The sequence below is a fragment of the Rhodococcus sp. NPDC059179 genome, from assembly GCF_042754885.1.
Classification (GTDB): Bacteria; Actinomycetota; Actinomycetes; order Mycobacteriales; family Mycobacteriaceae; genus Rhodococcus_G.
The window spans coordinates 1-51,995 of the sequence record NZ_JBHZBV010000006.1 but is presented as its reverse complement, the minus strand read 5'-3'; the positions used below and the strand labels follow the sequence as shown (position 1 = coordinate 51,995).

40 protein-coding genes and 1 tRNA gene are annotated in these 51,995 nt (G+C 70.7%); 21 read left to right on the top strand and 20 right to left on the bottom strand.

Features of this window, described 5'->3' with window-relative positions:
• On the bottom strand, positions 1-2,097 hold a 2,097-nt coding region (locus tag ACFXMV_RS14220; RefSeq protein ID WP_378614294.1), incomplete at its 3' end, for an IniB N-terminal domain-containing protein.
• A gap of 369 nt (positions 2,098-2,466) precedes the next feature.
• Between ACFXMV_RS14220 and ACFXMV_RS14215 the strand changes: the two genes are divergently transcribed.
• From ACFXMV_RS14215 to ACFXMV_RS14195, 5 genes are all read left to right on the top strand, one after another.
• A complete protein-coding gene (locus tag ACFXMV_RS14215) occupies positions 2,467-4,320 on the top strand; it encodes an Hsp70 family protein (RefSeq protein WP_378498470.1) in 1,854 nt (617 codons plus the stop codon).
• 59 nt (positions 4,321-4,379) lie between these two features.
• Positions 4,380-6,839, top strand: a complete 2,460-nt coding sequence (locus tag ACFXMV_RS14210) for a LuxR C-terminal-related transcriptional regulator (RefSeq protein WP_378612013.1) — start codon at positions 4,380-4,382, stop codon at positions 6,837-6,839.
• Between the two features lie 107 nt (positions 6,840-6,946).
• Positions 6,947-7,732: a hypothetical protein gene (locus ACFXMV_RS14205; RefSeq protein ID WP_378498472.1), complete on the top strand. Its 786-nt coding sequence runs from the start codon at positions 6,947-6,949 to the stop codon at positions 7,730-7,732.
• An 8-nt stretch (positions 7,733-7,740) separates the two neighbouring features.
• A complete protein-coding gene (locus ACFXMV_RS14200) occupies positions 7,741-8,196 on the top strand; it encodes an RDD family protein (RefSeq protein WP_378498479.1) in 456 nt (151 codons plus the stop codon).
• A gap of 102 nt (positions 8,197-8,298) precedes the next feature.
• Complete coding sequence (locus ACFXMV_RS14195) at positions 8,299-8,862, top strand: NADPH-dependent FMN reductase (protein WP_378498473.1); 564 nt, start codon at positions 8,299-8,301, stop codon at positions 8,860-8,862.
• On the opposite strand, the gene ACFXMV_RS14190 is transcribed toward ACFXMV_RS14195, so the two are convergent.
• The 3 genes from ACFXMV_RS14190 to ACFXMV_RS14180 are packed head-to-tail and all read right to left on the bottom strand — an operon-like array spanning position 8,849 to position 11,217.
• Positions 8,849-9,373, bottom strand: a complete 525-nt coding sequence (locus tag ACFXMV_RS14190) for a nitroreductase/quinone reductase family protein (protein WP_378498474.1) — start codon at positions 9,371-9,373, stop codon at positions 8,849-8,851. The genes ACFXMV_RS14195 and ACFXMV_RS14190 overlap by 14 nt on opposite strands.
• A gap of 3 nt (positions 9,374-9,376) precedes the next feature.
• Positions 9,377-10,183, bottom strand: a complete 807-nt coding sequence (locus tag ACFXMV_RS14185; RefSeq protein ID WP_378498475.1) for a family 1 encapsulin nanocompartment shell protein — start codon at positions 10,181-10,183, stop codon at positions 9,377-9,379.
• A complete protein-coding gene (locus tag ACFXMV_RS14180; RefSeq protein ID WP_378498476.1) occupies positions 10,183-11,217 on the bottom strand; it encodes a Dyp-type peroxidase in 1,035 nt (344 codons plus the stop codon). Before ACFXMV_RS14180 ends, ACFXMV_RS14185 begins: the two co-directional genes overlap by 1 nt.
• A 170-nt stretch (positions 11,218-11,387) precedes the next feature.
• On the opposite strand from ACFXMV_RS14180, the gene ACFXMV_RS14175 reads away from it, so the two are divergent.
• The 3 genes from ACFXMV_RS14175 to ACFXMV_RS14165 all read left to right on the top strand — a co-directional run bounded on the left by ACFXMV_RS14175 (position 11,388) and on the right by ACFXMV_RS14165 (position 16,064).
• Positions 11,388-13,151 (top strand): Hsp70 family protein, encoded by a 1,764-nt coding sequence (locus ACFXMV_RS14175; RefSeq protein WP_378498477.1) that lies wholly within the window; start codon positions 11,388-11,390, stop codon positions 13,149-13,151.
• 126 nt (positions 13,152-13,277) lie between these two features.
• Complete coding sequence (locus ACFXMV_RS14170) at positions 13,278-14,627, top strand: S1 family peptidase (protein ID WP_378500584.1); 1,350 nt, start codon at positions 13,278-13,280, stop codon at positions 14,625-14,627.
• Between the two features lie 129 nt (positions 14,628-14,756).
• Positions 14,757-16,064, top strand: coding sequence for a S1 family peptidase (locus ACFXMV_RS14165; protein ID WP_378500585.1), 1,308 nt, complete (start codon positions 14,757-14,759; stop codon positions 16,062-16,064).
• A gap of 448 nt (positions 16,065-16,512) precedes the next feature.
• Here the strand turns inward: ACFXMV_RS14165 and ACFXMV_RS14160 are convergent, their stop codons facing one another.
• Positions 16,513-17,205, bottom strand: coding sequence for an ammonium transporter (locus tag ACFXMV_RS14160; protein ID WP_378500586.1), 693 nt, complete (start codon positions 17,203-17,205; stop codon positions 16,513-16,515).
• A 356-nt stretch (positions 17,206-17,561) separates the two neighbouring features.
• Between ACFXMV_RS14160 and ACFXMV_RS14155 the strand changes: the two genes are divergently transcribed.
• Complete coding sequence (locus ACFXMV_RS14155) at positions 17,562-20,798, top strand: (Fe-S)-binding protein (RefSeq protein WP_378503362.1); 3,237 nt, start codon at positions 17,562-17,564, stop codon at positions 20,796-20,798.
• 277 nt (positions 20,799-21,075) lie between these two features.
• Here the strand turns inward: ACFXMV_RS14155 and ACFXMV_RS14150 are convergent, their stop codons facing one another.
• Positions 21,076-21,372 carry a hypothetical protein gene (locus ACFXMV_RS14150; RefSeq protein WP_378503361.1) on the bottom strand — a complete coding sequence of 99 codons (297 nt, stop codon included), beginning with the start codon at positions 21,370-21,372 and terminating at the stop codon, positions 21,076-21,078.
• A gap of 9 nt (positions 21,373-21,381) precedes the next feature.
• Here ACFXMV_RS14150 and ACFXMV_RS14145 point away from each other — a divergent pair, with 9 nt between their 5' ends.
• Positions 21,382-22,002: a hypothetical protein gene (locus tag ACFXMV_RS14145; protein ID WP_378503360.1), complete on the top strand. Its 621-nt coding sequence runs from the start codon at positions 21,382-21,384 to the stop codon at positions 22,000-22,002.
• Positions 22,003-22,202: 200 nt separating this feature from the next.
• On the opposite strand, the gene ACFXMV_RS14140 is transcribed toward ACFXMV_RS14145, so the two are convergent.
• Complete coding sequence (locus tag ACFXMV_RS14140; protein ID WP_378500760.1) at positions 22,203-24,152, bottom strand: prolyl oligopeptidase family serine peptidase; 1,950 nt, start codon at positions 24,150-24,152, stop codon at positions 22,203-22,205.
• 57 nt (positions 24,153-24,209) lie between these two features.
• Positions 24,210-25,604: a carotenoid oxygenase family protein gene (locus tag ACFXMV_RS14135; protein WP_378503359.1), complete on the bottom strand. Its 1,395-nt coding sequence runs from the start codon at positions 25,602-25,604 to the stop codon at positions 24,210-24,212.
• A 116-nt stretch (positions 25,605-25,720) separates the two neighbouring features.
• Here ACFXMV_RS14135 and ACFXMV_RS14130 point away from each other — a divergent pair, with 116 nt between their 5' ends.
• The 5 genes from ACFXMV_RS14130 (at position 25,721) to ACFXMV_RS14110 (ending at position 33,723) form a co-directional block, all read left to right on the top strand.
• Positions 25,721-27,028, top strand: a complete 1,308-nt coding sequence (locus ACFXMV_RS14130) for a pyridoxal phosphate-dependent aminotransferase (protein WP_378500757.1) — start codon at positions 25,721-25,723, stop codon at positions 27,026-27,028.
• Between the two features lie 68 nt (positions 27,029-27,096).
• Positions 27,097-29,064, top strand: a complete 1,968-nt coding sequence (locus ACFXMV_RS14125) for a hypothetical protein (protein WP_378503358.1) — start codon at positions 27,097-27,099, stop codon at positions 29,062-29,064.
• 14 nt (positions 29,065-29,078) lie between these two features.
• Positions 29,079-30,569: a hypothetical protein gene (locus ACFXMV_RS14120; protein ID WP_378501191.1), complete on the top strand. Its 1,491-nt coding sequence runs from the start codon at positions 29,079-29,081 to the stop codon at positions 30,567-30,569.
• Positions 30,566-32,044, top strand: a complete 1,479-nt coding sequence (locus ACFXMV_RS14115) for a glycosyltransferase (RefSeq protein WP_378501192.1) — start codon at positions 30,566-30,568, stop codon at positions 32,042-32,044. The genes ACFXMV_RS14120 and ACFXMV_RS14115 overlap by 4 nt, the downstream gene beginning before the upstream one ends.
• Positions 32,041-33,723, top strand: coding sequence for a glycosyltransferase family 39 protein (locus tag ACFXMV_RS14110; RefSeq protein WP_378503357.1), 1,683 nt, complete (start codon positions 32,041-32,043; stop codon positions 33,721-33,723). Before ACFXMV_RS14115 ends, ACFXMV_RS14110 begins: the two co-directional genes overlap by 4 nt.
• A 1-nt stretch (position 33,724) precedes the next feature.
• On the opposite strand, the gene ACFXMV_RS14105 is transcribed toward ACFXMV_RS14110, so the two are convergent.
• Positions 33,725-34,852 carry a beta-mannosidase gene (locus ACFXMV_RS14105; protein WP_378502194.1) on the bottom strand — a complete coding sequence of 376 codons (1,128 nt, stop codon included), beginning with the start codon at positions 34,850-34,852 and terminating at the stop codon, positions 33,725-33,727.
• 197 nt (positions 34,853-35,049) lie between these two features.
• Between ACFXMV_RS14105 and bluB the strand changes: the two genes are divergently transcribed.
• The 3 genes from bluB to ACFXMV_RS14090 all read left to right on the top strand — a co-directional run bounded on the left by bluB (position 35,050) and on the right by ACFXMV_RS14090 (position 36,867).
• Positions 35,050-35,658 (top strand): 5,6-dimethylbenzimidazole synthase, encoded by a 609-nt coding sequence (gene bluB, locus ACFXMV_RS14100; protein WP_378503380.1) that lies wholly within the window; start codon positions 35,050-35,052, stop codon positions 35,656-35,658.
• Positions 35,659-35,740: 82 nt separating this feature from the next.
• A complete protein-coding gene (locus tag ACFXMV_RS14095; protein WP_378499665.1) occupies positions 35,741-36,427 on the top strand; it encodes an XRE family transcriptional regulator in 687 nt (228 codons plus the stop codon).
• A complete protein-coding gene (locus tag ACFXMV_RS14090) occupies positions 36,424-36,867 on the top strand; it encodes a hypothetical protein (RefSeq protein ID WP_378499664.1) in 444 nt (147 codons plus the stop codon). The genes ACFXMV_RS14095 and ACFXMV_RS14090 overlap by 4 nt, the downstream gene beginning before the upstream one ends.
• Here the strand turns inward: ACFXMV_RS14090 and ACFXMV_RS14085 are convergent.
• The 4 genes from ACFXMV_RS14085 to ACFXMV_RS14070 all read right to left on the bottom strand — a co-directional run bounded on the left by ACFXMV_RS14085 (position 36,857) and on the right by ACFXMV_RS14070 (position 42,078).
• A complete protein-coding gene (locus ACFXMV_RS14085) occupies positions 36,857-38,263 on the bottom strand; it encodes a cytochrome P450 (RefSeq protein ID WP_378499668.1) in 1,407 nt (468 codons plus the stop codon). The two genes, ACFXMV_RS14090 and ACFXMV_RS14085, sit on opposite strands and share 11 nt — an antisense overlap.
• The gene (locus tag ACFXMV_RS14080) at positions 38,263-39,486 is read right to left on the bottom strand and encodes an MAB_1171c family putative transporter (RefSeq protein WP_378499663.1); all 1,224 of its coding nucleotides are present in this window, start codon (positions 39,484-39,486) and stop codon (positions 38,263-38,265) included. Before ACFXMV_RS14080 ends, ACFXMV_RS14085 begins: the two co-directional genes overlap by 1 nt.
• A gap of 8 nt (positions 39,487-39,494) precedes the next feature.
• A complete protein-coding gene (locus ACFXMV_RS14075; RefSeq protein ID WP_378499662.1) occupies positions 39,495-40,019 on the bottom strand; it encodes a hypothetical protein in 525 nt (174 codons plus the stop codon).
• A gap of 439 nt (positions 40,020-40,458) precedes the next feature.
• The gene (locus ACFXMV_RS14070; RefSeq protein WP_378503356.1) at positions 40,459-42,078 is read right to left on the bottom strand and encodes a hypothetical protein; all 1,620 of its coding nucleotides are present in this window, start codon (positions 42,076-42,078) and stop codon (positions 40,459-40,461) included.
• Between the two features lie 27 nt (positions 42,079-42,105).
• Between ACFXMV_RS14070 and ACFXMV_RS14065 the strand changes: the two genes are divergently transcribed.
• Entirely contained in the window at positions 42,106-43,398 is a 1,293-nt protein-coding gene (locus ACFXMV_RS14065; RefSeq protein ID WP_378499667.1) for a YibE/F family protein, read from the top strand.
• Here ACFXMV_RS14065 and ACFXMV_RS14060 read toward each other — a convergent pair.
• The 5 genes from ACFXMV_RS14060 to ACFXMV_RS14040 all read right to left on the bottom strand — a co-directional run bounded on the left by ACFXMV_RS14060 (position 43,395) and on the right by ACFXMV_RS14040 (position 48,801).
• Complete coding sequence (locus ACFXMV_RS14060) at positions 43,395-44,684, bottom strand: Hsp70 family protein (protein WP_378499660.1); 1,290 nt, start codon at positions 44,682-44,684, stop codon at positions 43,395-43,397. The genes ACFXMV_RS14065 and ACFXMV_RS14060 overlap by 4 nt on opposite strands.
• Positions 44,685-44,802: 118 nt before the next feature.
• Positions 44,803-46,128, bottom strand: coding sequence for a UDP-glucose dehydrogenase family protein (locus ACFXMV_RS14055; protein WP_378499659.1), 1,326 nt, complete (start codon positions 46,126-46,128; stop codon positions 44,803-44,805).
• Positions 46,129-46,217: 89 nt separating this feature from the next.
• Positions 46,218-46,781 carry a hypothetical protein gene (locus ACFXMV_RS14050; RefSeq protein ID WP_378503355.1) on the bottom strand — a complete coding sequence of 188 codons (564 nt, stop codon included), beginning with the start codon at positions 46,779-46,781 and terminating at the stop codon, positions 46,218-46,220.
• The gene (locus ACFXMV_RS14045; protein WP_378499650.1) at positions 46,778-48,496 is read right to left on the bottom strand and encodes an alpha/beta hydrolase; all 1,719 of its coding nucleotides are present in this window, start codon (positions 48,494-48,496) and stop codon (positions 46,778-46,780) included. Before ACFXMV_RS14045 ends, ACFXMV_RS14050 begins: the two co-directional genes overlap by 4 nt.
• Positions 48,496-48,801 carry a hypothetical protein gene (locus ACFXMV_RS14040; protein ID WP_378499651.1) on the bottom strand — a complete coding sequence of 102 codons (306 nt, stop codon included), beginning with the start codon at positions 48,799-48,801 and terminating at the stop codon, positions 48,496-48,498. The genes ACFXMV_RS14045 and ACFXMV_RS14040 overlap by 1 nt, the downstream gene beginning before the upstream one ends.
• Before the next feature lie 350 nt (positions 48,802-49,151).
• Here ACFXMV_RS14040 and ACFXMV_RS14035 point away from each other — a divergent pair, with 350 nt between their 5' ends.
• The gene (locus ACFXMV_RS14035; RefSeq protein WP_378499652.1) at positions 49,152-50,312 is read left to right on the top strand and encodes an acyl-CoA dehydrogenase family protein; all 1,161 of its coding nucleotides are present in this window, start codon (positions 49,152-49,154) and stop codon (positions 50,310-50,312) included.
• A gap of 18 nt (positions 50,313-50,330) precedes the next feature.
• On the opposite strand, the gene dcd is transcribed toward ACFXMV_RS14035, so the two are convergent.
• A complete protein-coding gene (gene dcd, locus ACFXMV_RS14030) occupies positions 50,331-50,909 on the bottom strand; it encodes a dCTP deaminase (RefSeq protein WP_378499653.1) in 579 nt (192 codons plus the stop codon).
• A 77-nt stretch (positions 50,910-50,986) separates the two neighbouring features.
• Here dcd and ACFXMV_RS14025 point away from each other — a divergent pair.
• Positions 50,987-51,060 (top strand) — tRNA-Gly (locus ACFXMV_RS14025).
• Positions 51,061-51,182: 122 nt separating this feature from the next.
• Here ACFXMV_RS14025 and ACFXMV_RS14020 read toward each other — a convergent pair.
• The coding region (locus ACFXMV_RS14020) for a malate:quinone oxidoreductase (RefSeq protein ID WP_378614291.1) at positions 51,183-51,995 on the bottom strand (813 nt) is incomplete at its 5' end.

Below are 51,995 nucleotides of genomic sequence, written 5' to 3'. Positions count from 1 at the left end.
CAGGCCGCCACCCAGCTCAGCACCCGCATTCGCCGCGCCGTCCAGCGCACCGGTCAGGCTGCCGCCGAGGCCTGCGCCCGCTCCGAACAGTCCGCCGAGTCCGCCTGCCAGCCCGCTGGTCAGGCCGCCGCCGAGGCCCGCGACCGCGTCCAGGCCGCCGCCGAGGCCCGCCGCCGCGTCGAGTCCGGCGTCGACGCCCGCGTCGAGGTCGGCGCCGCCGCCAAGACCGAGCTCACCACCGAGTCCGAGCCCGCCGCCCGCACCGAGGAGTCCGTCGAGCGTGCCGCCCAGGTCCAGGCCGCCACCGAGGGCTCCGTCGAGGGCTCCGCCCAGGTCCAGTCCACCGTCGAGCGCTCCGCCCGCGCCGAGCGCGCCCTCGAGGGCGGTACCCAGTCCGCCTGCGAGGCCGCCGTCGAGATCGAGCGCGCTACCGAGCACCGTGCCGAGCGCGCCGCCGAGGTCCACCTCACCGGTGCCACCAACGCCGCCGCCCAGCGCCGCTTCCAGTTCGCCGCCGAGGTCACCGCCCGCGCCGAGGGCCGCGCCGAGCACGCCGCCCAGCGAAGCACCCAGATCCGTGCCGATCTCGCCGCCCGCGCCGAGCACACCCTCGAGGGCGGTGCTCAGCGATCCGCCGAGTCCACCCTCCGCGCCCAGATCGAGGCCGCCCGCGGCACCGAGCGCCGCGTCCAGTGCCGAGCCGAGGCCAGCCGTGAGACCGCCGTCCACCCCGAGCGCGCCACCGAGCGCACCTGCCAGCGTCGCGCCGAGGTCCCCGCCGATCTCCCCGCCCGCACCGAGCACGCCGCCAAGGCCCGCTCCCGCGTCGACCAGGGCGCCGAGCGCGCCGCCCAGCGCGCCACCGAGGTCGGCCGCGACGTCACCGCCCGCGCCGAGTGCGCCGCCAAGCGCCGCGCTCAACGTCGCACCGAGGTCGCCGCCCAGATCCAGTCCGCCGCCGAGGCCACCGCCCGCACCGAGCACGCCGTCGAGCGCACCGGTCAGGCCCGACGTCAGACCGCCACCGAGACCGAGCACACCGTCGAGATCCAGGCCACCGCCCGCACCGAGCACGCCGTCGAGCGCACCGGTCAGGCCCGACGTCAGACCGCCACCGAGACCGAGCACACCGTCGAGGTCCAGACCACCGCCCGCACCGAGCGCCGCGTCGAGCGCACCGGTCAGGCCGGAGGTCAGTTCGCCGCCGAGGCCGAGCGCGCCGCCCAGGGTGCCGCCCAACGCGGCGCCGAGGTCGAGTCCGCCTTCGAGTGCGCTGGTCAGCGTGCCGCCGAGGCCGCCGCCCGCACCGAACGCGGCACCGAGCACCCCGCCGAGCGCGACGCCCAGGTCTGCGCCGAGGTCGCCGCCGACCCCGAGGGCCCCGCCCAGCACCGCGCCGAGATCGAGCGCCCCTCCGAGGTCGAGGTCGGTCACCCCGCTCAGCGCCCCGTTCAGTGCGCCGCCGAGCTCGCCGACCAGGTCGCCGCCCACCCCGAGGGCCCCGCCAAGCGCTCCGCTCAACGCACCTCCGAGATCCAACGCACCACCGAGATCCAGCGCGCCGCCGAGACCGAGGACGGTGTTCACGTCGATGGCGCCACCCAGGCCGAGCGAGGCCTCCAGCGCCGCACCGATCGCCGCGCCCAGGTCGGCGCCGATCTGGCCGCCGATCTGAAGGGCCGCACCCAACGCCGCGCTCAGGGCCGCGCTCAGGTCCGCGCCGAGATCGAGGTCCCCGCCCAGGCCGAGCCCGCCACCGAGGCCAAGACCCGCACCGGCGCCTGCCGCGAGGCCGCCTCCCAGACCGAGGCCACCGCCAAGGCCGAGACCGCCACCGAGCCCGAGGCCGCCACCGATGGCGCCGCCCACCGCCGAGTCGAGCCCCGCGTTCACGATGCTCGTCAGCTCGCCTGCGCCGCCCGCGAACAATCCCGACTCGGCGACCAGTGGGGCCACCGCGGAGATGTCCGACGCGGAGCACACGCCGCCCAGGCCGGCAGCGGCCAACGCCGCCTCCGGGTTCTGGCAATACAGCGCCCTCGCCTCGTCATCGCGCAGGAGGCTGAGGATGAAGTCGAGAAGAGCGTTGGTGGTCATTTCGATCTCCTACAGGTCTGGTCGAACGGATCGCGAAGACGACGCGAAACGATTGCTCTCAACGCTAGATACGCGGACACCCCGCTCCAACGGGGCGAACTCCCCTGCCTCGCAGGAAGGGTGGGGGGAGCGATCGATAGGGGATCACCCCCCAATAGGGGATACCTCCCCCATCTGCGCGTTTGCCCGTGGATCGGTAACGAACCACGCGCGTGACCCGACACAGTGGGTATCAGCGGGGGCCATCTACGGCCGCCACCCCGGACGCAAACCCGGGAAATCGTCACCCGCCTCGGGCACCGGCCACGAGGAGAATTGTCAGCCAGCTCGGCGGCGGAAGCCTCGGGGCGAGCACGGGAGAACACTTCGATGACTGTTGGACTCGGACTCACCGTTGGCGCCGTGAACTCGGTGGCGGTCACCGCCCTCGACCACGCCGCGGACCCTCAGGGCCCGTCGATCACGGCGAGTTCGACGCTGGAGCTGGGCGGGGACTTCCCCGCCGTTCTCGGCGTGCCCCACCGTAGCGAGGGAGAGGTTCCACGTGGAACTGTCGTCTCCGGCTTCGCCACCCGCGTCGGCGACCCGGTCGCGCTCGTCGCCGACGACGGCTCCACCCACACCGGGGAGGATCTCGTCGCCACCGCGATGCAGTGCCTGATCGAGGCGTCGTCCCCCGGCCTCGACGAATCGCCTGCCGTGGCGGCGGCGTACCCGGCCGTCTGGCCCAGCCATACCGTCGACGCGCTGCGCTCCTCGCTCGACCGAGCCGGCCTCACCGACGTCACGCTCGTCCCCGAGCCCGAGGCGGCAGTCGCGTGGTTGCAGCGCAACCAGTCCCGCGACGGCGGCGTCGCCCCGGACGACCTCGTCCTCGTCTACGACCTGGGCGGCACGACCCTCGACGTCACGCTGGTCCGAGGGGGCGACACTCCCGCGATCATCGGGAAGCCAATGCGGTCCGAGGACTTCGGCGGGGCCGAGTTCGATCACCTGACGCTGCGCTACGTGCTCGACGGCGTCGCGGGCGAGGTCGGCGACCTCGACCCCTTCGATCCCGACACGATGAACGCCCTCGCCCAGCTGCGGGCGCGCTGCTGCGCGGCGAAGGAGGCGCTGTCCTCGGACACCGAGACGGTCATCGGCATCGACCTGCCCGGGGTGCACAGCGACGTCCGGCTGGTGCGCGCCGAGCTGGAGGACCTGATCCGGGAACCGCTGGCGGACTCACTCGAACTGGTGCGGGAGACCCTGCGCAACGCGGGCGTTGACCTGTCCGACGTCGGCCAGGTCCTGCTCATCGGCGGCAGCTCGGCGATGCCGCTGGTCACCGAGCTGCTCTCCGCCGAGCTGCGACTGCCCGTCACCGCGGACGCCCATCCCGAGCGAACCGCTGCCCAGGGCGCGGCGATCATCGCCGCCGCGACGGGGGCCCACACCATGCCGCTCGCGCTGATCCCCGGCGCCGCAGCGGCCGCGACCACCGTCGTGGAGGTCGAACCGGTGCTGCCCGCGTCCCCGGTCACGGGCCCGCGTCCGGGCATCCGGCCCGCCTCGCGGGGCTCGTCGCTCTCGACCCCCAAGAAGGCTGCGATCGTCACCGCCGCGGCCGCGGCGATCGCGTTGCTGGCCGCGGGCGGCCTCTCGCTCGGCACCGGCTCGGTGACACCGTCCAGCGCGGACACCAGCAAGGCAGGCACCAGCAGCAGCCGCGGCGTCACCACCACGGTCGCGCCGGACGGGACCGTCCTGCCGGTCGTGGACGGGGTGGTGGTCCCGACCACCGAAGGCTCCGAGCCGGTCCGCCTGGACCCGACCGGCGCCCCGATCCGGTCCGGCGCAGGCTCCGTCGCGCGGCAGGTCTCCGCCAATTCGACCGGAGCACCGGCGCCAGCCGCGGCCCCCGGCTCCCCCGCCGCAGCACCGGCTCCCGCACCCGCACCGGCCCCGGCGGCGCCCGCCCCGGCCCCGGCACCCGCCCCGGCACCCGGCGGCGGCTACACACCCCCGCCGCCGCCCCCGCCGTCGCAGGATGTTGGCGGCGGCCAGATCGGCAACGACTTCGTCGATGGCGTCGGCGGGGCGGCCACCGGTGTCGGCAACGGCCTCGGCGGCGTCGCCAACGGCGTCGGCAACGGCGTCGGCGGGGTGCTGGGCGGCGTCGGCGGGGTGATCGGCGGCGTCGGCGAGGGCGTCGGCGGACTGCTCGGCGTCGGACAGTAGGAACCGTGACCGTGCTGACCTCCGAACCCGCCGCCACCGCGGCGTCCGCGCTCGCCGGGATGCCCGGCGCGCAGGCGCTCGTCGCCGCGGCCCGAACGGGTAACCCGCACATGCTGATCCGCGGCTCGGCCGGAAGCGGCAAGTCGGCCCTCCTCGCCGCGGTCCGAGACGACCTGCGGACACACGGAATCGACGTCGCCTGCGCGGTGCCGGGCGCGGACATCGAACCCGGCTGCGCGCTGGTGATCGACGACGCCCACCGCCTGCCCGACGCCGCGGTGGAGGCGCTCGCCCTGGCCGCGCGGCGCCCGGACATCGCCGTGATCGTCGCGACCGAACCGCGGCCGAACGGGCGGGCCCTGCGCTCGCTCGGCGATGCGCTCGGAGGCTCGCTGGTCCTCGACCCGCTGTCGCCGCGGGACATCGCCGTTCGCGCGGAATCCACGCTGGGCGTGCGGCTTCCGATCGGCCTGGCCGCCGCGATCCTGCGAATCACCGGGGGCGGCGTGCAGTGCGTCGACGCGGCGCTCGGCGCCCTGACGCATCTCGATCCGAACGAACCCCGCACGCAGTCCGCCGTGGAACGGGCCCTCGGCGCCGCGGCGGGCGCGCACCTGCGCGCCCGGCTCGGGGAACTCGACGCGGACCTGTTGTGCACCCTCGCCATCGCCGCGATCGGCGCCGGGCTCGACGCCGCCGAACTCGCCCGGGTGTTGTCGGTCGAACCGGTCGCGGCCCAGGACCTGATCGACCGCGCCCGCGGCACCGGCCTGGTCTCGCACACGCTCCTGCGCGCCGCGCGCGAACCGCTCGCGACCGTGCTCGGCCCGCAGCGGGTGGCCCGGCTGCAGTCCGACTCGCTGCGCGCGAAGCTGACGGTAGGCGCGCTCGACCTCCCGGCCGCCCGCGCCTACGGCGAGGCGGGCGTGACCAACCCGGAACTCGCCGAGTTCCTGTGCGGCGCTGCCGAACACGCCGCGCCTCGGCTGGCGGCGACCCTGTACACGGAGGCCGTCCGCGCGGGCGCCGATCGAGACGCCCTGGCCCTGCGCTGGTCCGAGGCGGCGGCGCTGAGCGGGGACTTCGACACCGCGGTCGGGCTCACCGACGGACTGCTCGAGCGGGCCACGACCCTGACCGATACCGAACTCGCGGCCGCCGTGCGGATCGCGGCGAGCGTCGCGGCGCAGCAGGGCATGCTCGGCCGCAGCGCCGACCTGTACGAGTGGCTCGGCCCGGCCCGCGTCGGCTCCGACGCGCCCGTCGCGGCCACCGTGTTGCTGGCGGCGGGCAGGCCCGAGCAGGCCGACGCGATGGCGGATCTGCAGGCGGGCGCACCGCCGACGTCGACGACCGCGGGCGCGACGTTGCTCGCGCAGGGATTGCGGCAGTCGATCGACGGCCAGGTCGCGATCGCCGTCAACTCGCTGACCCGTGGACTGTCGCTGTCCACCAACGGTTCCCGTGCCCGGCTGCTGCCCGACAGCGGGGCCGCCATCACCGCGCTGGCGGGCATCGCGTGCGGTGAGCTCGCGGGCGCGCAGGCGATCCTGCACCGGGCCCTGGACACCGAGCCGCCCGAGAGCATCACCCGGCAACGGCACGAGCTGCTGCTGACCTGGATCGCGATGGTCCGCGGCGACCTGGATTCCGCTGCGGCCGGGATTGATTCGGTTCCCGCAGATGCGGAGCTGACGCCCCGCGACGCGCTGTTCGCCGCCGCGCTGCGGGTCGGACTTGCCCGCCGGGTCGGGGACATCGGCGCCCTCACGCAATCGTGGGAGCGGGCACACGGCGTCATCGCGGAGCACTCGGCCGACCTGTTCAGCCTGCTGCCCCTCGGCGAGCTGTGGCTGGGCGCGGCCCGGCTTCGCGACACCGACCGGCTCACCCACCTGATCGAGCAGGCCAGGGACCTGCTCGCCCGGCTCGGCGAGCCGACGCTGTGGGGCTCGCCCCTGCACTGGTACGGCGTGCAGGCCGCGATCCTGGCCGAGAGCCCCGCCGAACTGCTGCCGCACGCGAACGCCCTCGGCGTCGCTGCCGAGACCAGCCCCTACGCGGCCGGCCTCGCGACCGCGGGTCGCGCCTGGCTGCGGGTGCTGCAGGGCGAGATCGATGCCGCGGTGGTGGAACAGTCCGCGCGCACCCTGGACCGCATCGGACTGCCATGGGACGGCGCCCGCCTCGCCAGCGAGGCCGCGCTGCGCGCGTCGGACACCAGGACCGCCACCACGCTCCTGCAGGTGGCGCGCTCCCTCCGACCGGCCGCGGCGTCGACGCCCGGCTCCGTCGGGGGGACCGAACGCGAACTCAGCGCCGGCCTGACCGACCGCGAGGCCGAGGTGGCGAACCTGTTGGTGATGGGCCTGACCTACCGGGACATCGGTGCGCGACTGTTCATCTCGGCGAAGACCGTCGAGCACCACGTCGCCCGGATCCGCCGTCGCCTGGACGCCGCCTCCCGGGCGGACATGCTGTCGATGCTGCGCGCGATGGGACACGGCACGGAGAGTTGAGCGCCGAGTCGGTGTGCGAGCCCGGCACAACCCGCATGCGCCCTCCCCGGCGACACTTATGATCACGACCTGACCGCTTTGCGTCAGACACCGATCAGGGAGGGCCCATGTCTCCGGACGATCGAGTCGCACCCGCGTCGAACCGGCCACTGACGAGCTTGCCCGGCGCCGACGTGATGTTCCTGACGATCGGCGCCGCGGTCACGGCCGCCGAGGCGGTCGGCGCGACGGCCCGGTTCGCCCTCGACACGCTCCGCCGGGTTCCCGGTCTGGCCCATCGCCTCGACGCCACCGCCGACGCGCTCCGGGCCAGGGGCGAGGAGGTAGCGCGGGCGGCCGCCCCCACCGTCCGGGACCTGCTGCGCGTCGTGATCCGGGAGGTCGTCGCGGTCGCGCTGCTCGAGGTCGACCTCACCCGTCTCGTGCGTGAGAACGTCGATGTGAATGGAATCGCCGATTCCCTCGACCTGAATCGGATCGCCACCACCATCGACGTCGACCGGATCGCCGCCCGGCTCGACGTGGACGCCGTGATCGGCCGGCTCGATCTGGACGGCATCGTCGACACCGTCGACCTGAGCAGACAGATCTCGCGGGTGGACCTCGACGAGGTCGCCCGCCGGATCGACATCGACGCCATCGTCGCCCGTCTTGACCTGGTCGGCCTCGCCAACGAGATCATCGAGGGCGTCGACCTGCCGGACATCATCCGGGAGTCGACGGGTTCGCTGTCGTCCGAGGCCGTTCGCGGGGTCCGGAGCCAGGGCATGCAGGCCGACGACGCGGTAGCTGGATTCGTGGGCAGGCTGTTCGGCCGCGGCGCCGACCCCGATCAGCCCGGCGACGGCCGGCCAGGAGACGGCGACGATCGGCCCGGGGGCAGGGCGCCGTGACCCACGGGATCGAGGGACCTCCGCACCGCCCGGCCGGGATCGTCACCCGCGCGATCGCCGCCCTGATCGACCTCGGGGTGGTGCTCGCGCTCATGGGCCTGACCTACCTGGGTCTCGCCCTGATGCGACTGCTGTTCTCCCCGCAGGCCTTCGAGTTCCCCGAGCCTGCCGTGCTGCTCTCCGCGACCGCCACCCTCAGCGTGTCGATCGTGTATCTGACCGCCTGCTGGGCGACCACCGGACGCACCGCCGGCTCGCTGGCGATGGGGCTGCGGGTCGTCACCTCCAAGGGCCGCCTGCTCCGGTGGCCGCGTGCCGCGATCCGGGCCGTGCTCTGCGTCCTGTTCGCGTTCGGCCTCGGGTGGGCGGCCGTCGACCGCAGGCGCCGGTCGCTGCAGGACATCGTGCTGCGGACCCGCGTCGTCTACGACTGGCGGCAGGACTCGGACGACGTCGTCGGCTGAGCCAGACCCCTGTCGCGCCGCCGGACCTGCCGCTAGATTGGGCCGGGTAACTCAGGCCAAGTCCGGGGTTTCCGGACGTCCGTCGTGGGAAGGACCAGTCCGGTGGCATACAAGGTCGGCGTATTCGTAGGCAGCCTCTCCGAGAAGTCCATCAACCGCAGGCTCGCCAAGGCGCTGATGCGCCTGTCCACAGACACGAACAAGCTGGAGTTGCGGGAGATCCCGATCCGCGACCTTCCCCTCTACAACCACGATCTCGACGCCGACTATCCGCCGGAGGGCCTCGCCCTCAAGGAGGCGATCGCGGCCGTCGACGCGCTGATGTTCGTCACCCCGGAGTACAACCGCTCGATCCCAGGCGCCCTCAAGAACGCGATCGACTGGGGGTCCCGGCCCTGGGGTCAGAACTCGTTCGCGCACAAGCCCTCCGCGGTGATCGGCACCTCGCCGGGATCGATCGGCACCGCCGTCGGCCAGCAGCACCTGCGTAGCATCCTCTCGTTCGTCAACTCCCCCGAACTGGCGCAGCCGGAGGCCTACATCCAGTTCCACGACGGGCTCATCACCGAGGACGGCGAGGTGACCAATCAGGACACCGCCGAGTTCCTGCGGAACTGGTTGCGGGCCTTCGAGGAGTTCGTCTGCAAGGTGGTCAGCGTCCAGTAGGTGCGCCTGCGGGTTCGAGCACCATCACCGGGATCCGGCGGTCGGTGGCGCGCTGCTCGTACGACGCGCGGCTGGGGTAGACCTCCAGGTCCAGGCGCCACAGCCGCTCACGCTCCTCGCCGTCCGCTTCGTAGGCCACCACCGGCCGGGGCGTGCCGCCCGCAACGGCGATCGTCGCCTCGGGGTGCTTGCGCAGGTTGAAGTACCAGGCGGGATTGGCGTGCTGCCCGTAGTTCGAGGCGATCACCACGATCCGGTCGCCGTCCGGCATCCCCACCAAAGGCACGGTGCGGCTCGCGCCGCTCTTCGCGCCCGTGGTGGTGAGCATGACCAGCGGCAGGCCGGTGACGAGGGTTGTGAACGTGTTGCGGCCCTTGGTGAGCCGGTACACGGGCCCGTCGATGTGGTGGAGCGTGCGTGCGAAGAACCACGCCATCGGCTTGGTCCCTGCCACGTCGCGCATCACCCTGAACAGCGGGTTGGCGTCCCGGTACTTCGGTGAATGCGCCATCTCTCAGCGCCCCAGCACGACGGCGGCCTCCGCCGTCAACGACGAAAAGGTCAGCGACTCCTCGAGATACAGCGTCACCGAGTCGGCGGTGTGACTGTCGTACCCGATCGAGAGGTCGGCGCCGAGCGTCAGCTGGTTGTCGCCGCCGCGGGTGGACAGCACGTAGCCGCCCGTCACCGCGGGGGCCCAGATGATATCGCCGTCGACGAGGTCCTTGAGGTGGTGGAACACCGGATGGCCCTCGTCCCTGGTCTCGCTGACCGCGGTGTAGGTGTCGGCGTCGAGCACCACCGAGTACGGACCCTCCACGCCTGCCAGCCGCAGCGCCGACAGCGCGGACGCGACGGCGTCGGGCACCAGCAGCGGATCCTCCGGCAGCGGCAGCGTCGGGTTGCTGCTCGAGGGTCCGAGGCCCTCGATGCCCGCCTCCGCGAAGCCGGCGAACACGGTCCGGTCCTCGGCGAACGCGATCGCCTTGGCCGCGTCCTTGACCGGCTGCCAGTCCGAGTCCAGCGACCCGCGGGCCACGTCGTCGATCTCCGCGCGACTGAGCGTGAACGGGAACCGCAGCTCGACCAGCGGATGCACCTCACGGATCTGCGCCCGAATCCTGGTGTCCGACGCGGCGATCGAGCGAACCCGGCCGAGATTGTGCGCGGAGTAGGAGTAGCCGATCGGTCCGGCGACATCGACCACCCGGCGACCGGCGACGTGACGTTTGAAGGTGCGCGCGGCCTCTTCGCCGATCTGCTCCCACGCGGCCTCGGTCACCGGCGCCAGGTTCCGGTGCAGGTTGCTCGAGTCAGTCATCACGACACTCCTTTGAGATCACCGATTTTCAGGGACAAGTCGAGCGGTGCGACCTCCTCCGGCTCCGCTTCCGCCTCTTCCACGATGGTGTCGGCCAGCGCCTCCAGCAGATCCTGACTCGGCACGAAGAACAGGGTGCCGGTGACCGCCTCGGAGAAGTCCAGGATCCGGTCGTGGTTGCCGGGCGGATCACCGACGAACATGTGCGTCAGCATCAGCTCCGTGACGGCGGGGTCCTTCGCGTAGCCGATGAAGTAGGTGCCGAACTCGGCGGCGCCGAGCGAGCCGAACGGCATGTTGTCGCGCAGGATCTCGTGCTCGGTCCCGTCGTCGTCGACGATGGTGTTGAGCGCGACGTGCGAATTGCTCGGCAGGGCCGCGTCATCGAGCTCGACGTTCTCGAGCTTCGTCCGACCGATCACCCGCTCCTGTTCCTCGGTGCTCAGCGCGTTCCAGGCGGCCATGTCGTGCAGGTACTTCTGGACGATCACGTAGCTGCCTCCCGCGAACGTCGGCTCTTCCGCGCCGATGAGCACCGCCGCGCCCGCGCCAGGTCCGGTCGGGTTCTCGGTGCCGTCGACGAAACCAAGGAGGTCGCGGGCATCGAAATATCGGAAGCCGTGTACCTCGTCCGCCACCGTCGCCGCGTCGCCGAGGGCCGCGACGATCTGGCGCCCCAGCTCGAAACACAGGTCTGCGCGCGATGCCTTGATGTGGAAGAGCACGTCCCCCGGAGTGGCCGGGGCGCTGTGCACGTCGCCGCGCAGCGGGATGAACGGATGCAGCCTGGACGGTGTGGCGCTCGGCCCCACCCGATCCCAGAACTCCGAACCGAAACCCACCACGCAGGACAGGGACCCGGCGAGCTCACGGAACCCCACCGCCCGGACCAGCGACCCGACATCCGAGGCGACGTCGCGCAGGGTGACCGCGTCCTCGAGCGCGGGACCGGCGGTCATCACCAGGAAAAGGGCCGTCGCACTGAGCGGCTCGAGAACTGGCTGTGGCACGGGTGCAGGTGCGGGATCGGTCATTGTTCTCCCAGTACCTCGCGCAGGGCCTAGGGTTACCACCCCGCTAGCGGCGACGCTCTCGGGTCGAGCCTAGGCGACTCGATAGGCTGTCGCCCGGGGATCGCGCAGCGATCCGGTGCCAGCGACGCCCGGGACTCGGCAGGCGCGGCAGTGATCAGATGGGGGAAGACATGGCCGCGGGACTTGGGCTGGGGGTCGGCAACACCAATGCCGTTGCCGTCCTGCACACCGGCGGGAGCCCGCGCCTCGACGCCGAACCGGCCATCGCTCGCCTCTGCACGCTGCAGTTGACGGTCGCGGGCGAGGCGGTGCTCGGCTCTCCCCTCGATGCCCCCGACGTCATCTCCGGGTTCGCCGTGCACGCGGGCGATCCGGCCGGACTCGAAATCGGCGACGGCTCCGCCTACCTGGCCGAGGACCTGGTCGCCACCGCGATGCACAGCCTCGTGCACGAGGCGGCCGAGACGTTCCCCGGCCTGTCCGAGCAGCCCGAGATCGTCGCCACGCACCCGCCGCGCTGGTCCGACGCGACCGTGCAGTCGATGCGCGGAGCCCTCGAACATGTCGGACTGGCCGCGGTGACGCTGGTCCCGGAGCCGGTGGCCGCGGTGGCCTGGCTCGAGTCCGCGCACGGGCCGCTGGGCGACGCCGTCGTCGCCGTCTTCGACCTCGGCGGCGCCGGGCTCGACGTGTCACTGGTCCGAACCGGCGCGGACGCCGGGCTGCTACGGCCGTCGACGTTCACCACCCGCTTCGGCGGCGACACCTTCGACCAGGCGGTCGTCGAGCACGTCCTGGGGGTGGTCGCGGTCGGGCTGGGGCCGATCGACCCGAGCGATCCGGTCACCAGGGTCGAGTTGTCGGTGCTGCGACACCGGTGCGCCGAGGCGAGGGAGGCGCTGTCCACGGCGACCGAGGCGCGGGTGACGGTCGAGCTGGCGGGGACGTCCGCCACCGTCACGCTGACGCGGACCGAGCTCGAGGAGCTGCTGGAGTCGTCGGTGGCCGGAGCGCTCGACCTCGTCGAGCAGACCATCAGCGCCCACGACCTCGCGCCGTCGGACGTGCGCACGGTGCTGCTGACCGGCGGCTGCTGCGCGATGCCACTGGTGTCGCGGCTGGCCGCGTCGACCCTCGGGCTGCCGACCGTGCTCGGGCCCCGACCGGGACTCACCGGCGCACACGGCGCGGCGATCACCGCCGCGGGCGGCGCATCGATAACCGCCACGGGCGGCGCGACGATCGACTCTGCGGGCGGCGCGACGATCATCTCTGCGGGCGCCGCCACGGTGGCCACCGGCGCTGCCGACATCGACGGTGACGCCGACACCGTGACCATGCCGGCCGTCCACAGGGTCGGCCCGCCTGCTGCGTTCACCGAGGCGGGGCCCGGCCGTCCGGTGCTGCCCGTCCTGACGGACGCGGACCCGCTCGCGCCGGTCCCGGCCGCGACGCCGACGCCCGCGCCGCCCCGCGGCCGGTTCGAACGCACCACCGTGATCACGGCGGCGGCCGGGCTGGTCCTGGCGGTCGCGCTGGTCGGACTGGTGGTGAGCCTGCGCTCCACCGACGCCCCCGCGACCGCGGTCCCCGTCATCGACCCGTCCACCACGGCCAGGGTCACCACCTCGCCGCGGCCGACCACCACGACCACCAAGGCGCCCACGCCCACGACGACCCGAACCACCACCACCCGGACCACCACCACCGCGCCGACCACCACCGTCGTTCCGACGACCGAGGACCCGCCGCCGGTCACCACGGTGCCCGTCGTGGAGCCGAGTCCGTCTCCCCAGCCGACCACGACCACCCCCGCCGCGACCACCACCGCGGACCCGACCACGACGACGACAACAGCGACGCCGACCACCACCGCGACGACGCCGACGGCGACCCCCAAGGCGACCCCGAAGGCCCCCGCAGCCGTCGCCTAGCGCGCTCCGCGCACCGTGCGCGTGTTTCACCCCAACCGGGGTAAAACACGCGCACGAGCGCCGAAGGCGCCCGTCCCCTATGGTGGAGCGCTGACACACCCCCCGCGCACTCGACGAAAGGTCTTCATGCGTCTCCGGCTGGCGTTCCGCGCCGCAATCCTCGCCTCGGCCACCCTGATCCCCCTCTCCGCCATCGCCGAGGCCGAACCGCATGAACCCCAGTCGAATTCGACCGCCGACGTCGCGCAGCAGCTGCCCGCAGAACTCGTCGAGGCGATCGCCCGCGACCTGAAGCTGAGCCCGCAGCAGTACCTCGACCGCGCCGAGGCCGCACAGCGGCTGGCCGGGTACGCCCAGACCCTGCGCGAGGGCAGCCCCGCCACCTACGCCGGTTCCTGGATGGGCGCCGACGGCGTCCCCGTCGTCGCGGTCACCACCACCGCCGAGGCGCAGCGAGTCGCCAGCGACGGCTACGCCACCCGGATCGCCGCGGTGTCCGCGAACGACCTCGAGGGCTCGCTGGCTCAGCTCAACCGGTGGATCCTCGGCTTGCCGAAGGACGTCTCCTCACAGATCAACTCCACCTCCATCGACGTGCTGGAGAACAGGATCGTCATCGATGTGGTGAACAGCCCCATCGGCAGGGCCCTGAACCTGCCGACGCTGCTGGCCGGGCTCAAGGTCGTGCTGAGCCCCGGCGGCCAGCCTGCGGTCGACCCGCACGCGCAGGGCGGCGACACCTACGTCACCACCCCGCGCCCGATCACCGGCGACATCGACCCGGCCGAGATCGGCGTCTGCTCGTTCGGCTTCAACGCCGTCGACGCCGCGGGCACCCCCTACAACCTCAGCGCCGGCCACTGCGATCCCGCGCAGGAGTACGCGAACGTGCCTGCGGGCGCCCCCGTCTACCTGCCCGACTTCGCCGACGTCACCCGCAGCAAGCAGATCGGCGCCTTCCGGCACTCCGCGATGGGCGAGGCCGCGGGCGGCCTCGACTACTCGGTGATCAAGCTGAACGACGCGGGCACCGCCGCCGGGCTGGACAAGCCGACCGTCCGCGGCGCCAACGGCACCACCGTCACCGTGACGGGCACCGCGCGTCCGGTCATCGGCGCGCCGATCTGCAAGTCCGGTCAGACCTCCACGTTCACCTGCGGCCTGATCCTCGCCGACAGTGTCGACGCCCCGCTGCACATGGCGGACGGCAGCACCCGCCTGGTCCGCGGGTTCGCCGGCTCCACCTGCACCCTTGGCGGGGACAGCGGCGGCGCCATCCTCACCGGCACCATGGCCCTCGGCATCACCAGCGGATCCAACTCGGGCGGCGCCCCGAACTGCATGGAGGCCAACCTCGTGCTGGCGACCGAGGGCGGCACCGCCAGCATCGGCATCCCGATCGAGAAGATCGTGGACCACGCGAACGCCTCCCTCGGCCTCGACCTGCGGGTCCGGACTGCCGACGCGCCCCGCTGATACCTCAGCGGTGCCAATTCATCCGACGGTTTTCCGGTAGGCAACGGCGCGCCCAACCCATATAGTCGCTAGAACCGACTCGGCCGATGGCCTGGTCGTGCCCGCATGCCCTCAATCCGAAAGGTCCCCATGCGTAGCGTTCGCGCCCGCCGTGCCGCGATGATCGGCTCTGCGGCCCTCCTTCTGATCGCGCCCGGCGCGGCACTCGCACACGCGGAGCCCGCCACCCCGGCGCCCGCGGCCGCGCTGCCCGCCGACCTGATCTCCGCGATCCAGCGCGATCTCGGACTCAGCCCGGATCAGTACCTGGACAAGGCCGAGGCCGGGCAGAAGCTCGTCGCGTTCGCCAACACGATGCGTGGGAAGTTCCCGGAGTCCTTCGCGGGCGCCTGGCTGGACCCGGCCGGCTCGCCACTGATCGGCCTCGCGGACGGGCCAGGCCGCGAGGAGGCAGCCGCGGCCGTCGAATCGGCCGGCTACCGCGTCAAGGACCTGCCGCGCAGCGAGCGCGCCCTGCGCGACCAGCTCGGCCACTTGAACAACTGGATCGAGAAGCTGCCCGCTCCGCTGTCGGGCCTCATCGGCGGCGCCGCGATCGACACCGTGAACAACGACGTCGTGCTGCGCGTCCAGAACACCGCGGAGGGCCAGGGGCTGGCGCTGCCCGACTTCCTGGAGTCCGCGCGCGTCGTGCTCGCGCCTGCGCTCGGCTCGTCCGCGCCGCCGGCCGTCGAGAGCCCCGTGCGCGCCGATGCCCGCCTGGGCGGCGACTCCTACGCAGCCGAGAAGGCCGTCAAGCCCAACGGCGCCTTCCGCTGCTCGCTCGGCTTCAACGGCACCGACGGCTCCGGCCGCGCGGTGAACATCTCCGCCGGACACTGCGACCCGAACCGCGCAGAGGCGGGCACCGGCGCCGCGTCCGTCGCATTCGAGATGCGCGGCAACAACTTCGGCAACCGCTTCGGCACGTTCGCCAAGTCGACCGTCGAGGGCCTCGACTACTCGGTGATCCGCATCGACGACGCCGCCGCGCAGCGGTTCGAGAACAACTTCGTCCGCGCCCCCGGCGCCGCGCCGGTGCCGATCACCGGAACCGCCGACCCCGTCGTCGGGGCGCCGGTCTGCAAGTCCGGCCTCACCACCGGCTTCAGCTGCGGCACCATCAACTCCGTCAACCAGATCGTGGACGTCGGCACCCGCACCCTGAAGAACGGCTTCACCGCGAATATCTGTGCGCTGCAGGGCGACAGCGGCGGCGCCATCGTGACCGGCACCAGGGCGCTCGGCATCTCGAGCGCCTCCAACGTCGGCGACCTGATGTTCTGCGAGGTGGCCTCCGTGGTCACCACGCTGGTCGGCGACAGCCCCCAGCTGTACGCGACGCCGATCAACGATGTCCTCGCCGCCAACCCCGGCCTGAAGGTCCGCACGAACTAGCGGATAGTTCACACGCCTCACGAAAAGGGGCCTCGGACGCGCACTTTCGCGCTCCGGGGCCCCTTTTGGCGTTCCGGGGTAACGTCCCACGGAACGACCGGTTGACGGTAGAATGCCGTTGTTCCTGGGGCGGGAGGATTAGCGCCAGCGATACACCTGACTGGGGGGCCCAGTCAGAACGAGGCCGGACGTGTGCGCCGGTGGACAGAAGGAAGTTTCATGGAGGAATTGCTCCCCATCGCGTTCGGCTTGGTCGGCAACATCATCACAATCGCCACGAACGCCGGCGGCGCCGGCCTGTCCTAGCGCGCAGAGCCGGTGCGGGCCTTCGGTCGGCACCGGCGCCGCTAGTGACGGTCCGGCTGGCTGCACGTCGAATGGGCCAACGCAGAACTGCGGCCCGTCACCTCCATGGAGGTGACGGGCCGCAGTCGCGTTTCTGGGTGTACTACTTCTGCAGGTGCTCGGCGTACATGCTGGTGCCCGGCTCGGCGAGCAGGGTCTGGCCCAGGCCGATGCCCGCGGCGATCAGGGTCGGGCCGCCGACAGCGATGGTGCCAACAATACCGCCGACGGTAGCGCCGAGCGGCACGGAGACCAGGCCGACGGGGCCGCCGAGGAAGCCCAGCCCGCCCGCGACCGCGCCGATGATGGTTCCGACCAGCGCGCCGGAGGCGGTGGCCAGCGCGAGCTGCGCGTTGAAGGTCTCCTGCGCGGCCTGATTCTCCGTCGTCGAGGCGATGTCCTTGATCGCGATGTTGCCGACGGTGCGGTCGCCGCGATCCTCGGGGGTGACCGACTTGGCCTTGCCCAGGTCGAAGATCGGGGTCAGGGTGACGGTCTTGCCGTCCTCGCTGACCTTCTGCTCCATCGGGAACTTCAGGCTGTTCAGCTGGAACGCCAGCGGCAGGCTCACGACGGCCTTACCGGCGTTGTCCTGCAGCTCGATGTTCTTGCCGTCGCCGGAGACCTTGAAGGCGCCCGCGTCGATGGTGGTGACGACCGACGCGCCCTCGACCTTGGAGCTCCAGTCGATGGACTCGGGCGCCGGTGCGGCGGGTGCCGCGTACGAGGTGCCCGCTCCGACACCCAGCGCCGCAATCGCCATCAGCGACGTCGCAGCAAACTTCTTCAGCCTCATCTATTGAACCCCTCCGGAAAACCAAGATTGCACATTGGTTACGACACAGTCCCGCGAACCCTAATCTGTGATTCGTCTGAGAACAAGGTGCAGCATTTGCTCCCCAACCCGTTCGGTCGGCTCACTTCTTCGCAGGTCATCCGGCGAAGTTAGGTTGACCTGCACTGAGCCCCTCGAGGGGGCACAAATTACGGTGAGCGTGAGAACACCTGTGTCTCGCGTCGACCCCCGGCCGGCGCGGCCATGGACTCGACGTTGGCTCACTATGCTACCGGCGGGTAACTTAACTGTGACAAGCCCGGAGGCTCCGCCCGAGAAGTCGGTGGCGTTGCCGTCGTAGAAGGAAAGGCCGTGACATGAACGCCCTGACGATCACGTTGGGCACGATCGGCGTACTGCTCAGCCTCGTGTGCTGGGCCTCATTCTTGAGTGGGGCCTGGACCATGGGCAAGACGGTGACGCTCGGTCAACCAGCCCCGGACCGCTGGCGCCCGTTCTTCCCCCGCTTCAAGCAGATGATCGTCGAGTTCATCGCGCACACCCGGATGCAGAAGTTCCGCACCGTGGGCTGGGCGCACTGGCTCGTGATGATCGGCTTCCTCGCGGGCGCGCAGTTCTGGTTCATGGCCTACGGTCAGACTTTCGATCCCACCTGGTCCTGGCCGCTGATCGGTGACACCTGGTGGTTCCACCTCGGTGACGAGATTCTCGGCGTCGGCACCGTCGTCGGCATCGTGACGCTGATGGTCATCCGCCAGCTGAATCACCCGCGGATACCCGAGCGCCTCTCCCGATTCGGCGGATCGAAGTTCGGCGCCGCCTACTTCGTCGAATGGGTCGTGCTCACCGAGGGCATCGGCATGGTGCTGGTGAAGGCGGGCGTGCTGTCGCTGCAGGGCCACTCCAGCTGGACCGACCCGGTCACCGGGCAGATCGCAAAGGTGATCCCGCCCAACGTCGCGCTGATCTCGATCTTCGCCTTCGTCAAGCTGATGTCCGGCATGGTCTGGCTGTTCGTCGTCGGCCGCAACATCACCTGGGGCGTCGCCTGGCACCGCTTCTCGGCGTTCCCGAACATCTACTTCAAGCGCGAGGACGACGGCGACGTCGCGCTCGGCGCGGTCAAGCCCATGATGTCCAAGGGCAAGGCCCTGACCATGGACAACGTCGACCCGGACACCGACACCCTCGGCGCCGGCCAGATCGAGGACTTCTCCTGGAAGGGCTGGCTCGACTTCACCACCTGCACCGAGTGTGGTCGCTGCCAGTCGCAGTGCCCCGCCTGGAACACCGGCAAGCCGCTGTCGCCGAAGCTGCTGATCATGTCGCTGCGCGACCACGGTTACGCCAAGGCGCCGTACCTGCTCGCGGGCGGCAAGAAAGACATGGGCGGCGACGAGATCGGGCTGGTCGACGCCGACGGCAAGGTCGACGAGGCCGCGCTGGCGAAGATCCCGGCGGCGGCGCTCACCGAAGCCGGCCGCAAGCTGGTCGGCGAGACCGTCGAGGGTGAGCTCGCCCCGGTCATCGACCTCGAGACCCTGTGGTCCTGCACCAACTGCGGTGCCTGCGTCGAGCAGTGCCCGGTGGACATCGAGCACGTCGACCACATCATCGACATGCGCCGCTACCAGGTGCTCATCGAGTCGGAGTTCCCGTCCGAGCTGGCCGGCCTGTTCAAGAACCTCGAGAACAAGGGCAACCCCTGGGGCCAGAACTCCAAGGACCGCCTCAACTGGATCAACGAGATGGACTTCGAGATCCCGGTCTACGGCCAGTCCACCCCGAATGGGGACGTCATAGACACCTTCGAGGACTACGAGTACCTCTTCTGGGTCGGCTGCGCAGGCGCCTACGAGGACCGCGCCAAGAAGACCACCAAGGCCGTCGCCGAGCTGCTCGCCACCGCGGGCGTGAAGTTCATGGTCCTGGGCGCCGACGAGACCTGCACCGGCGACTCCGCTCGCCGCGCGGGCAACGAGTTCCTGTTCCAGCAGCTCGCGATGCAGAACATCGAGACGCTGAACTCGGTGTTCGACGGCGTCGAGCAGTCCAAGCGCAAGATCGTCGTCACCTGTGCGCACTGCTTCAACGCGCTCGGCAACGAGTACCCGGAGGTCGGCGGCGACTACGAGGTCGTCCACCACACCCAGCTGCTCAACCGTCTGGTGCGCCAGAAGAAGCTGATCCCGGTCGCCTCGGTCTCCGAGGACGTCACGTACCACGACCCGTGCTTCCTTGGCCGTCACAACAAGGTGTACGACGCGCCCCGTGAGCTGATGGAGGCGTCCGGCGCCAAGCTCAAGGAAATGCCGCGGCACGGCGAGCGGTCCATGTGCTGTGGCGCCGGCGGCGCGCGCATGTGGATGGAAGAGAACATCGGCAAGCGCATCAACGTCGACCGCGTCGACGAGGCGCTCTCGACGGAGCCCAAAAAGATCGCGACCGGCTGCCCGTTCTGCCGCGTCATGCTCACCGACGGCGTCACCGCACGCCAGGAGCAGGGCCAGGGTGTCGGCGTCGAGGTCGTGGACGTCGCGCAGCTGATGCTCGGGTCCATCACCCGGCTCGAGCCGGCGGAGTTGACCGCGAACATCAAGGTCGAGCCCCGGGCGAAGGTCGCGGCTCCGGTTGCCGAGGCCGCACCGGCCGCACCAGTCGCCGAGGCAGCTCCGGTCGCCGAGGCCGCTGCGGCTCCGGCTGCCGCGAAGCCTGCGGTCAAGGGTCTGGGCATGAAGGGTCTGGCCAAGGCTCCCGGCGCGAAGGCACCGGGGGCGAAGGCTCCGGGCGCGAAGCCCGCTGCGGCTGCTCCGGCGGCCGAGGCCGCTCCGGCCGCCGAGACCGCCGCGGCTCCGGCCGCCGCTCCGAAGGGTCTCGGCCTCAAGGGCGGCGCGAAGGCACCGGGCAAGGGTCTGGGCATGAAGGGTGGGGCCAAGGCTCCGGGCGCGAAGGCTGCCCCGGCCGCCGCAGCTCCCGCCGCCGAGACTCCGGCCGCCGCCGAAGCTCCTGCCGCCGAGGCCGCCGCTCCCGCCGCCAAGCCGAAGGGGCTGGGCCTCGCGTCCGGCGCCAAGGCACCCGGCAAGGGCCTGCAGATGAAGGGCGGGGCCAAGGCGCCCGGCGCCAAGGCCGCTCCCGCCGCCGCACCGGCTGCACCGGCACCTGCCGCCGAGGCTCCGGCTGCCGAGGCTCCGGTCGAGGCTGCACCGGCTCCGGCCTCTGCCCCGGTCGCCCCGCCGCAGCCGAAGGCGGGCGGGCTCGGGTTCAAGGCAGGCGCCAAGGCACCGGGTGCACGCAAGGCCGCCCCGGCGGCTGCCGCACCCGCGGCTCCGGCTCCGGCTCCGGCTCCGGCTGCCGAGGCTCCGGTCGAGGCTGCACCCTCGGAGGCCGCACCCGCCGCCGAGAGTGCAACTGCCGCTCCTGCCGAGGCCGCACCCTCGACCGAGAGTGCACCTGCCGCCGAGGCCGCACCCTCCGCCGAGGCCGCACCCTCCGCCGAGAGTGCACCTGCCGCCGAGGCAGCGCCGCTGCCCCAGCCGAAGGCAGGCGGGCTCGGGTTCAAGGCAGGCGCCAAGGCTCCCGGCCGCAAGAAGTAGCGCACGCACCGAAGCGCCCCTCGTCGATCACGGCGAGGGGCGCTTCTGTTTGCGTCACACACCCTTTGACGGGATCACACGGGCGTTGGGCGCCCAATACCCGTGTGATCCCGTCAAAGGGTGTGTGCCCTCGCGGTTCGGGTATCGCGAATTGGTTGTGCACAGGCCGAAAGTTGTCCACAGGCCGCCGGATTACCCAGTTGCCCGCGGTCGTCTCGGCCCTGCTGCGGTGCACGATGACTCCATGGGCGATCACATCATTCGACGGCGCGAGGCGCTACAGCGCGGTGCCACCGACCATGAACTCCAACGGCAATGCCGGACCGGCACCTGGAAGCGATTGCGCCCGGGCACCTTTGCGGTCAGCGTGGAACACAACGCGCTCGATGCCATCGCCCAGCACCGTCTGGTCGCCGAGGCGGCCCTGCGAGCCGCAGCGCCGGATTCCGTACTCAGCCACCAGTCGGCGGCGGCCGTCCACGGATTCGAAATGTGGAACGTCCCGCTGCGCGTGGTGCACCTGACGCGGAACCGTAAGACCGGCGGCCGCCGAACGCAGCACCGACACGTTCATTCAGCAGTGATGGCCGAGCACGAGATCATCGAGGTCGACGGACTACGGGTGACGACGCCTGCCCGGACCATGCTCGACCTGAGTCGGTCGCTGAACTTCGAGGAAGCGCTGGCGACCGGCGATCACGCAGTGCGCGCCGGGCTGGTCACGACAGCCGATCTCGACGCCGCAGCCGCAGCGATGCCTGAACACTCCGGCAGGCGGCGGGCTCGCCGGGTCTTCCGGTTTCTCGACGGGCGAGCTGAGAGCGTGGGCGAATCTCGAAGCCGCGCACTCTTCATCCGCAAGCAACTGCCCGTGCCGGAACCACAAGCGAATCTCTTCTCCGCCACCGGGGATCACCTCGGTCGGGTGGACTTCCTGCTCGAGGCGCTGGGCGTCGTCGGTGAGTTCGACGGTCGCATCAAGTACGGCCGACTGGTGCCTGAGGGGCAGGTCCCCGCCGACGTGCTGTGGGCCGAGAAGCTACGCGAGGACGCCATCCGTTCCGCGGGCTGGCAGGTGGTCCGGTGGATCTGGGACGAGCTGGCGACGCCGCATGTGATCGTCGGCCGCATCCAGGACGCCGTCGAACGGGCCCGGCTCTGCCCACCGCCGCAGGGATGGGTGGATCACACCCCGCGCCCCTAGCGGCCGGCACCGCACCGCACCGCACCGCACCGCACCGCACCGCACCGCACCGCACCGCACCGCACCGCGAGATCACACAACGCTTGACGGCATCACACACCGTTTCGGCGCCCAAGTCGTGTGTGATCCCGTCAAGGGGTGTGTGCCCTCGGCCGACGGCGCAGCCCAATACGGTGACCTCAGGGCAGCGCTGCCAACCCCTACGGCCGCCAGAGCTCGAGCCGCGGGATGCCGGGCGTCTCGAAGCCGAGTACCTGGCCGTAGAACGACAGCTCCGCCTCGCGTGCACTGACGATCGTCTCGACCTTCCGAAACCCGTGCGCCTCACCCTCGTACGCCAGATATGCGTGCGGTATCCCCTTGCGCACCATCGCGTCCCGGAAGCGCTCCGCCTGCGACGGCGGCACGATCGGATCGGTCAGACCCTGCAGCAGCAGCACCGGACAGGCGAGCCCGTCGACGTTGTTCACCGGCGCCCGACGCTCGTAGAGGTCCGCGCACTCCGGCAACGGACCGACCAGACCGTCGATGTACCGGGACTCGAAGTCGTGCGTCTCCTGCACGAACAGCTCGAGCTCTGCGACACCGTAGTACGAAGCACCGCATGCGAACACGTCGGACGACGTCAGCGCCGCCAGCACCGTCCAGCCTCCGGCCGAGCCGCCCTCGATCGCGAGCCGACGCGGGTCCGCCAGCCCGACGTCGGCCAGCCCGCGGACGGCGGCGATGGTGTCCTCGACGTCGACGATCCCCCACTGCCCGCGCAGCCGGTTCCGGTATTCGCGGCCGTATCCGGTCGACCCGCCGTAGTTCACGTCGACCACGCCGATTCCGCGGCTCGTGAAATAGGCGTAGACCATGCTCAGCGCTGGCGCGACGTGTGCGGTCGGGCCGCCGTGCACGAACGCGACGTACGGCGGCAGTTCCCCGTCCACCCCCTCGTAGTTCGGATTACGCGGCGCGTAGGCGTACGCGTGCACCTCCCTGCCCTGCGGCCCGGATACTGTGATCGGTTGCGCGGTGGGCAGATACGCGGTGGCGGGCAGCCCGTCGACGCCAAGCCGGACATCGGCGACCGCGCCCGAGGCGAGGTCCAGCAAGCGCAGTCCGGCCGGTGTCAGCGCGCCGCCGCTGCGCAGCAGCACCCGATCGCCGCGCAGGTCCGTGATGCCGAGCGAGGTGAGGTCACCGAGGTCGAGGTCCGCGACCGTGCCGTCGGCGGGGTCGACCAGCGCCAGGGTGTCGGTGCCCACCGTGCGGGTGGTGAGCAGCCGACCGTCCGCCATCTGGGTGTACCAGCGGACGCCGAGATGCCAGAGCGGACCGCCGAAGTCCGCGTCCAGCGGGCACACCGGCTGCGGCGGCTGCGCCCCGATGTCCACGCGGTACAGGTTCCACCATCCGCTGCGGTCGCTGATCGCGTACAGGGAGCCGTCGTCGAACCACTCCGGCTGCAGCACCGACTCCTCTGGCCCGCCGAGCAGGGTTCGGGCCGGGCCGCATGCGCCGCTCTCGTCCAGCTCCGCGACCCGCAATTCAGTTCCGTCCCACGGCATCTGCGGGTGGTCCCAGGCTATCCAGGCAAGGCGCCTGCCGTCGGGCGAGAGCCGCGGATAGGCCATGAAGTCCGAGCCCGACACCACCGTCCGCAGGCGTCCGGGGTCACCGCCGCCGGACCCGTCGAGTGGGATCGCGCAGATGCTGCGGAGGACCTCGCCGTCCGCGGTGTGCGTCTCGCGCACGCACCACACCTCGTCGCCGACGACGCTCAGCTCGCCGTACCGCAGCCCCGCCCTGACCGCGGGCGGCGGCGTGAGCGGGATCGGGTGCCCGCCCGGCCGGAGCGCGTACACCCGCTGGTCGCTGAACTCGGCGAATACCAGCCTGCCGTCGTGGGTGACGGTCCACGCGCCGCCGCCGTACTCGTGTACCCGGGTGCGGGCGTTCCACGGTGGCGGCAGCACATCCTCCGGCTCCCCACGTCGGCCCGAGCGCCGGATCGAGGTCCGTCCACCCTCGCTGGGGCGCAACTCGGACCACCAGATCTCGTCGCCGACAAAGCGGCCGGAGTCGACCGGGTGCCCGCTCGAGGCGAGGTCGACGGCGGTGATCGGTGAGAGCCAGGATCCGTAGGGCGCGCGCTGTGGCATGCGGTCCAACCTAGGCCGGACCGCCGACAACGCGTCCTCGGCACGCGGGCTGCCGCGTCACGCAGGCAACCACGTCCCGTGCAGTCCGGCTGGCACCCGGATCGGCAGCCGCACCTTGCCGATCGGGCCCGATCCGGGGTCCTCGGCGGGCAGCACGCAGAACCAGGACGACATGTCGGCGCGGTCGGTGCCGATCATCCCCCAGTAGTCGTGTTCGGCGCCGGGCATGAAGATCGGTTCGCCCACCGCGATGCCGCCCGGATCCCAGTGCGCCTCGGACCCCGACGGATCGAAGAACCACAGCGAATCCATCGCGCCCTCGCGGCCGGCGAGCTTGCCGATGGTGGCGACGGTGCCGTGGCCCCTGGTGAGGCTGCGGTCGTCGATGCGGGGAAATTCGACGTCCCTGTCCGACACAACCGTTCGCGCGACCGCGCCGGTCTCCGGGTCGATCACCGCCCGCATCAGCGTGCCGACGGACGGATGATCGACGGCCGCGAACCCGCCCGGATACGACCACTGCGCGTAGTCGACGGTCACCCGCCCGTCCGGCAGGTCGAACCCGTTCGCGAAATGCCACACCCAGAATGCCTCGCAGCTCGCCCACCGGACCCGACCGCCGTCGCGCGGGATCAGCGCCACCCGGGTTCCGTCGTCCGGCCGCCAGTCGAGGACGGATCCGCCGGTCAGCAGGGCCGCCATGTCGAACACCAACGGACACAGCACCAGCACGATGTAGCGCTCGGTGAGCACCATGTCGTGGACCATCAGCGCCTTGTCCACGCCCTCGACCGGGACCGGCGGCCGGGCGAGCGTCCCGTCGGCCGCGACCACCGACCAGGTCAGGTACGGCGGGTCGAGCAGGTAGTTGAACAGGACCAGCTCGCCGGTCGCCGGGTCGATCTTGGGGTGCGCGGTGCTGCCGACGGCCATCGCGCCGTCGCAACTCTCCCGCCCGAGCGTGCGCAGATCCGCGGGATCGAGCAGAAACGGCTGGGTGGTCTCCGCCATCGCCATCAGCCGGCCGCCGTGCCGCACCACGTTGATGTCGGGCAGCTCGCGCGGAGTCCCGGCCAGCTCGGGCCCGACCTCGGCCTCGCTCGGTGTGTACAGGTCGGTGACGCCTGCCCAGATGACGTGTCCGGCCTCCTCCTCCGCCACCACCATCGGCGTCCGGACGAACCGGTTGGTGTAGCGAGCGGCGCCGTCTTCCAGCTCGATCCGGTGCACCATGCCGTCGCCGTCGAGCGGGTAGACGTAGCTGCCGATCGGGTCGAACCGCGGGTTGGGGCCGTTGCGCAGGTACGCGCCGTGCAGGTCGGACGGCAGCTCGCCGACCACCTCGAGACCCCGGACGTCCACCTCCTCGCGCTGCGGCTCGAAGATTCCGGTCAGGTGGGTGTGGTGCGTGACGTCGACGGGCGCGGGCCGCGGAAAGCTCAGTGGGTTCATGGGAAGGCCACTTCCGTGTGGAGTTCGTACCGCCTCCCAGGGTCCTCCCATCGGCCGCAGCAGAACACCGATTTCGCCAGGCCGACGACCACCGATCGGCCCGTTACCTGCACCACATGCGGGGTATCGACACAAAACCGGTTGAACCGGAGTGGCACCATGGACGGGTGACCGTCTCGGAGCCCTCCCACCACACCCATATCCAGCCGCGCGTGCTCAACCAGTCCGCAAAGCTGCAGAACGTGCTGTACGAGATCCGTGGACCGGTACACGCGCACGCCGCCCGGCTCGAGGCCGAGGGCCACCGCATCCTCAAGCTGAACATCGGCAATCCGGCGCCGTTCGGGTTCGAGGCGCCCGACGTGATCATGCGCGACATGATCGCGGCGCTGCCCACCGCGCAGGGCTACTCCGACTCCAAGGGCATCCTGTCCGCGCGCCGCGCCATCGTCACGCGCTACGAGCTGGTGCCCGGCTTCCCCGAGCTCGACGTCGACGACGTCTACCTCGGCAACGGGGTGTCCGAGCTGATCACGATGACGATGCAGGCGCTGCTCGACAACGGCGACGAGGTGCTGATCCCGGCGCCCGACTACCCGCTCTGGACCGCGACGACCAGCCTCGCGGGCGGCACCCCGGTGCACTACCTGTGCGACGAGTCCGACGGCTGGAACCCGGACATCGCCGACATCGAATCGAAGATCACCCCGCGCACCAAGGCGATCGTGGTGATCAACCCGAACAACCCGACCGGCGCGGTCTACACGACCGAGGTGCTCAGCCAGATCGTCGCACTCGCGCGCAAACACCAGTTGCTGCTGCTCGCCGACGAGATCTACGACAAGATCCTCTACGACGACGCCAAGCACATCTCCCTCGCGACGCTGGCGCCCGACCTGCTGTGCCTGACGTTCAACGGCCTGTCCAAGGCCTACCGCGTGGCCGGGTACCGCGCCGGCTGGCTGGCCATCACCGGCCCGAGGGAACACGCCGCGAGCTTCCTCGAGGGCGTCGACCTGCTCGCCTCGATGCGGCTGTGCCCGAATGTGCCCGCGCAGCACGCCATCCAGGTGGCGCTCGGCGGACATCAGAGCATCGAGGAGCTGATCCTGCCCGGCGGCAGGCTGCTCGAGCAGCGCGACGTCGCGTGGGAGCGGCTGAACATGATCCCCGGCGTGACCTGTGTGAAGCCGAAGGGCGCGCTGTACGCGTTCCCCCGGCTGGACCCCAACGTCTACGAGATCCGAGACGACGCGAAGCTGGTGCTGGACCTGCTGCTGCAGGAGAAGATCCTGGTCGTCCAGGGCACCGGCTTCAACTGGCCGAACCACGACCACCTGCGGATCGTGACGCTGCCGTGGGCCCGCGACCTGTCCGTGGCAATCGAACGATTCGGTAACTTCCTGGCCGGCTACAGCCAGTAGCGGCGCGTTCACCGGGCAACTCCCCGCTTCGACTCGTAATGTCTGACGTGTCGACTCGAGGAGGACGGATGTCCGAACGTGTACGTCGTCGCGGTTACTGGACCGCGACCTGTGTGGCCACGGCCGCGATCATGAGTGTCGCGGCCATCGCCCCGGCTGCGGCGCAGCCCCGCCCGGTGCACCGGGACGCCAGCCTGGGCCTGCCCGACGTCGGGCTGGGCCGGACCTTGAACTTCCCGGGGCAGGACGCCACGGTGAGCCTGCACATCCCGGTGCCGTCGGGCATGGTGCCTGCCGCATTGCGCGGCACCATCCAGGTGCCTGCCGGCTCGGGCCGCGGTTGGATCGACGCGGTCGCGGGCGGTCGCACCCTCAGCCGGATCGACGTGCCCGCGGGAGCCCCGACCGCGCCGGTGACGATCCCGCTCGCCGGGGTGCCGATCACCGACAACGCCGCCCAGGTGCAGCTGCGCTCACACCTGGCGCCGCTCGACGACCAGTGGTGCGCCGAGGACTGGTCGGAGAACTCCCTGTCGATCATCGACGCGTCGATCGACTACAGCGGCAACGAGATTCAGCCCGGCGTCATCGCGGACTTCTTGCCGCCGGTGCTGCAGCGACTCGACCTGTACGTGCCGGAGAACCCGAGCCAGGACGAATCCGCCGCCGCGCTGGAGTTCGGCACCGCGGTCACCGCTCACTACGCGAACCAGCGCACCGCCGTCGACCTGCGTCCCCTCGCGCCGGGGCAGAGCCTCCCCGACCAGCCGGTGGGACAGTTCGAACGTCAGGTGGTGATCGCCGAATCCGACACCGCGTCCGTGAGCCTGGCCCCGTCGCCCGCAGGCGTGCCGGTGCTCACCCTGGCAGGCCGCGGCAGCGAGCTGCTGGACCAGACCCGACTGCTGGTCGATTCCCTGGACGAGATCGTCGTCGCGTCGACCGCCACCGCCGGTGCCCTCGACACCGCCCCCGTCCTGGCCCCCGACGCCACCACGCTCAGCGACCTCGGGGTCACCCAGCTGACCTCCACCTCCACCGGGCGAGCGCGGGTGGTGATCGGCCTGGACCAGACCCGGCTCGGCCGGTCGTCCGACGACGTCTCCGTTCGCCTGCTCGGCAACTACACGCCGCTGCCAAGCGCGCAGAACGGCCAGATCACCGTCACGGTCGGCGACGCCACGCTCGCGCACTGGCCCCTCGACGACACCGGCACCATCGACCAGCGGATCGAGATCCCGAACGACCTGCTGGCGCGGTACACCGAGATGGTGGTCACGCTCCAGGTCGCAGGCGTGATGACCTGCGGGTCCACCCAGCCGGTCACGCTGTCGATCGACCCGGCCAGCCCGGTGACCAGCGCCACCGCCACCCCGCCGAGCCCGGCCGGCTTCGGCGCCCTCCCGCAGGCGCTGCTGCCCACGGTGGACGTCGGGCTGCAGGACCAGTCGTTCGCGAACCTGCGGCGGGCCATGACCCTGACCACCGGCCTGCAGGCGATGACGGTCACCCCGATGCGCCCGCAGCTGGTGTCCTTCGACGACGCGGTGAACTCGACGGCGCCGACGATCCTGGTCGCGCCGAACGGGAACCTGCCGGACTCGATCACGCTGCCGTTGTCGCGGACCGGCGAGGACACCGTCGAACTGTCCGACCCGAACGGTTCCGGCGACGCGCGCACCGTGGAGATCCCGACGTTGCAGTTCGGTTCGGTCCAGGCCACCTGGGACTCCGACAACGACCGCATGCTGCTGGTCGCGACGTCGACGGCGGTCCCGGATGATCTCGACCGGATTCTCGACTGGCTGCAGTCGGACCGGAACCGCTGGTTCACCCTCACCGGTGACGTGCTGTTCCAGACCGGCAACCGCGAGCCGGTGAGCCTGTCGTCGTTCGCGGCGCCGACCCAGGAGAGCGCTTCGACCTCCACGGTCCGCGGCGTGCTGACCGCGGCGGGCGGGGTGCTCGCGCTTGGCCTGCTCGCCGGCCTGGCCGTGTGGTTCGGCACCCGGCGCAAGTCCCGGCCGACGTCCTAGGGGGCGGTGCGGCGATGACCACGGTCGTGGAACGTCCCACGCACGCCAGGGAGCACGGCGCCCTCGCCACCCTCACCGTGCGGTGGCTGCTGATCATCGTGTGCCTGGTCGTCGGGTTCTGGACCTCGACGCTGCGCACCCTGCCCGATTCGGCGGAGACCGGGTTGGCCTGGTATCTGATGCTGCTGCCGCTGCTCGGTGTCGCGATGGCCATCGGCGTCACCCGGCGCAGGCAGGGTGAGCTACCGATCCACGACCGTGAGGTCGACTACATCGTCGGGACGATCGCGCTCGTTGGGTCGCTGGCGATCTCGTACTGGTTGGTCCCGCGGTACCGCGAGGAGTTCCTGCTGCTGCGGCTGGACCTGTTGTCCACTGTGGTGTTCGTCTTCGGCGCGTGTGTGCTGTTGTTCGGGACCAGGGCGACATGCCGGTACTGGCCGGTCTGGGTGGCGTACCTGGCGTTCACGCCATGGGGCTACCGGACCCTGGTCATCTCGCTCGGTGGATCATGGTTCGCCGCGGGCGCCGCGCTGGTGGTGATGGTCGCCGTCGCCACCGGCATCGCCGTCGCGCGGACGTGGAAGCGCGGGGTGATCGCCGGGCTGATCACGCTCGCGATGGGCCTGGCGCTGGTGGCCGCGGTGGACGCCGTGTGGCCCGATTCCCGCACTCCGCTGCTCCGATCGCTGCCTGCCGTGATCATCGGGACCGTGGTCTGCGTCGCCTACCTGGTGCGAGTGGCCAGGCGCGGCGCCGCCCCGGGGTCGGCGATCCGGTCGCCCCGCCTGCCGACGGTCAGGTCGATCGGCGTCGCGGTGGCGATTCTCGTCGCGGCGACCGTCGCGCAGGCCTTCTCGCCGCTCCCCCCGCCGGTGACCGTGCACGTCGACCCCGGTCCTCCGGAACCCGAAGGCGAGGTGTGGCTGCGGGTGCCGGACGGCTGGACCCAGACCGAACTCGAGTCCGTCGACTGGGCGCCGATGTTCTTCGGCCCGGACGCCACCCTGGTGCGGCAGATGTTGCGTGCGGACGAGGTGAACCCGGAGTGGGACACGAAAAACCGGGTCCGCAGCGTCGTGGTGGACAACATGCGCACCTACCAGCCGGCGACGCTGGCGGTGTACCCGGGCGAGATCCTGTATTCGACGCTCGGCAGCCGCCGGTCCGAGACGATCGACGTCGACCTCGGGCACGACGTGACCGGCCGGCTGTACACGGTCGTCGACGAGGAACTCTTCCTCACCTGGACCAAGCTGCAATTCATCTGGCAGCGCGGCGACGTCACCCAGGCGGTGAACCTACTGTCCGTGGACAACCACGATCCCGGTGCGACATTCCCGGCGCTGAGCCCACAGACGGCGGCGGTCGCAGGACAGTCCCTGAACGTGCTGTTGCGCGGCAACGCGATCCAGATCGACCAGACCCCGCGGTTCAAGGATGTGAACCTTCTCTCGACACTCGGGCGTGAGCTGGTCGACGAGCAGTGGAAGGCGGCGCCGTGACCGAATCACCGGATCCGCAGCAGTCCGCGGAGTTCCGCGACCGCGCCCTGCACGACGCGGTCAACGGCCTGCACGAACGCGACCCGATGGCGTCGGCGTCGCGGGCGTTCGTGCCGTGGCAGCGGAACCTGCTGCTGGCCATCGTGGTGGTCACGGTGGTGTGCCTGGCCTTCTTCCCGATCCCCACCCTGATCGTCGGGACGGCCCTGAGCACCATCGCCTACGTCCTCACGCTCGTCGACCGGCTGATCATCTTCCGGCGCGGCCTGCCAGCCGAGGCGATCCACACCGTCAGCGACGAGGAGGCCCTCGCGATCCCCGACGCCGACCTGCCGATGTACACGGTGCTGATGCCCGCCTACAACGAGACCGAGGTGATCGCGCAGCTGATCGCCGCCATGGGCGCCCTCGACTACCCGAAGGAGAAGCTCCAGATCCTGCTGCTGCTCGAGGAGGACGACGCAACCACCATCGCGGCGGCGAGGTCGGCGGGTGTGGACGAGGTCGCGACCGTGGTGCTGGTACCCGCGGCGGATCCGCGGACCAAACCGAAGGCGTGCAACTACGGCCTGCACCTCGCGACCGGTGACATCGTCACGATCTACGACGCCGAGGACATCCCGGAGCCGCTGCAGCTGCGCCGGGTCGCGGCGACGTTCGCGCGGCTCGACCCGAGGGTGGCGTGCGTGCAGGCGAAGTTGGCCTTCCGCAACGGCACCCAGAACCTGCTCACCGGCTGGTTCACCGTCGAGTACGGCGTCTGGTTCAGCTACCTGCTGCCCGGTCTGATGCGGATCAAGGCCCCGATCCCGTTGGGCGGCACCTCCAATCATCTGCGTCGGGCGGTCCTCGACGACATCGGGGCGTGGGATCCGTTCAACGTCACCGAGGACGCCGATCTCGGGGTCCGGATCGCCGCGCACGGCTACCAGACCGCGGTGCTGGACTCGACCACCCTCGAGGAGGCCAACAGCGACGCGATCAACTGGTTGCGGCAGCGGTCCCGTTGGTACAAGGGCTACCTGCAGACCTGGCTGGTGCACACCAGGCAGCCTCTGAAGCTGTGGCGGCAGATCGGCCCGCTGGCGTTTCTGCGGTTCACGCTGCTGCTGGCAGGCACCCCGATCATCGCGTGCCTGAACATGGTGTTCTGGTTCATCACGTTGACGTGGCTGCTCGGGCAACCCCTGCAGATCGGTCAGATCTTCCCACCGCTGGTGTACTACCCGGCCCTGATCTGTCTGGTGTTCGGCAACGCGGTCACCATCTTCCTGAACCTGGTCGGCTGCCGTGAGGGCCGCGACCCGCGACTGCTGCTCGCCTGCCTGACCGTGCCGCTGTACTGGCTGCTGATGAGCATCGCCGCGATCAAGGGCTGCTGGCAGTTGCTGCACAATCCGTCCTACTGGGAGAAGACGTTCCACGGCCTCGACGAGCCAGCGGCCGAACCCGATCCGGTCGGGGTGCCGCAGTGAGGGGGCTGCGCTGGGTGCGGCCGGTGCAGGTCGTGTTCGCGCTCGCCCTCGTCGTGTACCTCGCCGTCGGGGCGGTGCTGGCGCTGCGTTACCACTTCCTGATGGGCGATGCGCTCTCCCGCGTGCAGTCCGCGCAGGGTGCGCTGTTCAGCCGCGACCCGCACCTCGCGGAGATCGGGTTCATCTTCACCCCGCTGACCTCGCTGGTGGAGATGCCGCTCGTCGCCTTCAGCCCCTGGATCCCGGAGATGACCCGTTACGGCCTGGCCGGGGTGATCATGTCGGCGGCGTTCATGGCCGCCGCGGTCGCCCAGATCTGGGGCATCGCCGCCGACCGCGGCACCCCGCGATGGCAACAGGTCACCGTCACGCTGCTGTTCGCACTGAACCCGATGATCCTGTTCTACGGGGCAACCGGGATGAGCGAGGCGCCGTTCGTGTTCCTGATGTGCTGGGCGACAAGGAGATTGATCCGCTGGACCAGCACCGACGACGTGCACGACCTGATCTCGGTCGGCGTCGCCCTCGGGTTGGGCTATCTGACCCGCTACGACGCGGCCGTGGCCATCGCCTCGGCCGCGGTGTTCGTCGCGGTCGTGACGCGACTGCGCGCGACCCACGCCGAGCCGTCCTCCGCGCGTAGTCACTCACGCCGGTCCGCACTGCTGGACGCGGTGATCGTCGTCGCCCCCGGCGCCCTGGCGGTCTCGGTGTGGGCGGCGACCAGTTGGCTGCTCACCGGACAGCTGTTCGCGCAGTTCGAGTCCGGCTACGGCAACGCACAGATCCTCGCGCAGTCGGGCGGACCGTCCGATGCGGGACTGTCCGCGCTTGGCTTCTCGGCGGCGTCGATCCTCGTACTGGCACCGGCGCTGCCGCTGCTGGTCCCCGCGGTCGCGGTGTTGGCCGCACGTCGTCGCGACCTCGAGGTCCTGGTGCCGACGCTGCTGTTCGGGTCGGTGCTGGCGTTCCAGACCTACTCGTACGTCACCGGGGTGACCTTCCCGTTCCTGCGCTTCTACATCTGCGTGATCCCCCTGATGGCGGTGTACGCCCTGCAATTCAGCCCCGCTCGGGGCACGCTGCCGTCCCGCAGGCCGGGCGCCTACGCCAGTCCGCGCGACGTGCGGCAGCCGCGGATCCCGGTGGCCGCACTCGTCGCGGTGCTCGCGCTGGCGGTGAGCATCCCGATCACCCTCGCCGGCATGTCGAGCCGGCACCTGTCGGTGCAGCAGTACGCGTTGGGGGCGCTGTTCGGCGGCGGCGAAGACGACCCGGCGGAGCAGGCGAAGCAGCGCGCGATCGTCGACACGTTCGCCACCGAACGGCAGATCGCGGATCACCTCGACAAGATGAACCTGCCAGAGGGCTCGGTGCTGATGGACACCGTGTACGGGTTCGCCATCGTCGCGGCGTCGAAGAACCCGAAACAATTCGTGGTGCCGTCGGACCGGGATTTCGTCGGCGCACTCAACGACCCGGCCGGCCACGGCGTCGAGTACATCCTCGCGATCCCGACAGAGGGTCGCGGGGCGTCGGACGTGGTGAACCGCCGCTACCCCACCATCTTCGACAACGGCGGCAATGTCGCCAGCCTGGTACTGGAGATCCCGAACACCGGTGCGGACCAGCCGACGTGGCGGATGTATCGGGTGCTCGACGAGCCGGCGGACGAGTGACTCAGGCGTCCGAAGCGGCGGCACCGACGGTGGTGTGCCGGGCCAGCACGGCGAAGAGCGGGTCGCCGGCACCGATGTCGTAGCTGCGCTCGTGCGTCCGCGCGTCGGGCACGAACGACCACATCAGCGCGCCCGCGGTGCCCGCGGCGCGCTGCCCGGCGATCTTGGCGACGACATCGGCTGCCCGCCGTGCCACGGACAGGCCGCCGCCAGCCGACTGTCCGATCTCGGCGACGAGCAGCGGTTTGTTCAGCACCACAGCCTGTTCCAGCCGGACGGCCAGCCCGTTCCACTCGTCGCCCGGCAACGGGACGCCGTCGGCGTGATAGTCGTGGTACTGCAGCACGTCCACGTTCTCCGACGCGCCCACGTACCGGTAGTCGTCGCCTGCGGTGCCGCACTGTCCGCCACCGGTCAGGCCTGCGGTGATCAGCCGGTCGGGGTCCAGTGCCCGCACCCGATCGCCTGCCCTGTCCATGAAGGCGCGCAACACCTTTGCGGCGTCGTCGGGGCACACCCGGTTCTCGAAGGCACAGTCGCCGTCGGGGCACACGCCCGTCTCCGGTTCGCCGACCAGTTCCCACGCCGCCACCGACGGCGAGTCCCGCCACCGCCGCACGGCGGTGTCCACCCAGTCCGCGAACGACAGCTGCGCCCCCGCCGCGACGTGTCGCCACCCGTCGACGTACCAGCCCCGCTGTTTGAACACCTCGTCCTCGCAGGCCCCGTCCTGCGCGGTGAGCACCGGGATCAGCAGCTGACCGTGCCGCTGCGCTGCGGCGAACACCCTGTCGAGCGCGGTGAAGTCCAGCGCGCCGGTGTGTTTGTTGACGGCCAGCGCCTGGAACGCGTTGAACCGGGTGAGGGTCGCGCTCGGCAGCAGCGCGAAGTAGGCGTCGAGGTCGACTTGACCGCCGCAGCCGGCGTTGATCGACCAGTCGGTGCCGAGTTGGTAGGCATTCATTCCGGCGGGCCACCAGGGCCTGCCGTCGAGGGTCAGTCCGGTGCCGTCGGCGCCGACGCGCGTTGCCGCCGGGTCGGCGCCCGCCGTCCCCGTCACGATCGTCCCTGCCACGGCGATGGTGACGGCCACCGCCACCCACCATCGCCCGATCCGCCCGTACCCCACACCGGCAGGCTAGCCCCCGCAGTCAACTGCCCGACAGTCCAGACAATCGGGGATACTCCCCCTTGGACACCATGACCCGACGCTACCGCCGACCGGGGACCCTGGCCGCCCAATCGGGCCCGCCGACCGGATCGGATACCGTGAAGCACGTGTCAAGCGATGCCAGCGGCGCCCCGTCCGAGAACCCGACTCCGTCCGTGTACGACGCGATCCGAATGCGCCGCGACGTCCGCGCGGAGTTCACGGGTGAGCGGATCTCCGAGGAGAAGCTGACCCGGATCCTGCAGGCCGGGCATTGCGCCCCGAGCGTCGGGAACACCCAGCCCTGGGACTTCGTGGTGGTGCAGAAGCCCGCGACGCTCGACGCGTTCGCCGAGCACGTCGCGGGCTGCCGAAGGAACTTCGCGGACTCGTTGCCGCCGGAGCGCCGCGACACCTTCAACCCGATCAAGATCGAGGGCATCCAGGAGTCCGGCACCGGGGTGGTCGTCACCTACGACCCCAGCCGGGGCGGCGCCAACGTGCTGGGCAGGCACACGGTCGAGGACACCGGCGTGTTCTCCGCGGTGCTCGCGATCCAGAACATCTGGCTGGCCGCGGTCGCGGAGGGCATCGGCGTCGGCTGGGTCTCGTTCTACGAGGAGGAGTACCTCACCGAATTGGTGCAGGTCCCGTCCCCGGTGCGGCCCATCGCCTGGCTGTGCGTCGGCCCGGTCTCGGAGTTCCAGGAGACCCCCGATCTCGTGCGCTTCGGCTGGCGCGACGGCAGGCCCCTCTCCGAGGCCGTGCACCGCGAGAGCTTCTGAGTCACGCTAATAGGCCACAAACAAGCGACAAAATCATGGCCTCGATGTTGGTTGGGTGACCCAGGCAACATAAGGTAACCCTATGGTCTCCGAGAGCAGAGTGCGCTTCGGCAGGTTCGTGACGGAACGACGCCGCGCCCTGAATCTGACCCAGGACGAGGTCCGGGCCGCGGGCGGTCCGTCCGACGCGGCCCAGACACGCGCCGAGAACGGCACCGGACCCGAGCCGAGCCAGCGCACGCTCCGACGTCTCGACGCCGGACTGAACTGGGTCTCCGGCAGCGCGGCGCGCACCCTGCTCGGCGGCCACCCCGACCCCCTCGAGGCGGAACCCGACCGCACCGCCGACAAGCACCGGCAGCGCGGCACCACCGAATTCGGGCCGGACTCCGTCGCGGTGCCGGTCGAGATGATCGTCGACCTGATGTCGCCGCACGCCACCCTCAACTCGTTCCGGGACCGGTGGCCCGAGGTCTCCGTCGAGGAATACGACAAGGCCACCGACGCGCTCAACGCCGCGGTCTCGCGGATCACGGGCGTCTACGTCACCGATCTGCTCGAACGCAACGGCGGCCCGGGGGTACCGGTTCCCGCCCTGATCGAGTTCGCCTTCGGCCATCATCTCGACGAACCGGTCGGCGACGACCCGTCCGAGCGGGAGGAGCGGCTCTACCGCAGGTGGCTGGCTGGCCGGCCGATCGATGCTGACCCCGACATCGAGTCGAGGTTCCGTCGACGGTGGCACGCACGAAAGGGAGCAGACGCATGACCCGCCCGGACGAACCGACGATCCCCCTGTCCACTCGGGTCAACCGACTGTTCGAGTGGGGTCACCGACGCGGCGCCCCCGAGCAGACGAACGAGGAGGTCGCGCTGGCCCTCGGCGACCGGCTCCGCAGGCCCGTCGAGACGGACCTCGTCGAGTCCATCCGGGACGGCCGCCTCGCCGATCCGCCCGCCGACGTCCGCGAGGCCGTCGCGGACCACTTCGAGGTCGCCCGGGTGTACCTGTCCGGCACCGACTACGGGTACGTCGACACCCAGATCCGACTCTGCATCAGCGCCCGCGACGCCGGGGTGAAGAGCCTGTCGATGCGCTCGCTCACCGACCCCGACCCGTCCGGCGGAGCGCTGCCCCGTCAGGCGATGGAGGAACTGATCGGGCTGCTGTCGATGCTCGACGGCGCGACGGGGGAGGTCAGGGACTGACCCGGCGGCGCACGCGCAGCCGGAACTCGTCGGGTTTGAGGGTGAGTTGCTCCTTGACCTTGAGCTGGTAGCCGGGTTCCGGCTCGAGGTCGTAGCGATGCACCAGCAGCGCCAGCGCCAGCACCATCTCGTGCAGCGCGAACTGGCGGCCGATGCACGCGCGCAGCCCGGTGCCGAACGGCTTGTAGACGTGGCCGGGACGGGCCCGCACGTTCTCCGGCAGGAAGCGGTCCGGGTCGAACGTCTCCACGTCCGGCCCCCAGACCGGGTCGCGGTGCAGGCCGAGCACCAGCACGAAGGCCCAGTCGTTCTGCTTGAACTCGTACCCGTCACCGATCGTGGTGTCGGCGACGGCCTCCCGGAAGTAGCCGGGGGCGGTCGGCCACAGCCGCATCGTCTCGTCCACCACCCGGCGCACGTACCGCAGCTTCGCGACCTGCTCGAAGGAAACCTCCGGCTGCTCTTCGCCCGGCCACAGCGACTCCACCTCAGCCCGCGCCCTTGCCGCGACCTCCGGGTTCTGCGCGAGGAAGTACAGCGCGAACGCCAGCGCATTGGCCGAGGTCTCGTGACCCGCGACGAGGAAGGTCAGCACCTGGTTGCGGATGTTCACCTCGTCGAGCCGCTCGCCGGTCTCGGGGTCGGTCGAGTGCAGCATCAGGTCCAGCAGGTCGGGGCGACGGGTGTCGGCGCTCTCCCCCTTCGCGCGGCGCTCGGCGATCACCTCGTCCACGACGCCCGCGACATACGCGATGTCGGCGTCGTTCTGCCGCTCGGCCTTGCCCGCGAACAGCCCGCGGAACGGGATCGGGATCGCGGTCTGCTCGGCGTGCCGCAGCGCCCGCAGCATCGCACCGACGAACGGGTCCTCGGCTTGATCTGAGTCCGCGCGGCCGAACGAGTCGAAGCTGTACCCGAATCCGGCCCTGCCGATCATCTCGAGCGTCAGCTTGCTCATCTCGGCTGGCACGTCGACAAACTCCGCGGTGGCCCGCTCGTCCCAACGAGCGATCAGCTCGCGGGTGCTGTCCAGCATCGTCTGGTGGTATCCGCGCATCGCCTCCCGGGTAAAGCCCGGCATCAGGATGTTGTGCGCCTTCGACCAGTTCGGTTCGTTGTGGAACGCGGTGAACAGCCCGTCGGCGACGATGGTCCGCAGCTTCGCCAGCGGCCTACCGACGTGCTTGCGGAAACGCTTCTCGTCGTTCATCTCCTCGACCAGTTCCGAACCGGTCACGAAGGTGAGCTTGGTGCCGACGATCACCCGCCGATAGATGGGGCCGAGCTGCTGGTGCTGCCACAGCGTGCGCTGGCTGGGGGCGGCGCGGTCCATCCCGAGGATGTCTCCCAGGAGCGGGACGCGGCGCGGGGGGTGCGGGATCGGTCGTGTCTCCATCAGATGGCGGAACCCGTGCTCACCACTGGTGGGCACGGGACCGCGCTCCTCTCTCGGGCGTCGGTGTCGTGAGTGCTCTCGATGTTGATCGCGGCGAGCCGCTGATCCAGATCGGCGGCGAGCCGCCAGTTACGGGCGAGGCGCAACAGCGCGCGCTTCTCGTCGGCGAGTTCGTCGATCCCGGCGCCGGTGTCCGCGGCGCCCGCGGAGGCCGCGGTCCCTGCGTCCCGCGGGAGGCTGCCGGTCCGCTTCCGCTCGCAGGCCCGCAGCAACTGTACCGATCGGCGGACCGCGGACCGGGTGTCGCCGTCCAGCCCGCGACGGTCCAGTTCACGCTCCAGGTCCGGGTCGACGGCCACCGAGGTGTACGGCTGCAGCTGCATCGTGGCGTCCCAGATCTCGACGACCGTCCGGTGCAGGCGCTCCTCGAATCCGGTGGCGGGCAAGACCACCTGCGGCACCGCGGCCGTCAGCGTCGACCACATCGTTTCGAGCTGGCGCAGTTCCCGGCGGCGCATCCACATCGCGACGACGGGGACCACGCTGACCAACGCGATCAGCGCGACCTCCGGAAGGAAGAGGACGTCGTTGGACTCGGCCCGCCACCTGGTCAAGGCGTTGTCCACGTGGGCTGCCGAGAAGAAGCCCGCGACCGGCCTGGAGATGTTGTCCAGCAGGGAGAGCGCGCACATCACGCAGACGATCACGATCGCCGCGCCCTCGCGCCACCCGGGACCGGACCGCAGGAACTCGAAACAGATCACCAGGACCACGCTCACCGCGACGACCATCGGGATCGCGTAGACGACGAAGTAGACCGCGCACTGCCAGCCGCCTGCCTCCTCGATGGTGAGCCCGGCGTGCCTCGACGGCCTGCTCAGGAACAGCAGCGAGATCCCAAGCGCGAGCGTAATCACATACACCACCGGCTGGCGCCACGACGGCTCGTCCGAACCCTCGGTGAGCGCCGCGGCGAGGCCCAGGATGGCGGCGCCCGCGAGCATCGCGAAGAGGTGCGTCACGGGCCGGATGACGGCGACGTCGGTGAGGTGCGGAGCCAGGGCGGCCTGCACCTCGGGTGCCCGCAGGGTCGCCAGCAGCGCCCAGAAGAGCAGGATCATGTTGATCCGCCGCTGCGGCAGCTGGTCCCGCATCACAACGAGCCGGATCAGCGTGATCGCCCAGATTCCGATCAGCAGCGGCCACATGATCGCCGCGGGCATGGTGGAAGTCAGCCTCTGCTCCAGACCACGTCGGTCAGCCGCGACACCCGCACCGACTGCTTGGGGCCTGCCCCGGACCGCGCGCTGACCGCGCCCGAATCGGCCAGGAACAGCCGCGTCGCGAGGAGTTCGGCTTCCTGCTCCACCTCGTCGTCGTAGGCGGTGCGGCCGAGCAGCGACTGCACCGTCGCCGGCCCCACGTCGGGCGCCAGTTCCTGCAGTGCCGTCAGGTCGACGCGGAGACCGGAATCGCCACGGAGGATGTGGGCCAGTTCGTGGTAGACGATGTGCCTGCGCAGATAGACCGAGGCGCCCGCGGCGTACATCACGACGTCGTCGTGTTCACGACCGATCCACAGCCCGCACGGGGCTCCGTTGATCACCGCGGCGTTGACCGGCTCCAACCGGATCGGCCTGCCGCGCTCGGTCTCCATCCATCCGATGAAATCGTCGAAGGACCAGGGCCGCTCGATGGGCAGCGCCTCCATGAAGGCGTCCACCCGCCTGCGCGCGATTTCCAGTGATCCGGCCACCCGCGCACCCTATCGAACGGGCCGAACGCGGCGTCCTCCGGCGACTAACTGGACGCTTGACTACCCCCGCTGTGACAACCCGATCCAGGGCATGTACATTCTCCCCAGACACCTTCGGTGTCCAGCAAGCCCGATTGCCCCTCCCCCCCCTGTGGGTAATCGGGTCGGTGGCGGGGACACACCCCCCTGTTCCCCGCCACCGCTGCAAACTTCCCCGATCGGCGCTGACCACTCGCGCACCCGGGTCTCCCCATCCGAGCACGTGCCCCCAGCGGGTACGGCCGCGCGTCCAGCATTGTTTGCGCGGGAGAATTGAACCACAAGAAGCCACAAAAAAGCCACACGAAGGCAACGCTCGGCCCACTCAGCGGGAGGTCGGTACGGCTCAGGCGTGATTCCGCTGCTCCTGGATCTGCCGTGGCGTCGATCCCGTCCAGGCTCAGCTCATGAAGCCGATCTCGGAGAACTCGGTTCGATGGGCGCCCTCGGTGCCGGACTGGGCCGTGATCCAGATCAGCACGCCCGATTGCGGTGCCGAGCGCTGCAGGTCGATGACGGTCACTCCGGGCTCGAGTCCCGCCGCGCCGAGGACCGCGGTCTCACCCAAACCCCCGTTCGCGGGGGGCAGGGTGCGGACCTCGACTCGGGCGCCCGGGGTCGGCGTGGTGATCCAGACCCGGTTCAGGTCCGTATCCGGTGGGAGGCTGACCGACAGCCCGACGCCGCTCTTGAAGGCGGGGAACTGCTGCACGTAGGTGTCCGTCGTCCACGAGGTAGCGGCGTTCGCGTCGATCGCCAGGCCCGCGTGGGCGGCGTTGTCGGGGAACTGCTCGGGCGAGTACACGGCCGCGCCCAGCGGAAGCACCGGGACCTGCGGCGGGGCGGGTGCCGCCTCCGGCGGGGTCTGCGGTGACGCCTGCATCTCCGTTTGATCGGGTTCCGACGGCTCCGCGACGGATGTGCCGATGAGCCACCCGAGCGCACCCAACCCGATCACCCCGACTGCCGCGATCGCGGCCAGCAGCGCCATCCGTCGCGGCGAGCTCGGCACCGGGTCAGGGGGCTCCGGCACCGGGTCAGGGTGCTCGGGCGCCGGCTCGGGTGCCTCCTGAGGCGGTCGTGCGATGAGCGATAGCTCCCGTTCCACCTCGTCCGCGGTGAACTGCGACCCGTGGCGGACCGCGCCGTCGATGACGACGACGAGTTCCCGTGCGACCGTCGATCGGGCTTCGGCCTCCGACCGGGTTGCGAACGCGCGGAGGGCCTCGCCGAAACCCCGCACGTCACCGGCGAGCGAACCCGAGGCGGGGGTTCCGGGGAACGCGAGATAGGCAATTCCGTCCAGGCTGACACGAATTCTGTCGAGGTCATCGAGCCCGAGTGCGATGTCGGACGCGTGCGCCTGTCGCATCGCGGCGGCCAGGTCCGAGAAGGCGATAGCGGTACCCGCGGGCGAGGTGTCACCACGGCTGGCCTCTTCCAGCGAGATACTGGACATCCATTCCGCAACAATGATGTTCAGCGAGCCGAGTTTGACCATGTCGAGTATGCGACTGACCGCGGTTGAACGAATCCGGCAGAGCCAGATGGTGCGGGCAAAAATCGCATCAACCGCGGAATCGATTCGGCCCACGTCACCCATGCTGGGATTGATTACGGTCAAGGCGACCTCGCGATCAAGCACGCGATCCAAGGCATGCCAGAGTTCCGCCTCGGTTGCGCTGCCGCACATTGCCAGCAGGCGATACCGGCCGTTCCCGATTACGGCACCAGGCGTCCACTGCGCGCCCGCGGCAGACCCCGCACCCTGCTCCAAAACCCCAGTCATTCCCGAATGGTTCCACAGCCTGAACGCAATTCCTTTCGGCGCGAAGGTTCCGTCCAATACCCATGCGCGATTCGTCGAATTTTCGTGCGCGCCCCACAGAATGGTGTGGGGAAATCGATTTGGTGAATACGCGCGCGCACCCTCAGCGTCGTAGTTGAATCCTGGAGGAATCGAGAGGTCCACCTGTCGGTAGCCTGACCGGATGCGTCGACAGGGCCGCGCGGCCGCCATCCGAGCAAGCGGGCCAACGTGACCGAGGTGCGACACGGCCACGGACACGGCCACGGCCACACCGGTCCGATCCCGGTCGGCCCGGTCGCGGCCCGGGTCGTCATCGGACTGCTCGTCGCGATCGGCATCGCGGTGGTGGCCGGCGCCGCCATCCTGTGGCCCAGCAGTCGCAGCATCGACATCCCGCTGCCCTTCCAGACCTCCGGCGGTGGTGCCGTCGTCACCGAGGCGGGCACCGTCACCCTGCAGGACATCGGCCCGTGCGGAAGCGCCTCCGCAGGCAAGCCCTTCACTGGTGCACCGCTGCCTCCCCCGAACGACGCCTACGAATGCCAGCGCAGCCTCATCGACATCGGATCGGGCCCGAACGAGGGCACCACCACGCTGCTGGAGATCGGGCCCGGCCCCGGGCAGCCGGACCTCCGCGTCGGGGACAACATTCGGCTGGTGCGCCAGACGGACCCGTCCGGCGCCACCGTGTACTCGTTCGAGGACTTCTCCCGCGGGCTGCCGCTGCTGCTGATCGTCGGGGCGTTCGTGGTCGTCATCGTCGCGGTCGCCCGGTGGCGCGGCCTGCGGGCCCTGATCGGGCTGCTCGTCGCCTTCGGCGTGCTCGTCGGGTTCATGCTGCCCGCCCTGCTGGACGGCAAGCCGGCGATCCCCGTCGCCCTCGTCGCGGGCGCCACCATCCTCTACGCGGTGCTCTACCTGGCCCACGGGGTGAGCCTGCGGACCAGTTCGGCGCTGCTCGGCACCCTGGCCTCGATGCTGCTGGCCGCGCTGCTGTCGTGGGTCACGATCGAGATGACGCACCTGACGGGACTGTCCGAGGAACAGAACACCAACGTGCAGACCTACATCGAGCACGTGAGCATCACCGGCCTGCTGCTGGCCGGGTTCATCATCGGCTCGCTCGGCGTACTCAACGACGTCACCATCACCCAAGCCTCGACCGCGTTCGAGCTGGCGGACCTCGACCGGACCTCCAGCCGCAGACACATCTTCGGCTCGGCCATGCGGGTCGGCCGCGACCACATCGCCAGCACCGTCTACACCCTCGTGCTGGCCTACGCAGGCGGGGCGCTGCCGCTGCTGCTGCTCTTCAGCGTGGCAGGCCGCTCGATCAACGACGTGCTGCTCGGCGACGCGGTCGCCATCGAGATCGTGCGCTCGGCGGTCGGCGGCATCGCCCTGGCCCTGTCCGTGCCGCTCACCACTGCCATCGCCGTGATGCTGGCCCGGCCGATCGGGACCCGGTCCGGCGCTGCCGACACCGCTTCTGCCGACACCCGCTCACGCGGAGGTCGGCACGCGCGTTAGCGCGTCATGCCCGGCGGCAGCTCGACGCCCGGCGGCACCTCGATCTGGATGGGGTCCGGCAGGTTGAGGTAGCGCCGCGGCGGCGGACCAGGAACTGGCGGCGGAGCTGAGGACGCCGGCTCGGCGGCCCGCTGCGGCGCGGGCGCGCGCGGGGCCGTCGACGACGGCGGTGCCGTGGTGGTGGGCGGAGAGGCCGGCGTCGTGGACGGCGCATCCCGGTCCTCGGTCACCGCGGTGGCGTGGCCCTCCCCCTGGGTGGTGGCGGCGCCGTCGCGTCCCATGGACAGGCCGATGGCGGCCACGACGACCAGTCCTGTGGCCGCCGCCCCCGCGATCGCGAGCTGACGCCGGGCCGGTCCACGGGTCCGACGAGGGCTCGGGGCAACCGCGGCGAACAGCGGTTGCGGCGCCGGTTCCGGCAGCGAGACCGGCGTCGCGAGCATGGCCGCGCCCTGCGCCGCGACCATCGCCGGCTCGGCGGGCACCACGACGGGAAGGCTGAGCCAGGTACGCAGGATGGACTGCACGAGCGGGATGTGCGCTCCGCCGCCGAGCAGGACCACCGCGTCGGGACGAAGGCCGGACGCGGCGATGACGCCGCGGGCGAACCGCGCAGAGCCCTCGACGGGCACCACGATCATCGATTCGAAGGTTTCCCGGGAGAGCAGGATCAGGCCTGCCTCGCTCGGCACCGCGATCGCCTCGTTGTCGGAGAGCTGCTCCTTGGCGAAGCGGCACCGCTCGTTGAACGCGTTGGCCTCGTCGGCGCCCACCGGCGAGACGACGCCCTGCGCGCCCGCCTGGTGTTCACGGATCAGCCAGTCGAAGTAGTCGCCCGCGATCTCGGTGCTGCGCTCGGTGGCCAGCACCTCCCGCGACCGCCGGTCCACGACGCTGACGGTCAGTCCGGAACTGCCCAGGTCGAAGAGGACCAGCGTCCGGAAGTCCTGCAGCTCCCCTGTCGCCTCCAGCCGCGTGATCGCGGCCGTGCTCGCGGGGATCAACTGGTAGTTGTGTAGGCGCTGGCGGGCCATCGCCTGCGCCATCACGTCGGCCTGGCGCTGCGTGGCGTATGCCACCCCGGTGGCCCCGACGTTCTCCCCGCCGCCCTGCGCGAGCAGCACCCCGACGGCCTGCGCGGCGGTCTCCTCGGCCAGGTGCGGCGCGGTCGCGATGACCTGGCGCTGGAACGCCTCGACGCCCTCTGGCCCGCGTCGGGAGGCGGCGTCGGGCCGCGCCATCCGCACGGCGCTGGACCCTATCGACACTCCCAGAACCGCACTCATCGAGCCGCCTTAAATCGGGGTTGCACGCAGCCGACGCTCGAATCGCGCGTACTTGAACGAGGTGAGCATAACGAACGACCGATCGGGCGCACCGGCTACGCGGAGATCCTCGCCGTGCTCAGTGCCGACCGAGGCCGCGGTAGGTCCAGCCCGCGGCCGTCCACTCCGCGGGATCGAGACAGTTGCGGCCGTCGATCAGCACCTTCGCCCGGACGGTCGCCGCGAGGTCCGCGGGTCGCAGCGCCTTGAACTCGTCCCACTCGGTGGCCAGCAGCACGGCATCGGCGCCCACGCACGCCTCCGCGACCGAGGTGGCGTAGTTCAGCGTCGGGAACAGCCGACGGGAATTGTCGAGCGCCTTGGGGTCGAACACGCTCACCACCGCGCCGTGCAACTGCATCATCCCCGCCACGTTGAGCGCGGGCGAGTCCCGGACGTCGTCGGACTCCGGTTTGAAGGCCGCGCCGAGGACCGCGATGTTCGCGCCGAGCAGCGAACCGCCGCAGGCCCTGGTCGCCAGCTCGACCATCTTGGTCCGGCGGCGCATGTTGATGCTGTCCACCTCGCGCAGGAAGGTGAGTGCCTGGTCGGCGCCGAGCTCGCCTGCCCGCGCCATGAACGCCCGGATGTCCTTCGGCAGGCAGCCGCCGCCGAACCCCAGTCCCGCGTTGAGGAATCGGCGGCCGATCCGGGCGTCGTAGCCGAGCGCGTCCGCCAGCTGCGTGACGTCCGCTCCGGTCGCCTCGCACACCTCGGAGATCGCGTTGATGAACGAGATCTTCGTCGCGAGAAAGGCGTTCGCGGACACCTTCACCAGCTCCGCGGTGGGCAGGTCGGTGAGCAGGAACGGCACAGCCTCGTCGTCGATCAGCGTGGTGTACAGCTCGCGCAGCATCCCCTCGGCGCGACCCGGACGCTTCGGGTCGACGCCGAGCACCAGGCGGTCCGGGCGCAGGGTGTCCTCGACGGCGAAGCCCTCGCGCAGGAACTCGGGGTTCCACGCGACCTCGACGTCGTCACCGGCAGGCGCGAGTTCGCGGGCCCGCGCCCCCAGCTCGGCCGCGGTGCCGACCGGGACCGTCGACTTGCCGACGATCACCGCGGGCCGGTCCAGCAGCGGGGAGAGGGTGTCGATCACCGAGTGCACGTGCCGCAGGTCGGCGCCGTACTCGCCCCGCTTCTGCGGCGTCCCCACCCCGAGGAAGTGCAGGTCCGCGAACGCGGCGGCGTCGGGGTACGAGGTGGTGAAGTGCAGCCGACCGGCGTCGATGTTGCGTTTGAGTACCTGCGCGAGGCCCGGTTCGTAGAACGGCACCTCGCCGCCGGAGAGCTTGGCCACCTTGCCGGGGTCGATGTCGACCCCGAGGACCTCGTGTCCCAACTCGGCCATACAGGCGGCGTGCGTGGCTCCGAGATAGCCGGTTCCGAAAACGGTGCAGCGCATAGGTAGTTGATAGGCGCCCAGGGTTAGCGCAGCGGATACCCGGCGCAAGTGTCGCGGCAACGGCAGGTGTACATCCGGCGACGGAGAACTCAGGGGCGGTCGATCACGTCGGGCTGCCCGGCGCCGCCCGCGTTCGCGCGGGGGAAGCACGCGGAGGTGCCCGAGACCGACAGGCTGCCCCTGCCGTTGTCGTCGACGACGATCGCGTAGCCGTCCGGCATGGTCACCACCGCCGTCCGGCCCTCCCCCGACGACCGTTCGGCCGGCGGCCGATCCCGGTTCTCCCAGTAGCCGGCGATCGCGTCCAGGTTCTGGGCGACGTCGGTCTCCGCGATCCCGCTCACCCAGTAGTCGAGGGTGAGGAAGACGGGGCCGGTGGCGTCGGTGTCGCTGTCGTCGCATGGCGTGACCCCACCCGGGTTGAACGCGCCGACCGGCGAACTGGGATGCGCCAGAGTCAAACTGGCTCCCTTGGGCAGCGCGGACAGCGACTCCTCGAGGTAGCCGACCAGCACCCGGGACGCGGCGCTCTCGGTCAATGCGGTGTCCACGTCGGGCTCCTCGTCTGTGCTGCAGGCGGCGGCGAGAAGGGCGACGACGGCGAGCGCGCTCGCCGTCGCGACGCCGGTTCTCGATGCGATCCGGGGCCTCACGACGGGCCTCCCACTCCGGCGATGATCCGCCCCATGCCCGCCAGCGACGGGTTCCGCCGATCCCAGTACTCGCTGTGAACCCCGGGATTGGTTCCGAGGAGCGGGCCCGGCTCGCCGGGGTTGCTGGCGAACACCTGGCCTCCGAAGTCCGGGTCGGTGGGATCGAGGCCGTGCACGTGCCGCCCGGCCAGGGTCACATCCCCGAGGTAGGGCACCGGGTCCCATCGGGCCGCGGTCGAGTACACGTGCTTGCCGACGTCGCCGGCGTTGACGCCGTCGAGGTGCAGGTCCGAGACGTGCTCCGCGTTGACCCCTGGGCTGCCGACGAAGATCAACGCGTCGACGTCCAGCGATCCGCCGCCGCCCGCGGCGGTTCCGATCACGGTGCTCCCGTAGCTGTGGCCGACGATCACCTGATGGGCCGGCTGCCCTTCGTGCGCGGCCCGCAGCCCGTCCTGAAAGCGGTCCAGCCGGGGCGCCCCCTGCTCCGCGAACCTGTCGAGCCCGGCCTCGGGAATGCTCTGCGGCGCGTTGTAGCCGTACCAGGTGACGACGGAGGTCGTGGCGAGCGGATCGGCGCGGGTCGCGGCGTGAAGCATGCGGGCGGACCGCTCGACGTCGCCGCCGATGCCGCCGAGCTGCGAGCCGGTGCCCGGCACGAACGTGGCGACGTTGTCGGCGAGGTCGGGGTTGCCGAGCGCGACCGCCGCGCGACCGCCGCCGTCGATGCCCAGCAGGAACTGTGGCGGCGGCGTGCCGGAGTTGGCGGCGCGGCTCACCGCGTCGTACTCGTCAACCTTCGCCCGCAGCGGTTCGCGGTCGCCCCGCCACGCGCTGTACTCGGCCCAGGTCTTCCACGCCTTCTCGTCCGGGGAGCCCGACGCCGGTTGGGTGGGCACGTGCTCGCCCTTCGCCCACTCGGGATGCCGCGCGTCCACCGCCGCCAGCGACGCCGCCGCCCGGGTCCGCAGGTCTTCGAGGTGCATCCGGTTGTAGTGGTCCCTGTCGGTGGCCGGGATGCCGTCGCGGTTGCCGACCTCCTGGTCGTGCGCGAAGAGCGCGTCCTTCTCGTCGGCGGTCAGGCCCGTCCAGAACTCGTTGAGCTCGCGCGCGTCGGCGGGCAGGTCGGACCGCCCTGCGACGATGCCCTGGACCCGCGGGCCGAGGACCGGCTCGCCGCGCGCCTGATCGAAGTCCGCGAAGCAGCCGGTCAGCGTGGCCGCCGTGCGACTGTCGGCGAGCGCGACCTCGTCCAGCGCCCGGGCGATGTCGCCTGCCAGCTCGCGTGCGCGGGCGTCGATCGCCTGCTGCGCGAGCGCGGCGTCGCCGCCGGCCGCGAGGGTCAGGCCCGCCCCGGCGGCGGGCGCGGTGACGGCGCCGTCGTCGGACACCGCGAATCCCTCGCCGATGGCACCGTCGATCACCGAAATCGCGTGCGACTTGGCCGATTCGATGGTCGCGGCCCCCTGTCGCATCGACGAGGAGGTCTCGAGCAACGCCAGCGCGACCTTGTTGCCCGCGGCCTGTTCGTCGACCGCGCGGTCCCAGGCGTTGCGCGCCGCGTCACCGTGCCAGGTGTCGAGGACGCCGTCCACGCCGCGGACGACGAGGTCGATCTGCGCGTCCAACTCCGCGGTGGCCCGGGCGAGCCGGTCCGCGGAACCGTTCAGGCAGTCGGGGTTCCAGCTCCGCAACTGCGTGACGGTCGGGCGCATCAGGCACCCCCGGCCGGGCTGAACAGTCCGCTGATCCTGGCCTCGGCGTCGTCGTACTGCGCGGTGTTGGTGGCCGCGATGCCCGACATCACGCGGACCCTCGACCCGACCGCGCGCAGGCTGTCGGCGACCCGAACCGCTCCGGCGGCGCAGGCGGCGGCCGTCGCGGAGGATGCGAGTCCCTCGGCCGTCCCGCGGAATGCGCCTGCGGTGTCGATCTTCTCGATGGTCCCGGCCGCCGCCGCCAGCATCCCCGCGAGTTGCGCCAACGCGGCGGTGTCGACCGCCATCTCCCCTGACGTCATGGTGCCCCCCAGCAATCAATCCACGTCAACTGCCAGCACCCTAGCGCAGCGGACCGCATGTCCACGGCGCATCCGAGGGATCGCTGCCCGCCGAACGTAATCTCCGCCACATCCGCGTCGCGCGTTAACGCCTGCCCTGCGCCGGTCGATAAAGTCCACGATGGCGTCGGGGAGGGAAACGGGCGTCCGCCCAGGGGTGATGCGCGGCTATCGACGCGATTTCAGGTGATAGGGGGTTCGATGTCGGCATCCGTCCACGTCGAGCAGGTTCGGAACGTGCCGGAGAGGTTCGGCCACATCGAACCCGGTGCGGCAGCGATGGATTCACTGTCAGATCGGGTGCGGGCAGCATGAGCCTGGCAGCTCCCGTCGACGTCCTAGCCGGTCTCGACGGTCTCGATCAGTGCGTGCGGGTCGCCGCGGTGTGGGCGGACGCGGTCGATCGCGACGCGCGTTTCCCGGCCGAGGCCGTCGCCGCGCTGCGGTCGGCCGGGCTCCTCGGCGCCGCGATCCCGACCACCCTCGGAGGTGCCGGGCTCTCGCTGACCCGGCTCGCCGAGATCACCCGCGCGCTGGGCCGGTCGTGCGCCTCCTCCGCGATGATCTTCGCGATGCATCAGACGCAGGTGCTCAGCATCGTCCGGCACGGTCACAGCCGGGCGATGCGCGACCTGCTCGCGACCATCGCCGCGGACCAGCTCCTGGTCTCGTCCGCCACCACCGAGGTCGACGTCCGCGGCGGCGTCCGTGCCAGTGGTTGCGCGGTCGAGCGCATGGGCGACCGCGTCCGCCTGGTGAAGACGGCGCCGGTGATCTCGTACGGCGAGTACGCCGACGTGGTGCTGGCGACCGGGCTCCGCACCCCGGCCAGCGCGCCGACCGATCAGGTCCTGCTCGCCTGCCCGAGGTCCGACCTCAGGCTGACGGTGGCCGGCGGGTGGGACACGATCGGCTTCCGCGGCACCAGGAGTCCTGGTTTCCACCTCGCCGTCGACACCGGCGCCGACGCCCTGCTCGACGATCCCTACGCGGAGATCGCCGCGCAGACGATGCGGCCCACAGCGCACGTGCTCTGGTCCGCGGCCTGGCTCGGGATCGCCGACGCCGCCCTCGGCAGGGCCAGGCGGTCGGTGCAGACCGCGGCGCGGCGCTCGGTCGGCGCTCCCCCGCTGAGCACGGTCCGCCTTGCCGAGTTGGTCATCTCGCACCAGCAGCTGGTCGACACGGTGCTCGGGGCCGCGGCGTGGTTCGAGTCGCTCGCGGGCTCGGCCGCGCTCTCGACCGTGCCGGTGGCGCTGGAGTTCAACAAGGTGAGGGTGAGCTCCTCGACGCTGCTCATCGACCTGGCCGGGAAGGCGCTGACGATCTGCACGATCGCCGGGCACCAGGTCGACCGCGAGTCCTCGATGAGCAGGCACCTGCGCGACGCGTACGGCACCGCGGTCATGGTCAGCAATGACCGCATCCTGAACCACAATTCGCAGCTGGTCGGCGGCCACGCGAGGGCCTGACGCCGAGGGCGCGGGCGGCTACTGCGTCGGCGACTTGACGAAGTTCAGGTAGGCCTTCGACGGCGTCGGGCCGCGCTGCCCCTGGTACTTCGACCCGACCGCGGCGCTGCCGTAGGGGTTCTCCGCCGGGCTGGACAGGCGGATCAGGCAGAGCTGTCCGATCTTCATGCCCGGCCACAGCGTGATCGGCAGGTTCGCCACGTTGGACAGCTCGAGGGTGATGTGGCCGCTGAAGCCGGGGTCGATGAACCCGGCCGTGGAGTGGGTGAGCAGCCCGAGCCGCCCGAGGCTGGACTTGCCCTCCAGCCGGCCTGCCAGGTCGTCGGGCAGCGAGCAGAACTCCAACGTCGAGCCGAGCACGAACTCGCCCGGATGCAGCACGAACGGCTCCCCCTCGGCCGGCTCGACGAGGCTGGTGAGCTCGTCCTGCTGCTGCGCGGGGTCGATGTGCGTGTACCGCGTGTTGTTGAAGACGCGGAACAGTCGGTCCAGGCGAACGTCCACGCTGGAGGGCTGAACCATCGAGTCGTCGAACGGATCGATGCCCAGTCGCTTGGTGGAAATTTCGGAACGGATGTCGCGATCGGATAGCAGCACAGGTAGACATTAGCGGTCTGCTAGAGTTGCCGCTCGCAGGGTCTTGCAGTGCCTTATAGGGCGCAAAACCCCTGCGTGCCGATGTAGTTCAATGGTAGAACATCAGCTTCCCAAGCTGAATACGCGGGTTCGATTCCCGTCATCGGCTCCATCCATTCTCTCCTCTCTCTCTGAGGTGTTCGCTCATGAGGCCTGCTTGGGTTCACCAATACGCACAGCCCGGGGCCTCCTTGCACTAGGTCGTGCCTTGCAGCGCCACCAAGAGCTGGATCGCTATGCCACGCCGAGGATTCGCCCGGTGCGGTCGAGGTTGCTGTCGATGGTGTGCTGGTCTGCGTCCACTCGAGTCTCGATCGCCGGCATGAGCTCATGCAACGTCGGCTCCCATTGTTCGTGGCGTTCGGGGAAGCACGTTGCGAGGAGGTCGATCATCACGGACGGGGCGATCGAGGCACCGGGTGATGCGCCAAGCAGTCCCGCGATGGTCCCGTCGGCCCCAGTGACGAGTTCGGTCCCGAAGGTCAGTACACCGACCCTTCGCGGGTCCGGCTTGATCAACTGGGCGCGTTGGCCCGCCTGCACCAGCTCCCAGTCCACTGGGTCGGAGTCGGGGTAGAAACGCTTGAGTTGTGCGAACTTTCGTTTCCGTGACGCCAGCAGCTCACCGAGCAGGTACCGCACGAGCGGCAGGTTTTGGGCACCGACGGCGAGCAGCGGCGCGATGTTGCGCAGTCGGATGGTGGTGAATAGATCGACGAGACGGCCATGCCTGAGGAGTCTGGTGCTGAAGGTGGCGTAGGGGCCGAACATCAGGGACGGGCTGCCGCCGATGACACGCTTGTCGAGGTGGGGCACCGACATGGGTGGGGCACCGACGGACGCTTGGCTGTAGACCTTCGCGTCGTGCTGTGCGACGACGTCGGGGTTGCTGGTGCGCAGGAACTGCGCGCCGAGCGGGAAGACTGCGTACCCGCGGACCTCCGGGATCTTGGCCTTCTGTAGGAGCTTGAGCGCGTATCCGCCAGCACCGACGAAGACGAACCGAGATCGGAGCCGAAAGCGTTTTCCGCCGCTGCGGTCGCGGCC

What these genes read in the sequence shown, in the direction of transcription:
- ACFXMV_RS14215 (WP_378498470.1), top strand. Translation starts at nt 2,467, where the DNA reads ATGACTGTTGGACTCGGACTCACCGTTGGCGCCGTGAACTCGGTGGCG.
- ACFXMV_RS14210 (WP_378612013.1), top strand. Translation starts at nt 4,380, where the DNA reads ATGCCCGGCGCGCAGGCGCTCGTCGCCGCGGCCCGAACGGGTAACCCG.
- ACFXMV_RS14205 (WP_378498472.1), top strand. Translation starts at nt 6,947, where the DNA reads ATGTCTCCGGACGATCGAGTCGCACCCGCGTCGAACCGGCCACTGACG.
- ACFXMV_RS14190 (WP_378498474.1), bottom strand. Translation starts at nt 9,373, where the DNA reads ATGGCGCATTCACCGAAGTACCGGGACGCCAACCCGCTGTTCAGGGTG.
- ACFXMV_RS14185 (WP_378498475.1), bottom strand. Translation starts at nt 10,183, where the DNA reads ATGACTGACTCGAGCAACCTGCACCGGAACCTGGCGCCGGTGACCGAG.
- ACFXMV_RS14180 (WP_378498476.1), bottom strand. Translation starts at nt 11,217, where the DNA reads ATGACCGATCCCGCACCTGCACCCGTGCCACAGCCAGTTCTCGAGCCG.
- ACFXMV_RS14175 (WP_378498477.1), top strand. Translation starts at nt 11,388, where the DNA reads ATGGCCGCGGGACTTGGGCTGGGGGTCGGCAACACCAATGCCGTTGCC.
- ACFXMV_RS14170 (WP_378500584.1), top strand. Translation starts at nt 13,278, where the DNA reads ATGCGTCTCCGGCTGGCGTTCCGCGCCGCAATCCTCGCCTCGGCCACC.
- ACFXMV_RS14165 (WP_378500585.1), top strand. Translation starts at nt 14,757, where the DNA reads ATGCGTAGCGTTCGCGCCCGCCGTGCCGCGATGATCGGCTCTGCGGCC.
- ACFXMV_RS14160 (WP_378500586.1), bottom strand. Translation starts at nt 17,205, where the DNA reads ATGAGGCTGAAGAAGTTTGCTGCGACGTCGCTGATGGCGATTGCGGCG.
- ACFXMV_RS14155 (WP_378503362.1), top strand. Translation starts at nt 17,562, where the DNA reads ATGAACGCCCTGACGATCACGTTGGGCACGATCGGCGTACTGCTCAGC.
- ACFXMV_RS14150 (WP_378503361.1), bottom strand. Translation starts at nt 21,372, where the DNA reads ATGAACGTGTCGGTGCTGCGTTCGGCGGCCGCCGGTCTTACGGTTCCG.
- ACFXMV_RS14145 (WP_378503360.1), top strand. Translation starts at nt 21,382, where the DNA reads ATGGCCGAGCACGAGATCATCGAGGTCGACGGACTACGGGTGACGACG.
- ACFXMV_RS14140 (WP_378500760.1), bottom strand. Translation starts at nt 24,152, where the DNA reads ATGCCACAGCGCGCGCCCTACGGATCCTGGCTCTCACCGATCACCGCC.
- ACFXMV_RS14135 (WP_378503359.1), bottom strand. Translation starts at nt 25,604, where the DNA reads ATGAACCCACTGAGCTTTCCGCGGCCCGCGCCCGTCGACGTCACGCAC.
- ACFXMV_RS14130 (WP_378500757.1), top strand. Translation starts at nt 25,721, where the DNA reads ATGCGGGGTATCGACACAAAACCGGTTGAACCGGAGTGGCACCATGGA.
- ACFXMV_RS14125 (WP_378503358.1), top strand. Translation starts at nt 27,097, where the DNA reads ATGTCCGAACGTGTACGTCGTCGCGGTTACTGGACCGCGACCTGTGTG.
- ACFXMV_RS14120 (WP_378501191.1), top strand. Translation starts at nt 29,079, where the DNA reads ATGACCACGGTCGTGGAACGTCCCACGCACGCCAGGGAGCACGGCGCC.
- ACFXMV_RS14095 (WP_378499665.1), top strand. Translation starts at nt 35,741, where the DNA reads ATGGTCTCCGAGAGCAGAGTGCGCTTCGGCAGGTTCGTGACGGAACGA.
- ACFXMV_RS14090 (WP_378499664.1), top strand. Translation starts at nt 36,424, where the DNA reads ATGACCCGCCCGGACGAACCGACGATCCCCCTGTCCACTCGGGTCAAC.
- ACFXMV_RS14085 (WP_378499668.1), bottom strand. Translation starts at nt 38,263, where the DNA reads ATGGAGACACGACCGATCCCGCACCCCCCGCGCCGCGTCCCGCTCCTG.
- ACFXMV_RS14080 (WP_378499663.1), bottom strand. Translation starts at nt 39,486, where the DNA reads ATGCCCGCGGCGATCATGTGGCCGCTGCTGATCGGAATCTGGGCGATC.
- ACFXMV_RS14070 (WP_378503356.1), bottom strand. Translation starts at nt 42,078, where the DNA reads ATGGCGGCCGCGCGGCCCTGTCGACGCATCCGGTCAGGCTACCGACAG.
- ACFXMV_RS14060 (WP_378499660.1), bottom strand. Translation starts at nt 44,684, where the DNA reads ATGAGTGCGGTTCTGGGAGTGTCGATAGGGTCCAGCGCCGTGCGGATG.
- ACFXMV_RS14055 (WP_378499659.1), bottom strand. Translation starts at nt 46,128, where the DNA reads ATGCGCTGCACCGTTTTCGGAACCGGCTATCTCGGAGCCACGCACGCC.
- ACFXMV_RS14045 (WP_378499650.1), bottom strand. Translation starts at nt 48,496, where the DNA reads ATGCGCCCGACCGTCACGCAGTTGCGGAGCTGGAACCCCGACTGCCTG.
- ACFXMV_RS14040 (WP_378499651.1), bottom strand. Translation starts at nt 48,801, where the DNA reads ATGACGTCAGGGGAGATGGCGGTCGACACCGCCGCGTTGGCGCAACTC.
- ACFXMV_RS14035 (WP_378499652.1), top strand. Translation starts at nt 49,152, where the DNA reads ATGAGCCTGGCAGCTCCCGTCGACGTCCTAGCCGGTCTCGACGGTCTC.